The organism is Methylobacterium sp. Leaf466 (assembly GCF_001425565.1).
Classification (GTDB): Bacteria; Pseudomonadota; Alphaproteobacteria; order Rhizobiales; family Beijerinckiaceae; genus Methylobacterium.
Map to the genome: position 1 here is coordinate 1 of NZ_LMRC01000036.1, position 57,449 is coordinate 57,449.

The 57,449-nt window shown below is 69.0% G+C and carries 49 protein-coding genes and 1 pseudogene (1 of these 50 running past the window's edge); 26 read left to right on the top strand and 24 right to left on the bottom strand.

The window, feature by feature from the left end; genetic code table 11:
- The first annotated feature begins 333 nt into the window (after positions 1-333).
- The 4 genes from ASG59_RS18795 (at position 334) to ettA (ending at position 3,769) form a co-directional block, all read left to right on the top strand.
- Complete coding sequence (locus tag ASG59_RS18795; RefSeq protein ID WP_244475764.1) at positions 334-669, top strand: hypothetical protein; 336 nt, start codon at positions 334-336, stop codon at positions 667-669.
- A gap of 32 nt (positions 670-701) precedes the next feature.
- On the top strand, positions 702-1,568 hold the full coding sequence (locus ASG59_RS18800; RefSeq protein ID WP_056286721.1) for a DNA/RNA non-specific endonuclease: 867 nt from the start codon (positions 702-704) through the stop codon (positions 1,566-1,568).
- Positions 1,569-1,632: 64 nt separating this feature from the next.
- Positions 1,633-1,911 carry a hypothetical protein gene (locus tag ASG59_RS18805; protein ID WP_055889876.1) on the top strand — a complete coding sequence of 93 codons (279 nt, stop codon included), beginning with the start codon at positions 1,633-1,635 and terminating at the stop codon, positions 1,909-1,911.
- A gap of 205 nt (positions 1,912-2,116) precedes the next feature.
- Complete coding sequence (ettA, locus tag ASG59_RS18810) at positions 2,117-3,769, top strand: energy-dependent translational throttle protein EttA (RefSeq protein ID WP_056286719.1); 1,653 nt, start codon at positions 2,117-2,119, stop codon at positions 3,767-3,769.
- 46 nt (positions 3,770-3,815) lie between these two features.
- Here ettA and purQ read toward each other — a convergent pair whose 3' ends face one another.
- The 5 genes from purQ to ASG59_RS18835 all read right to left on the bottom strand — a co-directional run bounded on the left by purQ (position 3,816) and on the right by ASG59_RS18835 (position 7,226).
- The gene (purQ, locus tag ASG59_RS18815; protein ID WP_056410817.1) at positions 3,816-4,496 is read right to left on the bottom strand and encodes a phosphoribosylformylglycinamidine synthase subunit PurQ; all 681 of its coding nucleotides are present in this window, start codon (positions 4,494-4,496) and stop codon (positions 3,816-3,818) included.
- Positions 4,496-4,735: a phosphoribosylformylglycinamidine synthase subunit PurS gene (gene purS, locus ASG59_RS18820; protein WP_056410820.1), complete on the bottom strand. Its 240-nt coding sequence runs from the start codon at positions 4,733-4,735 to the stop codon at positions 4,496-4,498. Before purS ends, purQ begins: the two co-directional genes overlap by 1 nt.
- 109 nt (positions 4,736-4,844) lie before the next feature.
- Complete coding sequence (locus ASG59_RS18825) at positions 4,845-5,078, bottom strand: hypothetical protein (RefSeq protein WP_055889862.1); 234 nt, start codon at positions 5,076-5,078, stop codon at positions 4,845-4,847.
- A 113-nt stretch (positions 5,079-5,191) separates the two neighbouring features.
- A complete protein-coding gene (locus ASG59_RS18830) occupies positions 5,192-5,788 on the bottom strand; it encodes an ActR/PrrA/RegA family redox response regulator transcription factor (protein WP_055889860.1) in 597 nt (198 codons plus the stop codon).
- 37 nt (positions 5,789-5,825) lie between these two features.
- Entirely contained in the window at positions 5,826-7,226 is a 1,401-nt protein-coding gene (locus ASG59_RS18835) for an ActS/PrrB/RegB family redox-sensitive histidine kinase (RefSeq protein ID WP_055889857.1), read from the bottom strand.
- 244 nt (positions 7,227-7,470) lie between these two features.
- Between ASG59_RS18835 and ASG59_RS18840 the strand changes: the two genes are divergently transcribed.
- On the top strand, positions 7,471-8,211 hold the full coding sequence (locus ASG59_RS18840) for a SprT family zinc-dependent metalloprotease (protein ID WP_056410823.1): 741 nt from the start codon (positions 7,471-7,473) through the stop codon (positions 8,209-8,211).
- On the opposite strand, the gene ASG59_RS18845 is transcribed toward ASG59_RS18840, so the two are convergent.
- From ASG59_RS18845 to ASG59_RS18875, 7 genes are all read right to left on the bottom strand, one after another.
- Positions 8,202-9,296, bottom strand: coding sequence for an SAM-dependent methyltransferase (locus ASG59_RS18845; protein ID WP_056410826.1), 1,095 nt, complete (start codon positions 9,294-9,296; stop codon positions 8,202-8,204). The genes ASG59_RS18840 and ASG59_RS18845 overlap by 10 nt on opposite strands.
- A complete protein-coding gene (gene lgt / locus ASG59_RS18850; RefSeq protein ID WP_056410829.1) occupies positions 9,293-10,186 on the bottom strand; it encodes a prolipoprotein diacylglyceryl transferase in 894 nt (297 codons plus the stop codon). Before lgt ends, ASG59_RS18845 begins: the two co-directional genes overlap by 4 nt.
- 92 nt (positions 10,187-10,278) lie before the next feature.
- On the bottom strand, positions 10,279-12,429 hold the full coding sequence (locus ASG59_RS18855) for a methyl-accepting chemotaxis protein (RefSeq protein ID WP_056410831.1): 2,151 nt from the start codon (positions 12,427-12,429) through the stop codon (positions 10,279-10,281).
- A gap of 212 nt (positions 12,430-12,641) precedes the next feature.
- On the bottom strand, positions 12,642-14,213 hold the full coding sequence (gene ilvA, locus ASG59_RS18860) for a threonine ammonia-lyase, biosynthetic (protein WP_082528853.1): 1,572 nt from the start codon (positions 14,211-14,213) through the stop codon (positions 12,642-12,644).
- Between the two features lie 69 nt (positions 14,214-14,282).
- Positions 14,283-14,630: a diacylglycerol kinase gene (locus tag ASG59_RS18865; RefSeq protein ID WP_056410838.1), complete on the bottom strand. Its 348-nt coding sequence runs from the start codon at positions 14,628-14,630 to the stop codon at positions 14,283-14,285.
- A 6-nt stretch (positions 14,631-14,636) separates the two neighbouring features.
- Positions 14,637-15,701, bottom strand: a complete 1,065-nt coding sequence (locus ASG59_RS18870) for an AbrB family transcriptional regulator (protein ID WP_056411028.1) — start codon at positions 15,699-15,701, stop codon at positions 14,637-14,639.
- A gap of 51 nt (positions 15,702-15,752) precedes the next feature.
- A complete protein-coding gene (locus ASG59_RS18875; protein ID WP_055889839.1) occupies positions 15,753-16,727 on the bottom strand; it encodes a LysR substrate-binding domain-containing protein in 975 nt (324 codons plus the stop codon).
- A gap of 339 nt (positions 16,728-17,066) precedes the next feature.
- On the opposite strand from ASG59_RS18875, the gene katG reads away from it, so the two are divergent.
- The 4 genes from katG (at position 17,067) to ASG59_RS18895 (ending at position 23,676) form a co-directional block, all read left to right on the top strand.
- Complete coding sequence (katG, locus tag ASG59_RS18880) at positions 17,067-19,319, top strand: catalase/peroxidase HPI (RefSeq protein WP_156399305.1); 2,253 nt, start codon at positions 17,067-17,069, stop codon at positions 19,317-19,319.
- A gap of 381 nt (positions 19,320-19,700) precedes the next feature.
- Complete coding sequence (locus ASG59_RS18885; RefSeq protein ID WP_244472473.1) at positions 19,701-20,162, top strand: DUF4112 domain-containing protein; 462 nt, start codon at positions 19,701-19,703, stop codon at positions 20,160-20,162.
- 25 nt (positions 20,163-20,187) lie between these two features.
- Positions 20,188-21,333: an ABC transporter permease gene (locus ASG59_RS18890; RefSeq protein ID WP_056411031.1), complete on the top strand. Its 1,146-nt coding sequence runs from the start codon at positions 20,188-20,190 to the stop codon at positions 21,331-21,333.
- Positions 21,334-21,483: 150 nt separating this feature from the next.
- A complete protein-coding gene (locus tag ASG59_RS18895; protein WP_082528855.1) occupies positions 21,484-23,676 on the top strand; it encodes an EAL domain-containing protein in 2,193 nt (730 codons plus the stop codon).
- Positions 23,677-23,722: 46 nt separating this feature from the next.
- Here the strand turns inward: ASG59_RS18895 and ASG59_RS18900 are convergent, their stop codons facing one another.
- Positions 23,723-24,070 (bottom strand): hypothetical protein, encoded by a 348-nt coding sequence (locus ASG59_RS18900; protein ID WP_244475765.1) that lies wholly within the window; start codon positions 24,068-24,070, stop codon positions 23,723-23,725.
- A 195-nt stretch (positions 24,071-24,265) separates the two neighbouring features.
- Positions 24,266-24,940, bottom strand: a complete 675-nt coding sequence (locus ASG59_RS18905) for a transglutaminase-like cysteine peptidase (RefSeq protein ID WP_056410844.1) — start codon at positions 24,938-24,940, stop codon at positions 24,266-24,268.
- Between the two features lie 226 nt (positions 24,941-25,166).
- Here ASG59_RS18905 and ASG59_RS18910 point away from each other — a divergent pair, with 226 nt between their 5' ends.
- The 3 genes from ASG59_RS18910 to ASG59_RS18920 all read left to right on the top strand — a co-directional run bounded on the left by ASG59_RS18910 (position 25,167) and on the right by ASG59_RS18920 (position 26,831).
- Positions 25,167-25,514, top strand: a complete 348-nt coding sequence (locus ASG59_RS18910; protein ID WP_244472468.1) for a hypothetical protein — start codon at positions 25,167-25,169, stop codon at positions 25,512-25,514.
- Between the two features lie 77 nt (positions 25,515-25,591).
- Positions 25,592-26,101 carry an NUDIX domain-containing protein gene (locus ASG59_RS18915; protein WP_056410847.1) on the top strand — a complete coding sequence of 170 codons (510 nt, stop codon included), beginning with the start codon at positions 25,592-25,594 and terminating at the stop codon, positions 26,099-26,101.
- A 58-nt stretch (positions 26,102-26,159) separates the two neighbouring features.
- The gene (locus ASG59_RS18920; RefSeq protein WP_055889828.1) at positions 26,160-26,831 is read left to right on the top strand and encodes a carbonic anhydrase; all 672 of its coding nucleotides are present in this window, start codon (positions 26,160-26,162) and stop codon (positions 26,829-26,831) included.
- An 86-nt stretch (positions 26,832-26,917) separates the two neighbouring features.
- Here the strand turns inward: ASG59_RS18920 and ASG59_RS18925 are convergent, their stop codons facing one another.
- Positions 26,918-27,625, bottom strand: a complete 708-nt coding sequence (locus tag ASG59_RS18925; RefSeq protein WP_056411041.1) for a DUF4142 domain-containing protein — start codon at positions 27,623-27,625, stop codon at positions 26,918-26,920.
- A gap of 191 nt (positions 27,626-27,816) precedes the next feature.
- Here ASG59_RS18925 and ASG59_RS18930 point away from each other — a divergent pair, with 191 nt between their 5' ends.
- From ASG59_RS18930 to ASG59_RS18940, 3 genes are all read left to right on the top strand, one after another.
- Entirely contained in the window at positions 27,817-28,905 is a 1,089-nt protein-coding gene (locus ASG59_RS18930; RefSeq protein WP_244475766.1) for an acyltransferase, read from the top strand.
- A gap of 127 nt (positions 28,906-29,032) precedes the next feature.
- The gene (locus tag ASG59_RS18935) at positions 29,033-29,893 is read left to right on the top strand and encodes a universal stress protein (RefSeq protein ID WP_055889824.1); all 861 of its coding nucleotides are present in this window, start codon (positions 29,033-29,035) and stop codon (positions 29,891-29,893) included.
- Between the two features lie 120 nt (positions 29,894-30,013).
- On the top strand, positions 30,014-30,640 hold the full coding sequence (locus tag ASG59_RS18940) for a hypothetical protein (RefSeq protein WP_244475767.1): 627 nt from the start codon (positions 30,014-30,016) through the stop codon (positions 30,638-30,640).
- Positions 30,641-30,659: 19 nt separating this feature from the next.
- Here ASG59_RS18940 and ASG59_RS18945 read toward each other — a convergent pair whose 3' ends face one another.
- Positions 30,660-31,814, bottom strand: a complete 1,155-nt coding sequence (locus ASG59_RS18945; RefSeq protein WP_056410850.1) for an aminotransferase — start codon at positions 31,812-31,814, stop codon at positions 30,660-30,662.
- A 323-nt stretch (positions 31,815-32,137) separates the two neighbouring features.
- Here ASG59_RS18945 and ASG59_RS21010 point away from each other — a divergent pair, with 323 nt between their 5' ends.
- The 6 genes and pseudogenes from ASG59_RS21010 to zwf all read left to right on the top strand — a co-directional run bounded on the left by ASG59_RS21010 (position 32,138) and on the right by zwf (position 43,838).
- On the top strand, positions 32,138-32,284 hold the full coding sequence (locus ASG59_RS21010) for a hypothetical protein (RefSeq protein ID WP_165700243.1): 147 nt from the start codon (positions 32,138-32,140) through the stop codon (positions 32,282-32,284).
- Positions 32,285-32,544: 260 nt separating this feature from the next.
- Complete coding sequence (locus ASG59_RS18950; RefSeq protein ID WP_055889816.1) at positions 32,545-33,969, top strand: MdtA/MuxA family multidrug efflux RND transporter periplasmic adaptor subunit; 1,425 nt, start codon at positions 32,545-32,547, stop codon at positions 33,967-33,969.
- An 88-nt stretch (positions 33,970-34,057) separates the two neighbouring features.
- On the top strand, positions 34,058-37,180 hold the full coding sequence (locus ASG59_RS18955) for an MdtB/MuxB family multidrug efflux RND transporter permease subunit (RefSeq protein ID WP_055889813.1): 3,123 nt from the start codon (positions 34,058-34,060) through the stop codon (positions 37,178-37,180).
- An 85-nt stretch (positions 37,181-37,265) separates the two neighbouring features.
- A complete protein-coding gene (locus tag ASG59_RS18960) occupies positions 37,266-40,589 on the top strand; it encodes an efflux RND transporter permease subunit (RefSeq protein ID WP_056410856.1) in 3,324 nt (1,107 codons plus the stop codon).
- Between the two features lie 182 nt (positions 40,590-40,771).
- A complete protein-coding gene (locus ASG59_RS18965; protein WP_056410859.1) occupies positions 40,772-42,250 on the top strand; it encodes an efflux transporter outer membrane subunit in 1,479 nt (492 codons plus the stop codon).
- Between the two features lie 91 nt (positions 42,251-42,341).
- A pseudogene (gene zwf, locus ASG59_RS18970) lies at positions 42,342-43,838 on the top strand (glucose-6-phosphate dehydrogenase).
- Here the strand turns inward: zwf and ASG59_RS18975 are convergent.
- The 3 genes from ASG59_RS18975 to ASG59_RS18985 form a co-directional block, all read right to left on the bottom strand.
- Positions 43,839-44,615: a restriction endonuclease gene (locus ASG59_RS18975; protein WP_056410860.1), complete on the bottom strand. Its 777-nt coding sequence runs from the start codon at positions 44,613-44,615 to the stop codon at positions 43,839-43,841.
- Between the two features lie 353 nt (positions 44,616-44,968).
- Positions 44,969-45,469 carry a MucR family transcriptional regulator gene (locus tag ASG59_RS18980; RefSeq protein ID WP_055889802.1) on the bottom strand — a complete coding sequence of 167 codons (501 nt, stop codon included), beginning with the start codon at positions 45,467-45,469 and terminating at the stop codon, positions 44,969-44,971.
- Between the two features lie 544 nt (positions 45,470-46,013).
- The gene (locus tag ASG59_RS18985) at positions 46,014-46,658 is read right to left on the bottom strand and encodes a class II aldolase/adducin family protein (RefSeq protein ID WP_055889800.1); all 645 of its coding nucleotides are present in this window, start codon (positions 46,656-46,658) and stop codon (positions 46,014-46,016) included.
- 323 nt (positions 46,659-46,981) lie between these two features.
- Here ASG59_RS18985 and ASG59_RS18990 point away from each other — a divergent pair, with 323 nt between their 5' ends.
- The 4 genes from ASG59_RS18990 (at position 46,982) to ASG59_RS19005 (ending at position 50,923) form a co-directional block, all read left to right on the top strand.
- Positions 46,982-49,663 (top strand): bifunctional acetate--CoA ligase family protein/GNAT family N-acetyltransferase, encoded by a 2,682-nt coding sequence (locus ASG59_RS18990; RefSeq protein WP_056410863.1) that lies wholly within the window; start codon positions 46,982-46,984, stop codon positions 49,661-49,663.
- Between the two features lie 185 nt (positions 49,664-49,848).
- A complete protein-coding gene (locus tag ASG59_RS18995) occupies positions 49,849-50,058 on the top strand; it encodes a cold-shock protein (RefSeq protein WP_055889794.1) in 210 nt (69 codons plus the stop codon).
- A 113-nt stretch (positions 50,059-50,171) separates the two neighbouring features.
- Complete coding sequence (locus ASG59_RS19000) at positions 50,172-50,543, top strand: DUF6481 family protein (RefSeq protein ID WP_274533844.1); 372 nt, start codon at positions 50,172-50,174, stop codon at positions 50,541-50,543.
- Positions 50,544-50,725: 182 nt separating this feature from the next.
- Positions 50,726-50,923, top strand: a complete 198-nt coding sequence (locus ASG59_RS19005; RefSeq protein WP_055889782.1) for a hypothetical protein — start codon at positions 50,726-50,728, stop codon at positions 50,921-50,923.
- Positions 50,924-51,022: 99 nt separating this feature from the next.
- On the opposite strand, the gene ASG59_RS19010 is transcribed toward ASG59_RS19005, so the two are convergent.
- From ASG59_RS19010 to ASG59_RS19030, 5 genes are all read right to left on the bottom strand, one after another.
- Positions 51,023-51,559 carry a DNA starvation/stationary phase protection protein gene (locus ASG59_RS19010; RefSeq protein ID WP_056411049.1) on the bottom strand — a complete coding sequence of 179 codons (537 nt, stop codon included), beginning with the start codon at positions 51,557-51,559 and terminating at the stop codon, positions 51,023-51,025.
- A gap of 137 nt (positions 51,560-51,696) precedes the next feature.
- Entirely contained in the window at positions 51,697-52,587 is an 891-nt protein-coding gene (locus ASG59_RS19015; RefSeq protein WP_056410866.1) for a L,D-transpeptidase, read from the bottom strand.
- A 232-nt stretch (positions 52,588-52,819) separates the two neighbouring features.
- Entirely contained in the window at positions 52,820-53,281 is a 462-nt protein-coding gene (locus tag ASG59_RS19020) for a response regulator (protein WP_244475768.1), read from the bottom strand.
- Between the two features lie 17 nt (positions 53,282-53,298).
- Positions 53,299-54,420, bottom strand: a complete 1,122-nt coding sequence (locus ASG59_RS19025) for a histidine kinase dimerization/phosphoacceptor domain -containing protein (RefSeq protein ID WP_056410872.1) — start codon at positions 54,418-54,420, stop codon at positions 53,299-53,301.
- Between the two features lie 569 nt (positions 54,421-54,989).
- Positions 54,990-56,327, bottom strand: a complete 1,338-nt coding sequence (locus ASG59_RS19030; RefSeq protein WP_055889771.1) for an MFS transporter — start codon at positions 56,325-56,327, stop codon at positions 54,990-54,992.
- 308 nt (positions 56,328-56,635) lie between these two features.
- On the opposite strand from ASG59_RS19030, the gene cyoA reads away from it, so the two are divergent.
- On the top strand, positions 56,636-57,449 hold the 5' portion of the coding sequence (gene cyoA / locus ASG59_RS19035; RefSeq protein ID WP_056410874.1) for a ubiquinol oxidase subunit II. It continues 410 nt past the right edge of the window; 814 of the gene's 1,224 nt are visible here — the first part of the coding sequence; it begins with the start codon at positions 56,636-56,638; the stop codon falls past the right edge of the window.

Consider the following 57,449-nt stretch of genomic DNA (forward strand, 5'->3'; position numbering starts at 1 on the left):
CGATCATCTCCCGCCGCACCGCATCGGCCACAGCCTGCAACTCGCCCTCGGGCAGGGCCCGCAGCGACGACGTCTCGACAAGACCGTCCAGAATCGAGGTATCCATCGCCACCAATGCTCTATCCGCTCGTTCGCTTGTCCCTCGCTCGTTCGCGAGGGGTCCAAGCCATAAAAACCATACCGCGCAAGCGTCGCCGCAGGGCACGATCGACGTTGCTTTGCGATATCCATACCGATATCGCCAGTGTTTGGCACGCGGGGCCCGCCACGGGCTCCCGCCGTACCCCATGCATCTGCCGTAACCCATGCATCCGGCGACGAAACGCGACCGACGTGGCCACTCTACCCGATCGCACGTCGAGGCGGCAGTTAAGGATGTGTGACGCGCCGATCAACGTCGACATGCACTTTTCCGCAACCTGTGCTTTCCGCACCGCGACGGGGCAGGCCATGATCCGCACGCTCGCCTTGGTCCTCCTCGCCGGCGCCTGGCTCGCCCCTTCGCCCGGCCGCGCCGCCTCTGACATCGTCATTCCGGCCATCCGCTTGACGCCGCCCCCGCCCGTCGATCGGCAGGTCGCCCCGTTCGAGGGATCGCTCGGGCGGCCCTGCGGCTATCGCTGGCGCGCCACGCCGTCGGGCACGCGCAAGGTGCGGGTCTGCTTCTGACGCCCCCGTCCTTCCCGAGCCGATGGGCCACGATGCTCAGGGCCGGCGTGGTGGCGGCGCTGCTCGCCTGCAGTCTGCCCGCCACGGCGGCCGAGACCTGCCCGGTATTCTTCCTCGACGGAACGCAGCCCGTCCTCTCAAACCCGAAACTGCGCGGCGAGACGGTCCCGTTGTGCTTCTCGGCTTTTGCCGTCCTGCATTCCGGCATCGCGCGGACGCCGCTCTACGCCGCCCAGAGCCTCACCCGCGCGAGCGTGGCCGCGGCCCGCACGATCGACCGGGTCGATGCCTTCCACGACGAGGACCGCCTCCCCGCGACCATGCGGGCGCGCCTCGACGACTACGTCCGCAGCGGCTTCGACCGCGGTCACCTGGCGCCGGCCGGCGACATGCCGACCGGGGCGGCACAGGCCGAATCCTTCAGCCTCGCCAATATCGTGCCCCAGGACCGCAGCGTGAACCGCAACCTGTGGGCGGGCATCGAGGAAGCCGTGCGGCGCCTGGCCACCGAGCGCGGCACCCTCTTCGTCGTCACCGGCCCGGTGTTCTCGGGCGCCACGGTGACGAGCATCAACGGCCGGGTGCTGGTTCCGACCGACCTGTTCAAGGCGGTCTACGATCCCCGGCGCCGGGAGGGGGCGGCCTATCTCGTTCCCAATCGCGCCGACGGCGAATGGCGCCAGGTCCCGCTCGTCGAGCTCGCCGCCCTGACCGGTGTCGATCCGTTTCCGAGCCTGTCGCCTACGGCCAAGGCGCAGGTCATGACGTTGCCCGAGCCCCGGACCTACGACCGGTCGCGCGAGCGTCGCGGCGAGGATCCGCTCACCGCCTGGTTGGAGCGGCAGATCGAACGCCTGCTCAGGTCCCTGTGGCGGGAGTTGATGCGGGCGATCTTTTGACTTCGACGGCCTGGTCGCGGCCGTCGACATGGAAGCCGGTTTTGCTCGAGACAGGACAGCCCCGATGCAGGAACCCGATGGACACGACGCCTTCGTTCCCTTCGCCGACGATGCGACGGTCCGCCAGATCGCGGCGTTCTCCATCGAGAACGGCACGACAGCGATCGCCCTTCACGGTGGGCTCGACATCACCCGGGACCGCCACGGTCTCGCCCGGGCCAGGGAGCTGAAGGCGATCCTCGACGCGATCGTGGCGCATCTGTCCGAGCAGGATCTCCCCGAGGCCGTCGTCGAGGAGCGCCCGGCGAGCCGGACGGTTCCGAACCCCTTCGCGGGGACCTGACCGGGCGCGCACCCATGCCCTCGCCCCTGTGCCGTAGGCCCGCCTTGCCGCGGGCGGGGCGCCCTGATACTCGCTGGACCATATCATCAGCGCGAGCGGTGCGGGCACGGCGGGCACCGGTTTTGCGGACCGCCGATCGCGCCGCGCATCGCCGGATGTCGCATAAGCCTGCGACCGACGGCGAGCAACCGACAAGGACAGCCTCATGGCCCGCGAATTCATCTACCACATGAAGGGCCTGACCAAGTCCTACCTTGGTGGCAAGAAGGTCCTCGACAACGTCAACCTGTCCTTCTACCCGGATGCCAAGATCGGCGTGCTCGGGATCAACGGATCGGGCAAGTCGACGCTGCTCAAGATCATGGCCGGCCTCGACAAGGACTGGACCGGCGAGGGCTTCGTCGCGCAGGGCGCGCGCGTCGGCTACCTGCCGCAGGAGCCCCACCTCGACCCCGACAAGAGCGTGCGCGAGAACGTGATGGAGGGCGTCGCCGAGAAGCAGGCGCTGCTCGACCGCTACAACGATCTCGCGATGAACTACTCCGAGGAGACGGCGGACGAGATGACCGCCCTCCAGGACAAGATCGAGGCGGCCAACCTGTGGGAGCTCGACTCCAAGGTCGATCAGGCCATGGAGGCGCTGGGCTGTCCCGGCGACGAGCAGCCCGTGGCCACGCTCTCGGGTGGCGAGCGCCGCCGCGTCGCCCTGTGCAAGCTCCTGCTGTGGGAGCCCGAACTGCTGCTGCTGGACGAGCCCACCAACCACCTCGACGCCGAGACGGTGAATTGGCTGGAAGGGCACCTCAAGCAGTATCCCGGCGCGATCCTGATCGTGACCCACGATCGCTACTTCCTCGACAACGTCACCGGCTGGATCCTCGAGCTCGACCGGGCCCGCGGCTATCCCTACGAGGGCAACTACTCGGCCTGGCTGGTGCAGAAGCAGAAGCGCCTCGCCCAGGAGGGCCGCGAGGACATGGCCCGCCAGCGCGCGATCAACCGCGAGCAGGAGTGGATCTCGGCCTCGCCGAAGGCCCGCCAGTCGAAGTCCAAGGCCCGTATCACCCGCTACGACGAGCTGGTGGCCAAGCAGAACGACAAGATCGACGCCTCGGCCCAGATCGTGATCCCGATCGACGAGCGGCTGGGCAACAATGTCATCGAGTTCACCAACCTCAACAAGGCGTTCGGCGACCGCCTGCTGATAGAGGACCTGTCGTTCAAGCTGCCGCCCGGCGGCATCGTCGGGGTGATCGGCCCCAACGGCGCCGGCAAGACGACCCTGTTCAAGATGATCACCGGCCAGGAGAAGCCCGACGGCGGCACGATCTCCGTGGGTGAGACGGTCCACCTCGGCTACGTCGACCAATCGCGCGATGCCCTCGATCCCAATGCCACCGTCTGGCAGGAGGTCTCGGGCGGCAACGACATCATTTATTTCAACAAGCGCGAGATCAATTCCCGCGCGTATTGCGCGGCCTTCGCCTTCAAGGGCGGCGATCAGCAGAAGAAGGTCGGCACGCTCTCGGGCGGCGAGCGCAACCGGGTGCACCTCGCCCGCACCCTCAAGGGTGGCGCCAACGTGCTGCTGCTGGACGAGCCCACCAACGACCTCGACATGGAGACCCTTCGGGCGCTCGAAGAGGCGCTGGAGGATTACGCGGGCTGCGCCGTCATCATCAGCCACGATCGCTGGTTCCTGAACCGCATCGCGACCCACATCCTCGCCTTCGAGGGCGACAGCCACGTCGAGTGGTTCGAGGGCAACTTCTCGGATTACGAGGAGGACAAGAAGCGCCGCCTCGGGCTCGATTCGATCATGCCGAAGAAGCTGAAGTACAAGAAGTTCTCCCGTTAGGGACAGTCGCGAGGCCTGGGCTCGACCCGGGCCTCGCGGTCGCCGGTCAGGCGGCGAGGCTCGCGAACAGGCCGCGCCCGTCGGTGCCGCCGACGAGATCCTCGACGAAGTTCTCCGGGTGCGGCATCAGCCCGAGCACGTTGAAATTCTCCGAGTAGATGCCGGCGATGGAGTTGAGCGAGCCGTTGCGGTTGGCATCGACGCTGAGCGCGCCCGTGGCGTCGCAATAGCGGAACGCAACCCGCCCCTCGCCCTCCACCCGCGCGATCGTCTCGGGGTCGGCGAAGTAGTTGCCTTCGCCGTGCGCGACGCAGACGTCGATCACCTGATCCTTGGCATAGGCCGAGGTGAAGCGGGTATCGGCCCGCTCGACGCGCAGCAGCTGGCGATGGCAGATGAAGCGCCGGTCGACGTTGCGCATCAGCACGCCCGGCAGCAGGCCGGATTCGCACAGGATCTGGAAGCCGTTGCAGATGCCGAGGACGAGGCCGCCGCGTGCCGCATGGCCGCGCACCGCGTCCATCGCCGCGGCGCGGCCGGCGATGGCGCCGCAACGCAGGTAGTCTCCATAGGAAAACCCGCCCGGGAGCACGGCCAGGTCGGTTCCTGGCGGAAGCGTCGTCTCGGTGTGCCAGACGGTGACGACATCGGCTCCGGCGAGGCGCAGGGCACGCGCCACGTCCGCCTCGCGATTGGAGCCGGGAAAGACGACGATCGCGGCGCGCATCAAACGATCTCGATCGCGTAGTCTTCGACCACGGTGTTGGCCAAAAGCTTCTCGCACGCCTGCCGCAGGGTCGTCTCGGCGGCGGCGCGATCCGTCCCCGCGAGCTCGATATCGAAGACCTTGCCCTGGCGTACCCCGCCGATGCCTTCGAGCCCGAACGACGACAGGGCCGCCTCGATCGCCTTGCCCTGCGGATCGAGGACGCCGGTCTTCAGGGTGACGACGATACGAGCTTTCATGGGCGGGCTTTCATGGGCAACGGGGTCGAGCCCCGTGAGGGAAGCTGCCCTGCCGGATAGTCAAGAACCCTGCGCCTGGCAACGCGAGTGCCGCACCGGGGCGGCAGCGTCAGTGGGACGGGCGGGCTGTCCGGATCGGCTCGATCGACGTGGCGCGGCGCCACAACTGGACCATGATCCAAACGGCCACCAGGCTGAACAGGACCATCAACACATGCCCGACGCGGTCGCCGAGATCGAGCAGGCCCGCCAGCGCCCAGCCGGACGCGATCGCCACGGCGAAGACTTCGGTTCCGACCAGCACCATCATGCTGACGATCGTGATCAGATTGCGCGTATTCACGGCTGAACGTTCCTCGGCAGACACTGACGAAGCCTCCCGAAGGGTTCTTCGCTCCGGGTCGGCTTATCGCACGGCACGGGCCCGGCGCAACGCCGGACCCGGTCGCCCTTGGGTCATCGCGGCGCGCGCTTGGCCAGGATGCGCTGGAGCGTACGCCGGTGCATGTTGAGACGCCGCGCGGTTTCCGACACGTTGCGGCCGCACAATTCGTAGACGCGCTGGATGTGTTCCCAGCGCACCCGGTCGGCCGACATCGGGTTCTCCGGAGGGTCGGCCCGCTCGCCGGGCTGCGCCATGAGCGTCCCATGGATCTCGTCCGCATCGGCCGGTTTGGCGAGATAATCGAACGCACCGAGTTTGACGGCGGTCACGGCGGTGGCGATGTTGCCGTAGCCGGTCAGGATCACGCCGCGGGCGTCGGGCCGCAGGTCCTTCAGTCGCGCGATCACGTCCAGGCCGTTACCGTCGCCGAGGCGCATGTCGATCACGGCGAAGGCCGGCGCCCTCGCGTCGACGGCGGCGACGCCCTCGGCCACGCTTTCGGCGACCTGGACATGGTAACCGCGCAACTCCATCGCCCGAGCGAGCCGGGTCGAGAAAGGCTTGTCGTCGTCTACGATGAGCAGGCTGCGATCGGAAAAAGCAGCCAAAGGATCGTTCTCGGCCAATGTCACCGGATCGGCGCTCGGCATTCCACCTTGCGTCAGCATCTGACGCTCCTCCACATTCCAACTGGTCACGAGACCTTTATATAGGCGCCGCTCCGCGTTCGATCAGGGGTGAATGCTGAACCGCGCCAAATTCATTGTGCGCAACCGTATCGCGCTCGAAGATATGGCGCGCCCAGGAAATCCGCACCATCGCCCCCGTCCTCGGTTGGCCGGCCGCATCGTGGCTCGACAGGTTCGACAGGAGAAGCTGGGCGCCGGATCGCTCGATCAGCGTCTTGGCGATGAACAGCCCGAGGCCGAGCCCGGCACCGGCCTCGCTGCCCTCGCGCGATTTGTCGCGGCTTCGAGTGGTCACGTAGGGTTCGCCCGCCCGGAGCAGGACTTCGCTCGAGAAGCCGGGTCCGTCGTCGCGGATCTCGAGGGAGACCTTGTCGTAGGTCCAGCGGGCCTCGATCGCGACCCGTGTCTGCGCAAAGTCGATGGCGTTGTCGACGATGTTGGCGAGCCCGAACATGATGCCGGGGTTGCGGCGGCAGACCGGCTCCGGCCCCTCGCCTTCGGTGGTCACGTCGAGGGCGATGCCCATCGCGCGCTGGGGTGCCACCAGCTCTTCGACGAGGTGGCGCAGGCTCACGGTCTGGAGGAAGCCGCCCTCGTCGCCGTCGAGGGACGTGAGCTTCGACAGGATGCCACGGCAGCGATCGACCTGATCGCGCAGGAGCGCCAAATCCTCCTGCACCGATGGCGAGGCGGAGGCGCCGAGCTGACGGGTCAGCTCGCGGGTGACGACCATGATGGTCCCCAGCGGCGTGCCGAGTTCGTGGGCCGCCGCCGCCGCCAGTCCGTCGAGCTGCGAGAGGTGCTGCTCGCGGGCGAGGACGAGTTCGGTAGCGGCCAGCGCCTGGGCGAGCTGGCGCGTCTCCTCGGAGACCTTCCAGGCGTAGACCCCGGTGAACGCCGTGCCGAGCAGGATCGCGGTCCACACCCCCGAGACGTAGAGGAACGGCAGTTCGAGGCGGCCGTCGCTGAACCAGGGCAGGGGACGGTGGACCAGGGCGAGCAGGGTCGCCAGGCCCACCGCCAGCAGCCCGAGGGCCAAAGTGCGCTCGGGCGGCAGGGCTGTGGCCGAGATGAGCACCGGCGCGAGGAACAGCAGGGAGAACGGGTTCTGCAGGCCGCCGGTGAGGAACAGGAGGGCCGCGAGCTGGATGATGTCGAAGGCGAGCAGAAGCGCCGCCGAATCGTCGCTGAGGCGGTAGCTCGCCGGAAAGCGGATGCGCAGGGCGAGGTTGAGCCACGACGAGGCCGCGATGACGAGGAAGCACCACCCGAACGGCAGCGGAAGGCCCAGCCCGAATTGGGCCCCGACGACGGCGGCGCTCTGCCCGGTGATCGCCAGCCACCGCAGGCGAACGAAGGTGTCGAGCCGCAGGTGGCGCGCGTTGCGGGAAAAACCGCTGGAACTCATGTCCGTCATCTCGAAGAAGACGATAGCGCCGGCCGGTGTTCCGTAAAGCCTCGCGATCGGTGTTTCGGTGAAGCAGGGCCTCGCCGCATGCGCCCGGGCGAGGCGGGAGAATGAGGCTTCCCTGTCGTCGGCGCGATGGAAGCGGCCTTTCCGGACGGCTAAGAGTCTCTCACGAGACTCCCGTCGCGCCGTCGTGCACGGGGAGGAAGCTCCCGGCGATCGGGAGATCTGTGAGGGACTTGAAGCCGGCCCCATGCGACTCCCGTTCCGACGCCCGCCGGCTCCCGACCCGGACCACATCGAGATCCAGCACGAGGATGCGGCCCTGCGCATCGCCCTGCGCCGGCGCGCCTCCGCCCGCCGGTTGACCCTGCGCGTCAGCCACGCCACCGGCGAGGTGGTGATGACGCTGCCGGCCAGGACCGCCATCGCTACGGCGCAGAAGTTCGCCGCCAGCCACCGCGACTGGATCGCGCTTCGGCTCGCCAAGGTTCCCGAACGCATCGCCCTGGAGGCCGGTGCCATGCTGCCACTGCGCGGCGTCCCGCACCGGATCGTGCATCGCGGCACCCGCAGTGCCGCCACCGCGGCCGTCCTGATCGAGGACGAGCCGGCCATCGCCGTCTCGTGCGAGGCGCCGCATGTGGGCCGGCGGGTCCGCGATTTCCTCGACCGCGAGGTCCGCAAGGACCTGAACGTGGCGGTCGCGGCCTATGCGGCCGCCCTCGGCCAGGCGCCGCGCCGGCTCACCGTGCGCGACACCCGCAGCCGCTGGGGGTCCTGCACGGCGGCGGGCGATCTCAACTTTTCCTGGCGGCTGATCCTCGCGCCGCCCGTGGTGCTCGATTACCTCGTGGCCCACGAGATGGCTCACCTGCGCGAGATGAACCACTCGTCCCGGTTCTGGGCGCTGCTGAACGACCTCTGCCCTCACGTCGAGGAGGCCGAGGCCTGGCTCAAGCGCCACGGCACGGCGCTGCACCGCTACGGCTGAGCGGACTCCGGCGGAGAGGGAAAGCCAGGCAGGGCCCCGAGGGCCGGATGTCCGAACGCCATGGCCTTGAACAGGCGCCCCATGCCGGTGCGGCCGGTCTCGGTGAGGCGCATGACGGCCGCCTCGATCGCCTCGGCCTGCGCCGGGGTCGCCCGGAGCTTGAGGCGGTCGGCCCTCGCGCGGAGCCCGAGGGCGAAGAGGAAGTCGCGCTGGTCGATCGCCGCATGGACGGCGGCCCCCTCGCCGGCGGCCGCGGCCGCCAGGGCGGCGAAATCGACGTGGGTCGTCAGGTCGGCCTCTCCCGGATCTCGAAGCGGATCGACGAAGCGGTGCCCGGAGACCGCCTGGAACGAGTCGCCGAAGCCGGGGCGTGCATGGCCGTAGTCGATCACGAGCACCGCGCCGCCGCCCCGCACCCGCGCGGCGGACAGGTGCCGGACGACGTCGAGGGCGGCGCCGGGCAGGGTGAGGACGACACCGACGGGCGCGGCCGCGGTCAAGCGAGGGTCTGGCTCGGCGGCGAGCCCGAAGGCGAGCCCGGTACCGGCCGCATCGAGACCCACGAGCCGCTCGCACCAGCCGCGCTCGGTCCGTTGGAACTGGCGCACCGGCAGGGCATCGAAGAACTCGTTGGCGACGACGATGGCCGGGCCCTCGGGCAGGGTCTCGACGCTCTCGTGCCAGGTCGGTGCATGGGCATGGAGGCATGTCGCCTGGATCGCCCTCAGGGTCGGGCTGGTCTCGACGAGGTGAAGGTCGACAGCCGCGTCGGGGGCGACCCGGCGCAACGCGCGCAGCGCATCGGCCATCAGGGTCCCGCGGCCGGGCCCGAGTTCGACGATCGCGAGGGCGGCGGTGGCCGCCGTCATCGCGCCGACGGACGCGATCCACAGCCCGATGAGCTCGCCGAACATCTGGCTGATCTCGGGCGCGGTGACGAAATCGCCCCGCGCCCCGAGGGGGTCGCGGGTGCGGTAGTAGCCGTGGACGGGGTGGGACAGGCAGAGCGCCATGTAGCGGTCGAGCCCGATCGGCCCGGCGGCGGCGATCTCGTCGCGCAGCTCGGCCAGGAGCGGCGTCGTCACCTGGCCACGCCGTCAGGCCGCATCGACCCCTCGCCGGTCTCGCGCGGGCGGGTGACGCCGCGCAGGGCCATGACGATGGCGACGATGCCGACGAGCGCCATCGGGATGCACAGCACCATGCCCATGGTGATGCCGCCGCCGAGGAACGAGACCTGCGATCCGAACAGATAGCCGAGCTGGCGGTCCGGCTCGCGGAAGAACTCGCACAGGGTGCGCGCCACGGCGTAGCCCAGGACGAAGATCCCGCTCTGGAGACCGGGCCGCCGGAACCCGAAGCGATAGGCGCAAAACGCCATCACGAGGAATAGCAGGGCGCCCTCGGTGGCGGCCTCGTAGAGCTGGCTCGGGTGTCGCGGCAGGGGGCCACCGGAGGGAAACACGACGGCATAGGCGAAATCCGGCGCGATCCGCCCCCACAGCTCCCCGTTCACGAAGTTGGCGATCCGCCCGAAGAACAGCCCGATCGGCACCACCACCGCGGCCAGGTCGAACAGGGCGAAGGCGCGAATGCCGCGGCGTCTGGCGAAGAGAAGCATCGCCAGCACCGCTCCGGCGAAGCCCCCGTGGAACGACATACCGCCGTTGCGGATGGCGAAGATCTCCATCGGATCGTCGAGGTAGAGGGGCAGATTGTAGAACAGCACGTAGCCGAGGCGTCCGCCAAGAACGACGCCCAGTGCCACCCACACGATGAGGTCGTCGATGTCGGTCAGGCTCGGGCGGCTGAGGCCGCCCCAGAGGCCCGTCCTAGCAACGAGGCGACGGGCGTAGAACCAGCCGCCCAGGAGGCCGACGATGTAGGCGAGGGCGTACCACTTGATGGTGATCGGCCCGATCGCCACCGCCACGGGGTCGATGGCCGGGAACGGCATGGCTAGCAACGGCGGCATCACGCGGGGCTCCCCGGGGGAGGGCGCATTGGACGTGGCGGGCGCCCCGCGTCAACCCTGAGGCGTCCTCCCCGTCGTGCCTGTTGCGGTGCTCAGGCGGCGCGGACCGTCGACAGGAACTGCCCGACCTCGGCGCGGAGCCGGTCGGACTGGCGCGAGAGGTCGTCGGAGGCCTGCATCACCAGGGCCGTGGAGGCGCCGGCATCGGCGGCGGCGCGCGCCACCTCCTCGATGTCTGCGCTCATCCCGGCGGTGCCGGAGGAGGCCTGGCCCATGTTGCGCACGATCTCCCGCGTGGTCAGGCCCTGCTCCTCCACCGCGGCGGCGATGCTGGTGGTGACCGCGCTCATGCTCTCGATCCGGGCGACGATACCCTGGATGGCGCCCGCCGCCCCGCCGGTGGCGGCCTGGATCGCATCGACCTGCTGGCCGATCTCGGCGGTGGCACGGGTGGTCTGCTCGGCGAGATTCTTGACCTCGGCGGCCACCACCGCGAAGCCGCGCCCGGCCTCGCCGGCGCGGGCCGCCTCGATGGTGGCGTTGAGGGCGAGCAGGTTGGTCTGCGAGGCGATCTGGGAAACCATGCCGACGACGTCGCCGATCCGGGTCGCCGCGGCCGAGAGGTCGCGCATGGTCTGGGCGGTCTGGTTCGCCTGCCCGACGCTGGTGCGCGACATCTCCGCGGCCTGCTCGACCTGACGGCCGATCTCCTGGACCGTGGCGCCGAGCTCCTCGGCGGCGGCCGCGACCGCATTGACGTTGCCCGCGGTCTCGTGGGCCGTGACCGCCACGGAGTTCGAGCGGCGGGCGGTATCCTCGACGGCGGCGTTCATCGTGCCCGAGGCGGCCTGGAGGCCGCCGGCCGCCTGCGAGACGCTGGTCACGATGGAGCCCACCGAATGCTCGAAGCGGTCGGCGAGGTCGGCCAGCATGGCGCGGCGCTCGCTCTCCTGCCGCATCCGCGAGGCCTCGGTCGTCTGGAGCTGCAGGGCGGCATCCTCCAGGGAGATGTCGCGGATGATGACGACGGAGCGGGCGATGTCGCCGATCTCGTCGGCCCGGCGGCTCCCGGCGACATCGGACAAGGGCTCGCGCCGGGCCAGCGCCTTGAGGGCGTCGTTGAGCGCGCCGAGCGGCCGCACGATGGTCCGGGCGAAGAACAGGCCCGCCAGCGCCGTGAGGAGGAGGACGGGCAGGGCCGACATCGCGAGGGTCTGCGTCAGGTTCGCGACCGCGTGGAGCGCCTCGTCCTCGGACTGCTCGGCGACCAGCGTCCAGGGTGCGCCGAGGAGCGACAGCCTGGAGGAGGCGGCCATGCGGGTCTCGGCCCCGGTCCCGTAGGAGAACGGCACCGGGCTCGCCAGGGCCGCGGTCGGCAAGCCGAGGGTGGCGACGGGCGAACCGGCCAGCCTGGAGGAGGCCAGCGGCGGGTCGCTGCGCAGGAGGCCGTCCTCGCCGACGGCCATGATCTGGCCCGTCCTGCCGAGCCCGGTCCGGTCGGACAGGGCGTCCTTGAACAGGGTGGGGTCGAGGCGCAGGACAAGGAAGCCGATGCGCGTGGCCTCCTGGCCGGTTCCCATGGCGACATTGGCCCGGCGCTGCACGGAGCGGCCGAGGAAGGCGGAAGGGCCCTTGTCGGCCGGGTAGGGTGCGAAGTCCTGGAACAGGGTCGCCTCCGGATCGGCCGTCCTGAGGCGCTCGACCAGCTTGGAAAGGCCCGTTCCCGTCATCTCGGGTTCGGCGAGCGAGCGGGAGAAGTCGGCGCCCTTCGTCGTGGTGTAGACGATGCGCCCGGCCTCATCGACGAAGAGAAGATCGGCGTAGCCCGGCCGTTCGAGCAGGCGCCGCCCGGCCTCCTGCACCTTGGCGTGGCGCCGGCCGTACATGGTGCCGGCGCCCTCCACGGCCATGCGCTCGCCGGCCGTGGCAGGGCCGGTGAAGGCCTTGACCAGTTCGGCATAGCCGGGCTTGCCGGGATCGAGGGCCTCGACGAGGTCCTGGACGTTGCCCGACACCTGCGGGTTCGCGGCCACCGTGGCGAGGTCGCCGACCGCGCGGTTGCCGATGAGTTCCAGGCTCGTCTTCTTCGTCGTGGCCGCGAACTCCAGCCGGTCGTTGGCGGCCGCCACGAGACCGGCCTTGGCCGAATACCAGCTCACCGTGCCCATGGTGGCCGCGCTGAGGAGCGCCAGGCCGACGGTGATGGCGGGAAGGCGGGCGTTGAGGCTGGAGAACATCGGCATCGGCTCGTCGCACAGGTCTGAAGCCAGCCGTGATACGCCGCCAAGGGTTAAGGTTTGGTCAGGGACAGGTCTCAGGTGCCGATCCCCGATCGTGGCCAGTATCGCCCTGCGGCGGGCAAATCGTTCGAGCGACGGTTCGACGCCGGGCGGCGGCGATGACGCCCCGCGGACTCAAGGTCGGAGGCGAGAATCTTGAGCCCCGGAACCGACGACTATGCGTGCGCCGGGGTCGAGGCGGCGGAGTCCAGGAACATGCGGTAGGCGGGGTTGTCGGTCTCGTCGGTGCAGGGATAGCCGAGGTCGGCGATCGCCGCATCGAAGCGGTCGCGCTCGGCTTCCGGCACCGCGATGCCCGCCAGGACCCGGCCGTAGTCGGCGCCGTGGTTGCGATAGTGGAACAGGGTGATGTCGAACCCTTCGCCGAGACGGTCGAGGAACTTCATCAGGGCGCCCGGCCGCTCGGGGAACTGGAAGCGGTAGATGCGTTCGTCGGCGAGCCCGGTGGCGCGGCCGCCGACCATGTAGCGGATATGGACCTTGGCCATCTCGTTGTCGCTCATGTCGACCACGGGATATCCGGCCTCGCCGAGGGAGGCCACGAGGGCGTGTTTCTCCGCCACCCCGCCGGCGAGGTTGATGCCGACGAAGATGCGCGCTTCCGGGGTGCCGGCGTTGCGGTAGTTAAACTCGGTGATGGCGCGCGGGCCCAGGCTGTGGATGAAGGCCCGGTAGGCGCCGGGGCGCTCGGGGATCGTGACGCCGAGCAGCACCTCGCGCTGCTCGCCGATCTCGGCGCGCTCGGCGATGTGGCGCAGCCGGTCGAAGTTGAGGTTGGCGCCGCTCGAGATCGCGACCAGCGTGCCGGTCCCCTCCGGGTGCTGCTGCGCGTAGCGCTTGGCCCCCGCCAGGGCCAGGGCGCCGGAGGGCTCGGAGACGGCCCGGGTGTCGTCGAACACATCCTTGACCGCCGCGCACATGGCGTCGGTGTCCACCGTGATGACCCCGTCGAGGTGGTCGCGACAGAGGCGGAAGGTCTCCGCCCCGGCCTGGCGCACGGCGACGCCGTCGGCGAAGAGGCCGACGGTGGGCAGCATCACGAGGTCGCCGGCGTCGAGGGCGGCCTTCATGCAGGCGGCGTCGTCGGGCTCGACGCCGATCACCTTGGTCTCCGGACGCAGGTACTTCACGAAGGTCGCGACCCCGGCGGCGAGACCGCCGCCGCCGACGGGGACGAAGATCGCCTCGATCGGCCCGGAGTGCTGGGTCAGGATCTCCATGCCGATGGTGCCCTGGCCGGCGATCACGTCGGGATCGTCGAAGGGGTGCAGGAAGGTCAGGCCCTCGGCCGCCTCGCGCTCGCGGGCGTGGCCCAGGGCCTCGTCGAAGGCGTCGCCGTGCAGCACGACCTCGGCGCCTCGCGCACGGCAGGCATCGACCTTGATCGCCGGGGTGGTGCGCGGCATCACGATCACCGCGCGCACGCCGAGTTTCTGCGCCGCCAGCGCCACCCCCTGGGCATGGTTGCCGGCCGAGGCGCAGATGACGCCGCGCGCCAGCACGGCGGGATCGAGCCCCGACATCTTGTTGTAGGCGCCGCGCAGCTTGAACGAGAACACCGGCTGCAGGTCCTCGCGCTTGAGGAGCACCGGCCGGCCGAGACGCTTGGACATGCGCGGCATCGGGTCGAGGGGGCTCTCGATCGCCACGTCGTAGACGCGGGCGGTGAGGATCTTGCGGATGTAGTCGGTCAAGGCTCTGGTATTCCGGGACGTGCGGAGGCCGATGCGGTCGCCGCGCCCACCGACATAGGCGCCGGGACGGCGAGAAGCGAGACGGCCGTGAGGTCGCGCTGCTCAGCCGATCCGCGTCGCCACGCCCGCGAGCCAGACCAGGGCGACGACGATCTGCGCGAGGAAGGCGCCGGCTGAGGCCAGATCCTTGACCGTCCCGATCGCCGGATGGTGGGACGGATGCAGGTGGTCGCACAGCTTCTCGATAGCCGTGTTGAGGAATTCCGCCGCCAGCATGAGGAGCAGGCTCGCCACCAGGGCGATCCGGGTCCACCAGGTCTCGCCGACGAGGCAGGCCAGGGGCAGCCCGGCGGCGAGCAGCGCCAGTTCGAGGCGGATCGCCCGTTCGGTACGGGCACCGTGACGCAGGCCGCGCCAGGAATTGAGGAAGGCGAGCCACAGCGCCGGCATCGCCGCTCAGGTCTCCTCGGCGTTGCCGCCGATCCAACGGGCGAGGATCGGCCCGGTGATCAGCACCACGAACAGCCGCAGGGTCTGGACGGCCAGGACGAAGGAGACGTCCACCTTCGAGCCCACCGCGATGATGGCCACGGAGTCGAGCCCGCCCGGGGAGGTGGCGAGGTAGGCGGTGAGGAAATCGATCGGCAGGAGGAAGGTGATCCCGTAGGCCCAGCCGCCGCACAGCAGGATCAGCCCGGTCGTCGCCACGAGGATGCCGGGCAGGGCCGACAGCGACTCGCGCACCGTCTCGCGCGTGAAGCGCAGGCCCACGTACCAGCCGATCGTGGCATAGGCGGCGTCGAGGAGCGTGGCCGGCAGGGACATGCTGGCCACGCCCGTGGCGTGCAGGACGGCCCCGAGGATCATCGGGCCGATCAGCGCCCCGCCGGGGAGCCCCAGCGCGAGGGCGAGCCCCGCCCCCGTCGCGGCGACGGCCAGGGTCGCGAGCACCGCGAGAAGGCGGGGATCCTCGGGCATGACGTCCCCCGCGCCACCGGGCGCGGCGACGTCCGTCAGCAGCCGCGCCACCACCGAGGCCGAGACCACCACGAGGGCGACGCGCACGTATTGCATGAAGGCGACGAGGCGCGGATCGGACCCGTAGTCCTCCGACATCGCCACCATGGCCGCGGCTCCGCCCGGCGACGAGCCCCAGGCCGCGGTCGCGCCCGGCAGGACCTTCAGACGAGTCAGCACCACCCCGACGATGGCGCCGGCCACCACCGTCACCAGGACGACGGCGAGGATCAGCACTCCGTCCCCGAGGATGGTGCCGACGATATCTGCCGTCACCGATTTCGCCACGAGGCAGCCGACGAGGGCTTGGGCCGTCAGGAAGCCGGGCTTGGGCATGCGGATGGACGCGCCCGAGACCCCGAAGGCGATCGCCGCCAGCATCGGCCCGAGCAGCAGGGCCGCCGGAAAATGCGCGAGGGTCAGGCCGTAGGCCAACGTCCCCGACACGACGAGGAGGCCGGCCCAGAGTGAGACCGCGGTGAGGGGAGATGTGGCCTGGGGCACCGGCGCGCCGATCACGAGGGACGAGGGCGGCTCGCCCCGGTCGGCGCGGCGCTACACCGGATCGGCCACGCTGTCACGGCGCGCCGGCTTCGTCCGCGGCACCGCGTCGTCGCGGCAGGCGGTGGTGCCCGCGGGCGCATGCGCCCGGAAGAACGCCGCCAGGTGCGACAGGCCGGCCGCGCGCGGGTCGCTCGACCGCCAGGCCAGGGCGATGGTGCGGCCCGGGCCGTCGACGTCGAACCCCCGCGTCACCGTGAGCCCGCTCGGGTCGGGACCGGACGGGGCCGCCAGGGCCGGCAGCAGGGTGTAGCCGGCCCCGGCCGCCACCATCGAGCGCAGGGTCTCGAGGCTGGTGGCATGGCGCCCGGCGGCATTGCCGGCGCCGCAGGCGGCCACAGCCTGGTCCCGCAGGCAATTGCCCTCGTCGAGGAGCAGGAGGTCGGGGCCGGCGACATCGATGGCGCGCAGGGCGCCGCCGCGGGCCAGCGGGTGGTCGGCCGGGCAGGCGAGCAGGAACGGCTCGATGAACAGCGGCGAGACCGTGAGTCCCGACGTCGGCAGCGGCAGCGAGACCAGCGCCGCGTCGATCCGGCCGTCACGCAGTCCCTCCAGGATCTCGGCGGTGCGCGCCTCGCTGAGGGCCAGCGACAGCAGCGGGAAATCCTGCCGGAGGCTGCGCAGGACCAGGGGAAAGAGGTAGGGCCCCAGCGTCTGGATCGCCGCCAGCACGAGGCGGCCGACGAGGGGGGCGCCGCGCCCCTCGCTCGCCAGGACGAGCAGGCGCTGCGCCTCGGCCAGCACGGTGCGCGCTTGGCGCACGATGCCCTGGCCGGCCAGCGTCGTCATCACCCGGCGGTTGCCGCGCTCGAACAGGGTGAGGCCCAGGCCCTCCTCGAGCTTGCGCACCTGCACGCTCAGGGTCGGCTGGCTGACGTTGCAGCGCTCCGCGGCCCGGCCGAAGTGATGCTCCTCGGCCAGGGCCACCACGTATTCGAGGTCACGCAGGGACAGGCCCGAGATGTTCATAGACAGAGCCTATCACACATTTCGTAACGATGCATTGGCCAAACGACACCAGAGCGAGCATAAGCCCCTCGGAACGATTCCAGGTCTGGGTCCCGAGGAACGCACCTTTCGCGACGGACCCCTGCTTGAAAGGACGGCGACGCGTGCGCCCGGCATGTCGCCGTTCCATCCGACCGGCATCCATCCGCTTGCAGGGCGGGCAACAGGGCCGGTCGGAGACAAGTATCGTCGGCTCGCCGAGGTGCGACACGAGCCGAGCATCGGGACGACATCGCGCTATAAAAGGGATTTTACGTGAACGAGATCAAGAATATCGCACTCGATACCAGTACGTTCGTCATGGAGGGCAAGTGCCCGTTCGGCGGTGACCGGATCGGTGGCGCTGTCGGCACCACGCCGTCGCTGTCGGACTGGTACCCCAATCGCCTGAAGGTCGAGCTTCTCCACCAGAACGGTCCGCAGGCCAATCCGCTGGGCGAGGACTTCGACTACAAGGCCGCGTTCGAGACGCTCGATCTCGACGCGGTGAAACAGGACATCAAGTCCTTCCTCACGACGTCGGTGGCGTGGTGGCCGTCCGACTACGGCAACTACGGCCCTCAGATGATCCGCATGGCCTGGCATTCGGCCGGCAGCTACCGGATCTCCGACGGTCGCGGCGGTGCCGGAGAGGCGCTCCAGCGCTTCGCACCGATCAACAGCTGGTGGGACAACGGCAACATCGACAAGTCCCGTCGCCTGATCTGGCCGATCAAGCAGAAGTACGGCGACGCCCTGTCGTGGGGCGACCTGATGATCCTGACCGGCAACTGCGCCCTGGAGATCATGGGCTTCCCGACCTACGGCTTCGCCGGCGGACGTCAGGACGCGTGGGAGGCCGACAACGCGACCTACTGGGGTCCCGAGGTCTGGGACCCGTCGAACGTCACCTCGTTCGACAGCATGGTGACCCGCGACAAACGCTGGCGCGGCCAGAACGGCGACGCCGACTACGATCTCGAGAACCCGCTGGCCGCCTCGCACCAGGCGCTCATCTACGTGAACCCGGAAGGCCCGTACTCCAACGGCGACCCGATGGGTGCGGCGCGCGACATCCGCACCACCTTCACCCGCATGGCGATGAACGACGAGGAGACCGTGGCCCTGATCGCCGGCGGCCACGCCTTCGGCAAGAGCCACGGGATGGTTCCGGCCGATCAGATCGGGCCGCCGCCCGAGATCGCGCCGATCGAGGCGATGGGGCTCGGCTGGCATAACCCGAAGGGCACCGGTGCCGGGCCGAACACGATGACCAACGGCATCGAAGGCAGCTGGACGCCCGACCCGACGAAGTGGGACAACGCCTACCTCGAGAACCTCTTCAAGTTCGAATGGGTGCAGACTAAGAGCCCGGCCGGCGCGTCGCAGTGGACGCCGGCCGATCCGGACGCGCCCAAGACCCCCGACGCTCACATCCCGGGCCAGATGCACGGCCTGATGATGATGACCACCGACATCGCGTTGAAGGTCGACCCCGAGTACCGCAAGATCTGCGAGAAGTTCCTGAACGATTTCGACGCGTTCACGCTCGCCTTCTCGAAGGCGTGGTACAAGCTGACCCATCGCGACATGGGACCCAAGGAGCGCTACCTCGGTCCGGAGGTGAAGATCGAGGACGACCTGCTGTGGCAGGATCCGATCCCGCCGCGTGACTTCGCGCTCATCGACGAGGCCGATATCGCCGCCCTCAAGCGGGACATCCTGGCCACCGGCCTGTCGGTGTCGGACCTCTCGTTCACCGCCTTCTCTGCAGCCGCGACCTACCGCGACAGCGACAAGCGCGGTGGCGCCAACGGCGGCCGACTCGCCCTGGCTCCGCAGAAGGACTGGCCGATCAACCAGCGGACGGTACCGGTGGTGGCCGCACTCAGGCAGGTCGCCGAGGCGTTCAACGGGAAGTCGGCCGGCAAGCGGGTGTCGCTGGCCGACCTCATCGTTCTCGGCGGATGCGCGGCGGTGGAAAAGGCGCTGGCCGACGGCGGCCATGCGGCGACCGTGCCGTTCACGCCCGGCCGGGTCGACACGACCCAGGATCGGACCGACATCGAGATGTTCGAGTGGCTGAAGCCCGTGGTCGACGGCTTCCGCAACTTCGTGGCCGACGACTTCGCGGCGATCACGGCAGGGCGGGTCTCGCCCGAGGAGCTCTTCCTCGACAAGGCCTACCTGCTCACGCTCACGGCCCCCGAATGGGTCGCACTGGTCGGCGGCCTGCGTGCGTTGGGTGCCAATCACGACGGGTCGAAGCACGGCCAGTTCACGGATCGGGTCGGCGTGCTGTCGAACGACTTCTTCGTCAACCTTACGAGCGTCGACCTCGACTGGCGTAAGGACGACGAGACCGGCATGACCTTCACCCTGGCCGATCGCGCCAGCGGCGAGGCCAGGTTCACCGCGACCCGTTGCGACCTGGTGTTCGGGTCGAACTCTCAGCTCCGCTCCGTCGCCGAAGTCTATGCCAGCAAGGGTGGCGAGGCGCGCTTCGCCAAGGACTTCGTGAAGGTGTGGAACAAGGTGATGATGCTCGACCGCTACGACGTCAAAACCCACTAAAGGCGAGCGGGACGCCGGGCGGCGACGGAACCGCCCGGCACCCTCTCACCCCGGTGAAGCCAGGGCCGTCTCTCTCGGATCGCGGGAGGCGGCCCTTTTGTGTTGCGACCGCCGTCGATCCTGCGCCGACGATGCCGCCCGTCCGCGGTCCCGACCATCGCGCGCCCGATCATGCCAGTTCCGGTCGACCGCTGCGTGATGCGGAAACGGGCTTCTCTCGGGCGCCGCGCGGGCTTGCCGATACGGCCATCGGATCGGCCGGACGCCTCGTCGCGTCGCGATCCCTTGCCGAGATCCCTTGCGGAGCCTTGGGGCGTGGGCCACATCTGCCCGGTACGCGCTTAGCGCGATCGTCACGTCCGGAGCCCAGCCATGGCGATCATCGAGACTCTCGATCCGACTGCCGCGGATCGTTTCGCCGGTGCCGCACGCACCGGGGAGGCCGACCGGCGCGCGGCCGCGGAAGCGGCGATGCTGCGCTTGGAACAGTTCGCCCACGTCATGGACGCGGCGTTCGTCATCCCCGGCATCAACCGACGGGTCGGCGTCGACGCGGTGCTCGGCTTGGTGCCAGGCCTGGGCGATCTCGCCGGCGTGTGCCTGTCGTCCTATGTCGTCTACGAGGCCCGGCGGCTCGGCGCGCCGCGCTGGCTTCTGGCCCGCATGGCGATGAACGTCGCCTTCGACGGCGCCGTGGGCATCGTTCCGTTGGCCGGCGACATCTTCGACGCCGCCTTCAAGGCGAACCTGCGCAACGTTCGCCTCCTGCGCCGCCACCTCGAGCGCAGCGGCAAGATCCGGCCGAGCGTGATCGAGGGCACGGCATACCGCATCGACGGCTGAGCCCGACGCTGGTAGGGCGGTGGTCGTGAACGAGATCGCCCACCCGCCCGCCACCCTGCCCGTCGCTCCGCCGGTGAAGGGTGGCCTCTCGCCCTTGAATCGCCGCCGGCTCGCGAATTTTCGTGGCAACCGGCTCGGGTTCTGGTCGTTCGTGGTCTTCCTCGTCCTGTTCGGGCTCAGCCTGTTCGCCGAGTTCATCGCCAACGACAAGCCGATCGTCGTGTCCTACAAGGGCGAGATCATGTTCCCGGTTCTCGTCGACTATCCCGACGAGAAGTTCGGCGGCTTCTATGCCCGGCCCGACTATCGCTCGGCCGAGACCCGCAAGGAGATCGCCGACAACGGCTGGGCGATCTGGCCGCCCATCCCCTATTCCTACGACACCATCATCAACGGCCTGCCCACCCCCTCGCCGTCGCCCCCGACCTGGATGCTCACCGAGGACCAGTGCCGGCCGGTGGCCGAGCGGACCGGCGGCACCGGTTGCCGCGACATCGAGTGGAATTGGCTCGGCACCGACAACACCGCCCGCGATGTCCTCGCGCGGATCATCTACGGCTTTCGCATCTCGGTTCTGTTCGGGCTCATCCTGGCCGCGATCTCCTCGGTGATCGGCGTGATCGCCGGGGCGGTGCAGGGCTACTTCGGGGGGTGGGTCGACCTCGCGCTGCAGCGGTTCATCGAGGTCTGGAGCGCGATCCCGACGCTCTATCTCATCATCATCATCTCGGCCTTCATCGCGCCGGGCTTCTTCGTTCTCCTCGGCATCCTGCTCCTGTTCTCCTGGGTCGCGCTGGTGGGCGTCGTGCGGGCCGAGTTCCTGCGCGCGCGCAACTTCGAGTACGTCCGCGCCGCCCGTGCCCTCGGCCTGTCGAACGTCCGCATCATGAGCCGCCACCTCCTGCCCAACGCCATGGTCGCGACGCTGACCTTCCTGCCGTTCATCCTCAACGGATCGATCTCGACGCTGACCTCCCTCGACTTCCTCGGCTTCGGCCTGCCCCCCGGCTCGGCTTCGCTCGGAGAGCTGCTGGCGCAGGGCAAGGACAACATCCAGGCGCCGTGGCTCGGGCTTACCGGTTTCATCGTCGTCGCGGTGATGCTGAGTCTGCTCATCTTCGCCGGTGAGGCGGTGCGCGACGCTTTCGATCCGCGGAAGACGTTCGCGTGAGCTTATCGGGGCGCCGCTGCCGGAGCGAACACAGAAACGATTGTCAACCCGATCGGACGAAAACGGCTACGTTGTCCGATCACGCTTAGAGGATGTTAGCTTTTTGGGCTATCATTTGCTGGCTTACCGCGTCCTGACGGTGCCCATCAAATGACTCCCTCGTTATCAGGATCGGCCGCGGCCATCGAGGCCCGTCGCCTTACCGCACTGCGCTCCTACCGCGTCATCGACACCGTGGCGACGCCCGAGTTGGGCCGCCTGACCGCCCTCGCCGCCGCGAGCCTCGGGGTTCCGATGGCATGGGTCGCGCTGCTGGACCACGATACCTGCCGCCGCCATGCCTGTGTCGGGACCACGACGACCCAGGTTCCACGCCACGGCGCGCCGTGCGCCGCAGCGATGGCCGCCGACGAGGTCTTCGTCGTTCCCGACGTCACCTGCGATCCGCGTCTGTCCGCAGGATCGTCGGCCGATTGGCCGGAGAACCTACGGTTCTTCGCCGGTGCCGCCCTCGTCACCGCAGCCGGCGATCGGCTGGGGGCGCTGTGCATCGGGGATACCGAGGCCAACGCCACCTTCTCGGTCGAAGCCCGGCAGATGCTGGCGAGTTTCGCGGCCCTGGCGATGGCGCACCTCGACCTGCGCCGGTCCGACGTCCTCAACGCCGCCTCGGCCGGGTTCGCCAAGGCGTCCGAATACTCGTTCATCGCCATCGACGAGAGCGGCACGATCACCTTCGTCAACCCGGCCGGCGAGGCGCTGTTCGGCTACGAGCCCGGCGAGATGATCGGGCAGGACATCGAGATCATCATCCCCGAGCCGTTCCGGAAGGCGCACAAGGTCGGCCTCGCCCGCATCGCCTCGGGCTGTCCCACCAAGCTCGCCGGTCGCACCATCGAGCTCCCCGGCCAGCGCCGCGACGGCAGCGTCTTCCCGATGGAATTCTCGATGTCGATCTGGGAGGACCGGGTCGGCATCGGCATCGGCGCGATCATGCGCGACATCAGCGAATGGCGGGCGCGGGACGCCAAGCTCGTCCAGATGGCCCACCACGACAAGCTCACCGGCCTCATCAACCGGGCCTCGTTCGACGAGGACCTTCAGACCGTTCTGGCGGGGGGGCGCCACGCCACGGTCATGCTGCTCGACCTCGACGGCTTCAAGGAGGTGAACGACAGCCTCGGCCATGCCATCGGCGACGCTTTGCTCCAGGCGGTTGCGATCCGGCTGCCGACCTGCGTCGGCGGAACGGTGACGGTGGCCCGGTTCGCGGGCGATACCTTCGCCCTCCTGTTTCCCGGGTCCGGCGATCCGCTGGCGGCCGGAACCTGCGCCGCCACGATCCTCGATACCTTCCAGGCACCGTTCGAGATCAGCGGCCACACCTTCCATGTGAGCATCAGCATCGGCGTGGCGATCGGCACCGGCCCGGAGATCACCGGCGACGAGCTGGTGGCGGATGCGGACCTCGCCCTCTACCGGGCCAAGCGCGACGGCCGGCACTGCATGCGCCTGTTCGATCCCACCCTGCGCAGCGCCATCGTCGCCCGGCGCGCCCTGCACGACGAGGTCACGCGCGGCCTCGAAGCGTCGGAATTCGTCCTGCATTACCAGCCGCAGGTCTGCCTGGTGAACGGACGCATGATCGGCGTCGAGGCGCTGCTGCGCTGGCAGCATCCCCAGCGGGGCCTGCTGCTGCCCGGCGCCTTCATCGAGACTCTGGAAGCCCATCCCCTGGCCGCCACCCTCGGCCGCTGGATCGTCGCGGAGGCGTGCCGCCAGTCGGCGGCCTGGCGCGCCGCCGGCCTGCCGCCGATCCGTGTGGCGGTGAACCTGTTCGGATCGCACCTTCAGGAGGGCTCGCTCGCCCGCGAGGTGATGAGCGGGCTCGCCCAGCACGGCCTGCCGGCCGACGCCCTCGAGATCGAGGTGACCGAGCGCATCGCCCTCCAGGCCGACAGCACCGTCCTCGATCCCATCCGGGAGTTGCATCGCCTGGGCGTCGCCATCGCCTTCGACGATTTCGGCACCGGCTACGCCTCGCTCAGCTCCCTCAAGCGGTTTCCGCTGAACCGCCTCAAGATCGACCGCAGCTTCGTGCGCGACATCCTCACCGACGTGCACGACGCCGAGATCGTGCGCGCGATCCTCGGCATGGCCCACAGCTTCGGCCTCGACGTCATCGCCGAAGGCATCGAGACCTTCGAGCAGCAGGAGATCCTGCGCCGTATGGGCTGCCGCGAGGGCCAGGGCTATCTCTACGGCAAGGCGATGGCGCCGGGTGCCATCGCGGCTCTGCTCGAACGCAAGCCCCCTTGGCGGACCGTCGCCAGCGCCGCTTGAAGTCCCGATGCGGGCCCGCCCCGTGTGGCGGTCCCGCCGGCTGGGATCAGAGCGGCTGGGTGGTCTGCACGCCGAGAAGCCAGCCACGGGCGCGCTGGAGGAGGGCGGGCCGAACCCGCGCCACGTCGTCGTCGTCCACGAGGGGGGATGTCGACAGGGCCGCCAGGTAGGCGGTCTCGCTCTCGCGGCAGGTCCGCACGGCGGTGTCGGCCGCCAGCGTCCGGCTCGTCAGAACGGCCTGCAGGCTAAAGCTGCGCTCGAGGCAGCCGCGCCATGTGGCATGGAGGGTCGCCACGTCGCCGGCGCTCGCGGGGATCGCCGATCCCGCCAGAACGACCGCCAGGATCATGCCGCGCAGGGTCGCGTTTCGCATCGTCCAGGTCCGGTCCGTCATGGGCTCGAGCCCTCCGTCACAGGCCGACGATGCCCTTGCGACGCCTAATATTTCCTTACCGTTAAGGACGTGTCTTCGTCCCGATGTGGGACGCTCCTCGAAGGTTCGGCGTCCTCCCGGTCCACGTTCCGCCGGCGGAACGTCGGTTCGCCGCGGGCCTCCGTCGTAGAGTCGTGGGGCGATGACCGCTCTGCCTCAGCGGTTGGCCGTGGTCACCGGCGAGGCTGCGCGGCCGAGGGAAACCCAGCCGATGCCGGCCTGGCTCTCGCGCTTGATGAAGGTATAGCCGGTCTGGCGCCAGGGCAGGACGCTGCTGGTCTTGTTGTCGAGGATGATGTCGCCCCGGTCGGTGATCAGGGTCAGGACGGCGTGTCCCTCGCCCTTCTCGTCGATCACGACCGTCATCCGCATCGCGCGGCGCGAAAGGCCGGCCTCGGCCAGCATCCTACGCTTGACGAGCTGGAAGTCCTCGCAATCGCCGGCGCCATCCTCGGCGAGGTCCCAACGGTCGGCCGAACCCCAATGGTCGAGGTCGGTGATCGCCCGCAGGGACTTGTTCACCTTGCGGTTGACGGAAACGATGGTGTTCCAGACCGCGGGGCTGAGTGTGATGACGGCCGCCTCGGCGGGCGAAACTGCGCATTCGGCGGCATAGCTCTGGCAGAACTCCGTCCAGGCCGCGATGGGGCGGGCGTCGGCTCCGGCGACGATGGCGCTGGATGCGGTCGGCAGCGAGGCGAACGTCTGGGCCTCCGCAGCCGAGCCGGCGATCAGGCCGGCGAGGATCGGCAGGCCGATGCCGCACAGGGCACGGGCAGCCTTGACGAAGCGCGACGGGGTGTTCTGTAGAGTGGAACTCGCGACCCGCATGACCCTGCCCGTCTCGTTAATCTGCCGTTAACGAACGGTCTCATGGCGGCGGTTCCTCGGCAATCGGCGAGTTAATAAAAGGTTAACACGACCGGTCGCATTGCGCGCAGCTCCTTTGCCGGCGACCGATCCTCCGCCGGGTCCCCCCGGCGGGCCCGCCTCTTGCCGATCGGACGCCGTTCGCCATGTTGTGGCGTAAGGGGACGCCGATCGACGAGGATCGACAGTGATACGCTCTACCGCCTTCGTACCGTTCGCCCTGCTGCTCTCGTGCCTTTCCGCCGGAGCGCAGGACGGGCTCGTGATCGATTCCTCCCGCAAGGCCGTGCTCATCCACGGCAACTACTGCGGTCCCGGCAACAGGGCGCCGCGTCCGCCTGTCGACGCCCTCGATACGGCTTGCATGCACCACGACGCTTGCTCGCCGCCCCGCGGGCAGATCGCCACCTGCGCCTGCAACGATCAGCTCAACCGCGAGGCGGCCGCGGTCGCCGACGATCCGTCCGAGCCGGACAGGGTGCGCGACACCGCCGAGCTGGTCGCCGCGACGGCCCTGGCGCTCCCCTGCCGCTGACCGGTGCCCGCTCGGGGAAGGCAACCGGGTCGAGCACCCGCGCTTGCCAAAGCGGAGGCCCTTGCTAAAGCGTGGGCATGACCGAGCCTCCGCATCGCCAGATCGCCCGTGCCCTGGTCTTCGATCCCCGCGAGCGTCTTCTGCTCATCGAGTACGAGGCGGTCCGGCCGTTCGATCCGGTGGACCCGGAGCGTCGCGGGTTCTGGTTCATGCCCGGCGGCGGGATCGAGCTTGGCGAGACGCCCGAACAGGCCTGTCGCCGCGAACTCGCAGAGGAAATCGGGCGGCCCGATGTCGATCTCGGTCCGTGCGTGGCGACCTGCGACGGACCGTTCCATCTCTTCCGGACCTCGCGCATCGCGCACGAACGCTACTTCGTCGTGCGCCTGCCCGACGATCGGATCGACACGGCACGACTCGCCGAGACCGAGGACAATCCCGTCCGCGGCGTGCGCTGGTGGAGCTTGAGCGACCTCGACGCCACCTCCGAACGGATCGAACCTCGTGGCCTGGCCGCGCTCGCGCGGCGTATCCTCGACGGCGATGTGCCGGGCTCCCCCGTCACCCTGTCGTGGCACGACTCTTGACGGTCGCCCTACCCGTCCCACGTTTATCCCCGCCCGTCCACACCTTGGAGATGTCCGTATGTTTCCCGAAGCCCTGACCTCCGGCTACCGCCATTTTCTCGACGATCGCCTGCCCAAGGAGGTCAGCCGTTACGCCACCGTGGCCGAGGGCCAGAGTCCCGAGGTGCTGCTCATCGGCTGTTGCGACAGCCGCGTCTCGCCCGAGGTGATCTTCGACACGGGGCCGGGCGAACTCTTCATCGTGCGCAACGTCGCCAACATCGTGCCGCCGTTCGAGGCCGGGGGCCAGTATCACGGAACGTCGGCGGCCATCGAGTTCGCGGTGCAGGCGCTGGAGGTCAAGCATATCGTCGTGCTCGGGCATGCCACCTGCGGCGGCATCAAGGCCTATGCGACGCAGCCGAAGCCCCTGTCGGAGGGCAACTTTATCGGCAAGTGGGTCTCCCTCGTCGGTCCGGCCGCCGAGAAGGCGGAGACCCAGAGCGGGCCCGACTACATGACCCGCCTCGAGTACGCGATGGTCGCCCAGAGCCTCGAGAACCTGATGACCTTCGCCTTCGTGCGCGAGCGGGTCGAGGATGGCCGACTGCAGCTGCACGGCGCTCACTTCGGCATCGCCAAGGGTGAACTCCTGGTCCGCGATCCGACCACGGGCGATTTCGCTCCGGCGATCGACCAGAATGGGCAGAAGGTGTCGCCGACCTCGCTGATCAACTGCGTGGAGCCTTGAGCCCAGCTGCCGACCGCGCAAACGAAAATGGCGGGCCATCGGCCCGCCATTCCATATGGTCGCTGTCGGTCGTCGCTACGCGCCGTTCAGCGAGCGCCGGGAAGAGCCTGGGCCATCCGGTAATGCCCCTCGAGCACCGGCAGAGCCTGCTCGGCGTGGGCGCGAAGCGCGGGGTTGGTGCCGGTGGCGGCATAGGACCGGTACATCCCGATCGTCATCTCGTGCGACTGGACCTGCATGCTGCCGTAGAGTCGGTCGAAACGCTGGCCCGAAGGGGCGGCGGCGAGTTCGGCCAGCATCTGCTGCTGCTGCGGGTTCAGGGGAACCATGGTGGTGCCGGCAGTGGTATCGACGTCACGGGTCATCATCCGGCTGCCGGTGGAGGCGCCGCGCGCCGCTCCGTTACCGAGACCTTCGACAGCGCCGACCGGACCACCGCTGAGCGTACCGCCGACGACGCCCGCCGCTGCACCGGTCGCGGCACCGACGGCGCCACCGGCCACCGCCAACGGGGCCTCGATCAGACCGCCGATGGGACCGCCGTTGGAAGCCATCACGTTACGCTCACCGCCCGCGAGAGCGACGTTGGCGGCGCGGTGGTCGCGCACGGCATCGCGGGCGAAGCGCAGGACGGCCGGGTTGCGGCTCTTGTCGAGGGCGATCTGGCTCGACTGGATCTCGAAGGCGTTCGCCTGCATCGCCGCCATGCGGAAATCGCCCTGCATCGTCTGCGCGGCAGCGGGGGCCGAGATCACGGCGACGGCGGCGGTGAACGCTGCGTAAGTCTTGTTCATGGTCATCCTCGAATTCGGTTTCGTCGAACGATGGATGCGACCGTCGTCGGTCGGCCGCATCGCAATCGTCGGTGTGACCCTTCAACGGGGCCTGCTTCTATTGGTTCCTGCCCGATGGGTCAGGCTATTGCTGCGTCGCCCGAGGATACTATAGCCACGCTTGATCGGTCGGATGCGGATCGTCGACGCTGATGCTGCGGGCGATCCAGGTTCTGCGGGCGATGGCGGCCCTGATGGTCGTCATGCACCACGCCACGGTGGAAGCGGTCATCCTGGCCGACCGGGGCGGCGTGGCGTTCGCTGCGATCGGAGTGCTCCCGTGGGCCGCCGGGGTCGACGTATTCTTCGTCATCTCGGGCTTCATCATCGTTCATGCCGCCGCCCCGCTGTACGGGGTGAGGGGTGGTTGGCGGCGCTTCCTCGCCCACCGCGTTGCCCGGCTGGTCCCCCTCTACTGGCTGGCGAGCGGCCTGTACCTCGCCGTCGTGCTGGCCCTGCCGGGGCTGCTCTCCAACGGCGGGCGCGGACTCGCCGAGCCCGGCTTCGTGGTCGCATCGCTGCTGTTCTGGCCGGTGCTCGACCTCGACGGCCGGGCCCAGCCGCTCTATTCCCTAGGCTGGACGCTCCAGTGCGAGATGGCGTTCTACCTGCTGTTCGCGGTCGCTCTGGGCTGGGGCCGCCGTGCCGCCGTCGCCTGGGTCGCCGGCGCCCTCGGCCTTCTGGCCGGATTGTACGTGCTGGTGCCGGACCTGCCGATGCCCCTGGCGTTCTGGAGCGCTCCGATCGGCCTCGAATTCGCCCTCGGCGCCGCGGTCGGCCTGGCACGGGCGGAGGGCCTGCGGCTGTCGCTGGCTCCGCGGCTGGCCTTGGCGCTCGCCGGCCTCGCGCTGCTGTCGGTCGCGCCCGAGCCCGATGCCGTGGCGCGGCCGCTCGCCTACGGCCTGCCGGCGATGCTGCTGGTGGCGGCCGCCGGGCTCGGTGCGTCCGCCGGGCGGGCGACGTCTTCGTCCCTGCCGTGGCGGTTCGGCATCCACCTGGGGGACGCCTCCTACGCCCTCTACCTCGTTCATCCCTTCGTGCTGCGCGGCCTGCGCGGCGCGATCACCGGTCTCGCCCTGCCGATCTCGCCCTCGGCGTCCATGGCCGCGATGATCGTGATGGCGGCGGCGATCGCCCTCGCGGTCCACCGCTACGTCGAGCGCCCGATGGTCGCCCGCGCCCGCCGCTGGCTCGATCCGGCCGGCACCGGAACCCGGCCGAAGCCGGTCGACGGACCCTGAAGAGGCCCATCGAGCGACCGGCGGGGGCGTTTTCCCTCGACCCGTTCCGAATACCGGGCTCCCCTTTTCGAGCCGATGCGCTAGCCTCCGCCATCGTCGCGATCCGACAGGCCGAGGTGCCGCATCCATGAAGACGCTTCTCGTCCCCGTGGCCCTTCACGATTCCCTCGACTCGGTGTTCGAGACCACGCGCATCGTGGCGACCCTGTTCGGTAGCCTGGTGGAGGGGGTCTCCCTCCGGCCGGCCCTGGCGGAATACGTCCCCGTCGACATGGTGGGCGGCATGACGTGGCTGCGCGACGAGGAGGCCGACAAGGCGGAGGCCGAAGCTGCCGGCCGCCGGTTCGTCGACTTCATGTCCAACGCCGGCCTGCCGCTTGCGCAGGAGGGACCCTGCACCCCGGAGGCCGTCGCCAAGGCAGGACCCCGCTACCGCTGGCGTCCCGACGTCCCGGCCGGCGACGCCTTCCTCGGCCATTACGCGCGGCTGTTCACCGCCACCGTGGTCGGCCGGCCCGGCGCGGACGACGGCAGTCCGCGCATGACCACTTTCGAGACGGCCCTGTTCGAAGGCGGGCGCCCGATCCTGCTGGCGCCGCCCAAGCCCCCCGCGAGCCTGGGCACCGCCGTCATGATCGCCTGGAACGGCTCGACCGAGACCGCGCGGGCGGTGGCCTTCGCGATGCCGTTCCTGCGCAAGGCCGCACGTATCCGGGTCATCAGCGTCGAGGGCGGGACGGTCCCGGGTCCGAGTGCGGAAGACCTGGCGCGGGCGCTGGCCTGTGAGGGGATCGAGGCCGACCACAGCGCCCTTCCGGCCGGGCGGCGCACCCCCGGCGAGGTCTTTCTCACCGAGGCGCAGGCCTATGGCTGCGATCTCCTGATCAAGGGCGCCTATACCCAGAGCCGCCTGCGCCAGATGATCTTCGGCGGCCCCACCAGCCATCTGCTCGCGCATGCCGAGATCCCGATGCTGCTGGCCCACTGAGCGCGGCGCACGAAATCGACCGGCGCCGAGGGCACCATCCGCCGAATGGCGGGTTTTCCGGTGTCCGCCCTCGCACCGTTGGGCGACGGCCCGCAGCCCCCGAAGGATCGAGATCCGGTCATGACGTCTGCCACTCTCACGTTCGCCAGGACGGGCGTCGCGATCGCCGCCCTCATGGGCGCTCTCACCGCCGGCGCTTCGGCGCTGCGGGCCGAGACCTTGAAGGTGTACCGCGGGACGATCGAGGACGCCGACAGCGAGAAGGCGACGATCAGGACCCGATCCGGCCAGAGCGTCGTCCTGACCTTTCCCGAGCGGCCGAAGATCTTCTCGGCGCTGACGGGACGTCTCTCGGACGTGAAGCCGGAGAGCTACATCGGCGCGACCGCGATGCCGCAGCCCGACGGCACGCAGAAGGCGCTGCAGCTGACGGTCTTTTCCTCCAGCCTCAGGGGAACGTCGGACGGACATGCGCCCTCCGATCTCGTGGACGGCGCCGCCACCACGAACGGCGCGGTCCAGACCCTCGAGGGGACGAAGGGTCGCGTCATCACCGTCCGCTACCGCGACGGCGAGAAGACCATCGTCGCCGCCGACGGTACGCCGGTGAACCTAGTCGATCCCGGCGACAAGAGCCTTCTGATCTCCGGTGCGCCGATCGTCGCCTTCACCCAGCCCGCACCAGGCGGCAAGATCCGGGCTGTCATCGTGGTCGTCGGCCGTAACGGCACCGTTCCGGCCATGTGAGTCGGGGACGCGATCGTTCTCAGGCCAGCGCCCGGCGGAAGTCGCCGATGCGGTCGAGGGCCGCGTCGATGGTGTGGTCGGCCTTGGCGAAGCAGAACCGCACGATGTGGCGCACCGGGTCCGCGGTGTAGAAGGCGCTGACCGGGATCGCGGCGACCCCGTAGTCCGCCACGAGCGTCCGGCAGAAGGCGACGTCGTCGGCGATGCCCAAGTCCGCGATGTCGATGTTGAGGAACCACGTCGCCTGCGCCGGAAGAACCGTGAACCCCCGCTCCGCCAAACCGCGCCCCAGCCGGTCGCGCGATCGCGCGAACCCGGCGCGCATCTCCTCGAAATAAGCCCTGTCCTTGGCCAGCCCGTAGGCGACGGCTTCCTGGAGGTTGGGCGGCGTCGTGAAGGTCAAGAACTGATGGGCCTTCGACAGGCCCTTCATGAGGGTCGGTGCCGCCATGACGAAGCCGACCTTCCAGCCGGTGAGGCTGAAGATCTTTCCGGCCGAGCCGATCTTCACCGTCCGCTCGCGCATGCCGGGAACGGCCATGAGCGGGAGGTGTCGGCGCCCGTCGAAGACGAGGTGCTCCCAGACCTCGTCGCAGACCGCGACGACGTCGAAACGCTCGCAGAACCCCGCCAGCATGGTGAGATCGTCCTCGGCCAGGACCGTCGCGCTCGGATTGAGCGGATCGTTGAGGACGACGACCCTCGTCCTCTCGCTGAACGCAGCGGCGAGGGCCGCCTCGTCGAGGCCGAAGTGCGGGGGCCGCAGCGTCACGACCCGCGGGATGCCGCCCGCCCTCAGGACCAACGGCCGGTAGGCGTCGTAGGCGGGTTCGAACAGCACGACCTCATCGCCCGGCTCGATCAGGGCCAGAAGCGAGGCGGCCAGGGCCTCCGTCGCCCCCGAGGTCACCATCACCTCCGTCTCCGGGTCGAGCGTCAGCCCCTGGTGCCGGCCGTAATGGGCGGCGATGGCCTCGCGCAGGATCGGCAGGCCCATCATCGGCGGGTACTGATTGTAGCCTTCCAGCAGCGCGCGGGCCGCCGTCTCGTGGATGTCAGCCGGGCCGGGATCGTCGGGAAAGCCCTGGCCGAGGTTGATCGCGCCGTGATGGCGGGCCAGGCCCGACATCACTTCGAAGATGGTGGTCGGAAGATCAGCGAAGACGGGGTTCATGAGACAAAACCGCGGAAAGAAGACGAGGGCGCCGGCTTCACCGCGCCTAGCATGGTGGAAGAGCGGTACATATCCCGACGTCGCGTGCGCAGGCGCACCCTCGACAACGGTCGATCTCTGACGATTGTTGACATTCATCAGCCGTGATTTAGCTTTCGCTCACGGCTGGAGCGGCGCTCGCTTCGGTGGAACTCCGCCCCCTCGTTTCGTCGGGGCCGATGTGCCGCTCCGGTCGTTTCTCGCCGCGAACGCCCCCGCACGGGGCAGGCAAACGTTCGATGAAGTGATACCGGGCGGTATCCCGAACCAGCCCTGCGAACGCGATGTCGAGCCGGACCTGCATCATTCTCGCCTGCCTCGTCGCCGTCACCGGCGCGGGGCTGCGCCTCGCCGTTCCGGTGACCCCTGCCGACGACGCGTTCCGGGAGATGCTGAGGCTCTACCGGACCCTCGAGGACAGGCCCCGATGACCGCGGACGGCAATACCCGGAAACACTGACGCCGCACTGGCGACGCATTGGCGGCCCAGTTGGTATGCCATGCTCGACGTGTCGCTGCTTCACGATGCCGGTTTCCCCCGGCGCGGCTGTTCCGCCCGGCCGGGATGTCAAACCGCGTGGCCGGCCCCATCTTGGGCGAGCACCAAGTCGGGGTCGACGTCGGGCGCCGGATCGGCTGCCGACCATTCGCTTCGCATGGTGCTCCGCGCCGGGCGATCGGGCTTGTATCGATGAACGACAGCACCCCTATCCGCACCGAGACGGCGCGCGACTATTCCGAGCCCAACCCTACCGTGACGCGTCGCTCCAGGAGCGGCTGGATCTGGTTCCTGCTCCTCCTCGCGGCGGCGGGCGGCGGCTACTACGCCTACCGGACCTACTCTATCCCCAAGGGCGAGCAGGCCAAGACGGAGGCCGCGGCCGAGCCGGGCCGCGGCAGGGGGCGCGGCGGCCGGACCGGCGACCCGGCCCAGGCGGTGGGCGTCGCCCGGATCACCGCCGGCGACATTCCCGTGGTGCTGTCGGGACTCGGGACCGTGACACCGCTGGCCACTGTCACCGTGCGCTCGCAGATCAGCGGCTACCTCACCCAGATCGGCTATCGCGAGGGCCAGATGGTGAAGCGCGGCGACTTCCTCGCGCAGATCGACCCGCGCATCTACGAGGCCCAGCTCGCCCAGTTCGAGGGGCAGCTGCAGCGCGACCAGGCGCTCCTGCAGAACTCCAAGCTCGACCTCGCTCGCTTCCAGCGGCTGTCGCAGCAGGATTCGATTTCGAAGCAGAACGTCGACACGCAGGCGGCCCTCGTCAAGCAGAACGAGGGCACGGTGGCCGCCGACCAGGCCCTCGTCGATCAGCAGAAGCTCAACATCGCCTACTGCCGGATCACATCGCCGGTGGAGGGCCGGGTCGGCCTGCGTCAGGTCGATCAGGGCAACTACGTCACCGCCGCCTCCACCGCCCTCGTGGTGGTGACGCAGCTGCATCCGATCTCGGTCTTGTTCACGCTGCCCGAGGACGATGTCGCGCGCGTGATGAAGCGCATCCGCGCCGGAGCCAAGCTCACGGTGAAAGCCTACGACCGCGGCGACACCGTCGAGGTCGCCAGCGGGTCGCTGGACACGGTCGACAACCAGATCGACACGAGCACCGGCACGGTCAAGCTGCGCGCCATCTTCGACAACAAGGACGACGCGTTGTTTCCCAACCAGTTCGTCAACGCCAAGCTCACCGTGGACACCCTGGCCGACGTCCCCATCGTGCCCACCGCCGCGATCCTGCGCGGCACGCCCGGCACCTACGTCTATCTCCTCGACGGCGACAGCAAGGTGGTGGTGCGTCCGATCAAGCTCGGCGAGAGCGACGGGCCGCGCACCGCCGTGATCTCCGGGCTGCAGGTCGGCGACCGGGTCGTGGTCGACGGGACCGACCGGCTTCGCGACGGCGCGCCGGTGCGGGTCATCGAGGACAAGGCGGCTGACGGCAAGACGGCTGACGGCAAGATATCGGACGGCAAGCCCGCCGACGCTCAGCCCGGTACGCCCACTGCCGAAGGGGCGGCGGCCGCCACCGGCGCGTCGATGCCGGCCGCTCAAGGCCAGCCCGGCGCGGAAGCGCCCAAGCGCGAGCGCCGCCGCCGCGAGCAGGCGCCGTGATGGCGCACCGCGTTTCGATGTTCGGCCGCGGTCCGGGCCCGGTCCGGGGGGAGGGGCGTCACGGCGTGCCAGCCGCGGCGCGCACCCGATGAACCCGTCGCGCCTCTTCATCCTGCGACCCGTCGCGACGACGCTCCTGATGCTGGCGATCCTCATCGTCGGCATGGTGTCCTACGTGAACCTGCCGGTCTCGGCCCTTCCCGCCGTCGACTATCCGACCATCCAGGTTCAGACCTTCTATCCGGGCGCCAGCCCGGAGGTGATGACCTCGGCGGTGACCGCGCCGCTGGAGCGGCAGTTCGGCCAGCTCGCCAACCTCAACCAGATGTCCTCGCAGAGCTCGGCGGGCGCGTCCGTCGTCACCCTGCAGTTCAACCTCGACCTGCCCCTCGACATCGCCGAACAGCAGGTCCAGGCGGCCATCAACGCCGCCGGCAACCTGCTGCCGAGCGACCTGCCGGCGCCACCGATCTACGCCAAGGTCAACCCGGCGGATGCGCCGGTGCTGACCCTGGCCCTGACCTCGGCGACGCTGCCGCTCACGCAGGTGCGCGATCTCGCCGAGACGCGCCTGGCGCAGAAGATCTCGCAGGTCCCCGGCGTCGGCCTCGTCAGCGTCGGCGGCGGCCAGCGCCCGGCGGTGCGGGTGCAGTTCAACGCGCGGGCCCTGGCCGCCTACGGGCTCAACATCGACGACCTGCGCACCACGATCGCCAACCTCAACGTCAACACGCCCAAGGGGACCATCGACGGGCCGACGCAGTCCTACGCCATCAACGCCAACGACCAGATCCGCGACCCGGCCGCCTACAAGGATGCGATCATCGCCTACAAGGCCGGCTCGCCGGTGCGGATGTCGGACGTGGCCGACGTCGTCGACGGCGCGGAGAACACCAAGCTCGGCGCCTGGATGGACGAGACGCCGGCCGTCATCCTCAATATCCAGCGCCAGCCCGGCGCCAACGTCATCAGCACCGTCGACAAGATCAAGGCGCTGCTGCCGCAGCTGCAGGCGACGCTGCCGGGCGCCATCACGGTGACGCTGCTCACCGACCGCACCGTCACCATCCGCGCTTCCGTCCACGACGTGCAGGTCGAACTGGCGCTGGCCATCGGCCTCGTCGTCCTGGTGATCTTCCTGTTCCTGCGCAGCGTCGCCGCCACCCTGATCCCGAGCCTGTCGGTGCCGCTGTCGCTGATCGGCGCCCTCTCGATCATGGACCTCTACGGGTTCTCCCTCGACAACCTCTCCCTGATGGCGCTCACCATCGCCACGGGTTTCGTGGTCGACGACGCCATCGTGGTGATCGAGAACATCTCCCGGCACGTGGAGGAGGGCGATCCGCCGTTCGAGGCGGCGCTCAAGGGTAGCCGGGAGATCGGCTTCACCATCATCTCGCTCACCGTGTCGCTGCTCGCGGTGCTGATCCCGCTCCTGTTCATGGGCGACGTGATCGGCCGGTTGTTCCACGAATTCGCGATCACGCTGGCGGCGACCATCGTCATCTCGGGCGTGGTCTCGCTGACCCTCGTGCCGATGCTGTGCGCCCGCCTCCTCAAGCACGTGCCGGAGCGGGTGGCGCGGCGCGAAGGGTTCCTGTCCCGGCTCGGACGCCGGCTCAGCGAAGGCACCATCGCCGCCTACGGCCGCGCCCTGCGCGTGGTCCTGGCCCACCAGGGCCTCACGCTGATCGTGACGGTGGGCACGGTGATCCTCACCGGCTACCTGTTCGTGGTGATCCCCAAGGGGTTCTTCCCCGTGCAGGACACGGGCGTGATCCAGGGCATCACCCAGGCCGACCAGACCGTGTCCTACGCCGCCATGGCCGAGCGCCAGCAGCAGCTCGCGGCCATCGTGCTCAAGGATCCCGACGTGGTCAGCCTGTCGTCCTTCATCGGCGTCGACGGCCAGAACGTGACGCTCAATTCCGGGCGCTTCCTCATCAACCTGAAGCCGCACGCCGAGCGCAAGGACGCGGCCTCGGCGATCATCCGGCGCATTCGCGAGGCCACGGCCAGCGTGCCGGGCATCCGCCTGTACATGCAGCCGATCCAGGACCTCACCATCGACACGGCGGTCAGCCCGACGCAGTACCAGGTGATCCTCGAGAACCCGAACCTCGACGCCTTCACCGTCTGGGTGCCGCGCTTCATCCAGGCGCTGCAACGCTCGCCCCTGCTGGCGGACGTGGCGAGCGACCTCCAGAACGCGGGGCTGGCCGCCTACATCACCATCGACCGCTCCACGGCCGGCCGCTACGGCATCACGCCGGCCACCGTCGACAATGCGCTCTACGACGCCTTCGGGCAGCGCATCGTCTCGACGATCTTCACCCAGTCGAACCAGTACAGGGTGATTCTCGAGGCCGATCCGGAGCAGCACAAGACGCTGGAGAGCCTCAACACCATCTACCTGCCGTCCTCCACGGTCGCCTCCGGCCAGGTGCCGCTCTCGGCGATCGCCCGGGTCGACGAGCGGCGCGCGCCACTCCTGATCAGCCATCTCGGCCAGTTTCCCGCCAGCACCGTCTCGTTCAACCTCGCCCCCGGGGCGGCGCTGGGCGACGCGGTGGGCGAGTTCGAGCGGGTCCGCAAGGAGATCGACCTGCCGCCGAGCTTCCGCATCGTGCCGCAGGGCTCCGTCCTGGCCTTCGAATCGGCGCTCTCCAACCAGCTCTTCCTGGTGCTGGCCGCGATCGTGACGGTCTACATCGTGCTGGGCGTCCTCTACGAGAGCTTCATCCACCCGATCACGATCCTCTCGACGCTGCCCTCGGCGGGCATCGGCGCCCTGATCGGCCTGATGCTGTTCGGCCTGTCGCTCGACGTCATCGCCATCATCGGCATCGTGCTCCTCATCGGCATCGTGAAGAAGAACGCGATCATGATGATCGACTTTGCGCTCCAGGCCGAGCGCGAGGAGGGCAGGAGCCCGCGTGACGCGATCTACGAGGCCTGCCTCCTGCGCTTCCGCCCGATCCTCATGACGACGCTGGCCGCCCTGTTCGCGGCGGTGCCGATGATCGTCGGCACCGGCGTCGGCTCCGAGCTGCGCCAGCCGCTCGGCATCGTCATCGCCGGCGGCCTCATCGTCAGCCAGGTGCTGACGCTGTTCACGACGCCGGTGATCTACCTCGCCTTCGACCGGCTCGAACGACGCATCACCGGTCGGCGCGAGGGCGGGGCCAAGACCGCCGGGGCCTCGACGTGAGGGACGATCGCACGGGTTCGCGCTGTCACGCGACGCGGATCCCTTCCCCCTCCGCGGGGGAGGGGGACCTGGCGGGTGTTCGTCCGTGAACATCTCCGCGCCCTTCATCCGCCGTCCCATCGCGACCACGCTGCTCACCCTCGGGGTGCTGCTGGCGGGCATCTTCGCGTTCACGAAACTGCCGGTGGCGCCGCTGCCGCAGGTGGATTTCCCCGTCATCCTGGTCCAGGCGACGATGTCGGGCGCCTCGCCGGAGACCATGGCGACCACCGTGGCCTCGCCCCTCGAGCGGCGGCTGGGCATCATCGCCGACGTCACCGAGATGACCTCGACGAGTTCCACCGGCTCGGTGCGGATCGTCCTGATGTTCGGCCTCGACCGCGATATCGACGGGGCCGCCCGCGACGTCCAGGCGGCGATCAACGCGGCGCGCGCGGACCTGCCGACGGCGCTGCGGCAGAACCCGACCTATCGCAAGTTCAACCCGGCCGATTCCCCGATCCTCATCCTGGGGCTCACCTCGGACACGCTCTCGCCGGGCCAGCTCTACGATTCGGCTGCTACCATCGTGCAGCAGAAGATGTCCCAGCTCCCCGGTGTCGGGAACGTCGACATCGGCGGCTCGTCTCTGCCCGCCGTGCGGGTGGAACTCGATCCCACCGCGCTGTTCAACTACGGGATCGGCCTCGAGGGTATCCGTGCCGCGCTCGCCTCCGCCAACGCCAACTCGCCCAAGGGGGCGATCGAGACCGAGAGCCGCCACTACCAGCTCTATGCCAACGACCAGGGCCGGGTGGCGGCGGACTACCGCGACATCGTCGTGGCCTACCGCAACGGCGCCGGGGTGCGCCTCTCGGACGTCGGGCAGGTGCTTGATTCGGTGGAGGACAAGCGCAATCTCGGCCTGATCAACGGCAAGCCGGGCGTCATCCTGTTCATCTACAAGCAGCCGGGCTCGAACGTCGTCGAGACTATCGACGGGTTGAAGGCGGCGCTGCCGCAGGTCCGGGCGGCCCTGCCGGGCGACATCGACCTCACCATCACCGGCGACCGCAGCGCCACGATCCGGGCCTCGCTGGCCGAGACCGAGCACACGCTGATCATCGCCGTCGTCCTCGTCATCGGCGTGGTGTTCGTCTTCCTGCGCTCGGGGCGGGCGACGCTGATCCCCGCCGTCGCCGTGCCGATCTCGATCATCGGCACCTTCTCGGCGATGTACCTGCTGAACTACAGCCTCGACATCCTGTCCCTGATGGCGCTGATCATCGCCACCGGCTTCGTCGTCGACGACGCCATCGTGGTGCTGGAGAACATCCAGCGCCATATCGAGGAGGGCAAGCCGCGGGTCGAGGCGGCGCTGCTCGGCTCGCGCGAGGTCGGCTTCACCGTCATTTCCATGAGCCTGTCGCTGGTGGCGGTGTTCCTGCCGATCCTGCTCATGGGCGGTATCGTCGGGCGATTGTTCGAGGAGTTCGCGGTGACGCTGTCGCTCGCGATCCTGATCTCGCTGGTGCTGTCGCTCACCACGACGCCGATGATGTGCGCCGTCTTCCTCAAGCCCGAAGGCCACCGCGCCGACGGGACGCCGCTCAAGCGCCCCACCCTGCTCCTGCGCATCCTCGAGGGCGGGTTCGAGGCCATGCTGCGCGGCTATGGGCGCACCCTGCGGATCGCCCTGCGCCATCCGCGCGTCGTGCTGCTCGTGCTACTCGCGACCGTCGGGCTCAACGTCTACCTCTACATCATCGTGCCCAAGGGGTTCTTTCCCGAGCAGGACACCGGCCAGATGATGGGCGGCATCCAGGCCGACCAGCGCATCTCGTTCCAGGCGATGAAGCAGAAGCTCGAACAGGCCAGCGCCATCGTCCAGGCCGATCCGGCCGTGGACAGCGTGGTCGGGTTCACGGGCGGGCGCGGCACCAATTCGGCCAACGTCTTCGTCGGCCTCAAGCCCCTCGGACAGCGTGCGCCGATCGGCGAGGTCATCAATCGACTGCGGCCCAAGCTCGCCCGCGTGCCCGGCGCGCGCCTCTATCTCACCCCCCGGCAGGACCTGCGGATGGGCGGGCGCCAGAGCTTCGCCACCTACCAGTACACGCTCCAGGGCGACACCCCCGACGAGCTCTATGCGGTGGCGCCCAAGCTGGTCCAGGCGCTTCAGCGTGACCCGACCTTCGCCGACGTGACCTCCGACCAGCAGGAGGGCGGCCTCGAGAGCCGCCTCGTGATCGATCGCGCGACGGCGTTCCGCTACGGCCTGACCCCCGACAAGATCGACAACACGCTCTACGACGCCTTCGGCCAGCGCGCCGTCTCCACGATCTACAACCCGCTCAACCAGTACCGCGTCGTGATGGAGATCGCCTCGCGCTACCTGCAGTCGCCCGAGACCCTCAAGACGATCTACGTCTCGACCTCGGGCGGCAACGCACGCGGTTCGGCCCGCACCAATGCGGTGGCCGGTACGGTGGCCGGCGACACGGCCGGGCCGGCGGCGGCCGCCGCCGGGACCAGTGCCACCGGGTCGGCCGGAACCGACGCGGCCGCGATCGCGGCCGATCCGGCCAGGAACGCCGCCTCCAACGCCATCGCCGGTGGCCGCAGCGGCGCTTCGTCGAGCGCACCGGTGTCCAGTGCCCGCGAGACCATGATCCCGCTCTCGGCCTTCGCCCGGCTCGAGACCGGCAATGCCCCGGTCCAGGTCAGTCACCAGGGCCTGTTCGTGGCCACCACCATCTCGTTCAACCTGGCGGCCGGCAAGAGCCTCTCGGACGCCACTGTCGGCATCGAGCGGGCGATGGCGGAGATCCGGGCCCCGGCCACGATCCACGGGGAATTCGCCGGCACCGCCAAGACCTTCCAGGCCTCCTCCTCGCGCCAGCCGCTCCTCATCCTGGCCGCGATCCTGGCGGTCTACGCGATCCTGGGCATCCTCTACGAAAGCTACATCCACCCGATCACGATCCTCTCGACGCTGCCCTCGGCCGGGATCGGCGCCCTGCTGGCGCTCCTCGTCTCGGGCACCGAGTTCACGGTGATCGCGCTCATCGCGGTGTTCCTGCTGATCGGCATCGTCAAGAAGAACGCCATCATGATGATCGACGTCGCCCTCGATGCGGAGCGGACGCGGGCGGTCCCGCCCCGCGACGCGATCGTCGAGGCCTGCCTCTTGCGCTTCCGCCCGATCATGATGACAACGCTGGCCGCTCTCCTCGGCGCGTTGCCGCTGATCGTCGCCGGCGGCGAGGGGTCGGAACTGCGTCGCCCGCTGGGGATCGCCATCGTCGGCGGATTGATCGTGAGCCAGATCCTGACCCTCTACACCACGCCCGTCGTCTACCTCTATCTCGACCGGTTGCGCCGGCGCCCGAAGGCTGCGGGCGGCGTCCAGGCGGTACCGGCGGAATGACGGTTCGGTCGATGGCCCGGTTCGCGACCCTCCCCCTGCTGCGGGGCAGGAGCCCCGGCGCATGCCGGGCGGGAGGAGGGGCGGTGATCGATCCCAAGAGGGCGGTTTCGCGCGCTCCCGATCCGTGTCACGGCCCATCCTCCCCGGCAGGGGGGACAGGTCGGCGCGCCCGGCTGGTGCGGATGGCCGCCGTCCTCGCGCTGGCCCTCGCGACCTCCGGCTGCCTCGTCGGCCCCGATTATTCCCGTCCCTCCGTGGAGACGCCGCTGGCGTTCAAGCAGGGTGGGGCCCGCGAGGATAGCGCTGCCCATGTCGCGGGCCGCAAGGGCTGGCGCGCCGCGCGCCCGAACGACGGGGCCGAGCGCGGCGATTGGTGGCGGGTGTTTCGCGATCCCGCCCTCGACCGGCTGATCCGCCTCGTGGACGTGGACAACCAGAACCTGCGCGTCTCGGTAGCGACCTACGATCAGGCCCGCGGCTTCGTCGCCCAGGCCCGCGCCGCCCTGTTCCCGACGGTGATCGGCGCGCCGAGCATCGCCCGGTCCCGATCTTTGGGCTCCGAGCGCACCTCCGTATCGCTCCAGGGCCAGGCTTCTTGGGAGCTCGACCTGTTCGGCCGCATCCGCCGCACCATCGCCAGCGAGGTCGCCACCGCTCAGGCCACCGCCGCCGATCTCGCCGCCGTGCGCCTGGCGATCCAGTCGGAGATCGCTACGAACTACCTGACGTTGCGGTACCAGGATTCGCTGCAGCGCCTGTTGAACGAGACGGTGGAGGCCTACCGCAAGAGCCTCGCCATCGCGGAGAACCAGTACAACGTCGGCGTTGCGGCCCGTTCGGACGTGATCACGGCCCAGACCCAGCTGCAGACCACCCAGGCCCAGGCCATCGCGGTGGGGCTTCAGCGCGCCATCTTCGAGCACGCCATCGCCACCCTGGTCGGCCGCCCGCCCTCGGAGTTGTCGTTGCCGGTCGGATCGCTGCCGACGAGGCCGCCGGCGGTTCCGGTCGGCATTCCGTCCGACCTTCTGGAGCGGCGCCCCGACATCGCCCAGGCCGAGCGGAACGTTCAGGCCCAGAGCGAGCAGATCGGCGTCGCGGTGGCGGCCTTCTATCCCACCGTAACCCTGTCGGCGTCGGGCGGGTTCTCCGGGGTCACCAGCAATGGCGTGTTCTCGGCCGTGAACCAGGTCTGGTCCATCGCCGCCAACGGAAGCCAGGCCTTCTTCGACGGCGGCGCGCGGTCGGCCGTCGTCCAGGTCGCCCGCGCCGCCTACGAGGCCAGCGTCGCCACCTACCGACAAACAGTCCTGACCGCCTTCGGAGAGGTCGAGAACGGGCTTGCCGGCGTGCGCATCCTCGCGCGCCAGCAGGCGGCGCAGGACCAGGCGGTCGTGCTGGCTCGCCGGGCGGTGGAGATCACCCTGAACGAATACCGCGCCGGCACCCAGAACTTCACCACCGTCGTCACCGCCCAGGCCATCGCCCTCAACAACGAGGTCTCCGCGCTCCAGGTACGGCTGAACCGGTTCACCACGGCGGTGTCGCTGATCCGCGCCCTCGGTGGCGGCTGGGACGTGCGCAGCCTGCCGACGCAGGATGCGCTGACCCTCGTCCAACTGCCGATCGACGGCGGTTCGGCGGTGCGGACCGACGAATAGGCGTCGGTCCTCGTCTTCGGGAACGGGGCCGGGCTGCAACCGTTTGACCGGCGACGGTGCCCGTCGCGGCATTCACCGGATGATCGTCTCCATGCAGGACAGCGAAACCCCAGCCACCCCAGGCACGGGGCCGAGCGTGGCCCCGGCCTGTACCCTCGTCGTCTTCGGAGCCAAGGGCGACCTGACGCAGCGCTTGCTGATGCCGGCCCTCTACAACCTCGCCGGTGCCGGCCACCTGCCCGCCGGCTTCCGGGTGGTCGGCGTCGATCACAACGAGAACACCGACGCCGGCTGGCGCGAGGCCCTGACCGAGACGATGCAGGGGCTCACCCGGGACGACACGGCGGAATTCCATCCCGACCGTATCGACGAGGCCACTTGGCGCTTCGTGTGCGAGAGACTGCGGTATCACACCGGCGACTTCGATGCGCCCGAGACCTACCGGGCGTTGGACGGGATCCTCGACGGCAGCGCGATCTTCTATCTCGCCGTCTCGGCCCGCTTCTTCGGCCCGGTGATCGACCATCTCGGGGCGGCCGGTCTCCTCGACGAAACGGATGGCCGCTTTCGCCGCGTGGTGGTGGAGAAGCCCTTCGGCAGCGACCTCGCCTCGGCACGGGCCCTCAACGCCCGCATCCTGAAAAGCGCGCGCGAGGAGCAGATCTTTCGCATCGATCACTTCCTCGGCAAGGAGACCGTGCAGGGCATCCTCGCCCTGCGTTTCGCCAATCGGCTGATCGAGCCGGCCTGGACCGGCGAGCACATCGATTTCATCGAGATCACGGCCGCCGAGACCATCGGCGTCGAGGGACGCGCCCGCTTCTACGAGACCACCGGGGCCCTGCGCGACATGGTGCCCAACCACCTGTTCCAGCTGCTTTGCATGATCGCCATGGAGGCGCCCGCCTCGCTCGATGCCGAGTCGGTGCGGGACGCCAAGGCCGCGTTGATCGCCGCGATCCGGCCGGTACCGGTCGGTGACGCGGTCCGCGGACAATACGGTGCCGGCCGCGAGGACGGCCGACCGGTGCCGGGCTATCGCGACGAGGCCGATGTCGCGGCCGCCTCGCTCACCGAAACCTACGTCGCCCTTTCGCTCGCCATCGATACCCCGCGCTGGCAGGGCGTCCCGTTCTACCTTCGCACCGGCAAGCGGCTCGCCCGGCGCCGGACCGAGATCGCGATCCACTTCAAGCGGCCCCATGCGGAACTGTTCGGGACGGGAGCGGCACCCAACGTCCTGCGGCTCTTCGTCGACCCGGGATCGGGGCTTGCCGGATCCCTCAACGTGAAGCGCCCGGGACCCGCGATGGCCCTCGAGCCGGCCGTCGCCACCCTGAACGGATCGGCCGACGCCGTGCCGGGGGTCGGCTACGAATCGTTGCTGTTCGATGCCATGAAAGGGGACGGCAGCCTGTTCCAGTGAGCCGACATGATCGAGGGCGCCTGGGCGGTGGTCGATTCGCTCATCGCCGCATGGAAGGACGCTCCGGTGGCGGATTATCCCGCCGGCAGCGACGGACCCGTCGCTGCGGATACGCTTCTGAGCCGTCGGGGCCACGCCTGGACACCCTTGCCGGCGGAGTGATCAACGATCCTGCGCCACCGCGCGGCGGATCGCCGACAGGTCGAGGTCGGTCAGGTCGTCGTGGTGCAGGAGGAGCACGTCGGTGGCCGCGGCGAGCTTGCGCGCCGCGGGCGTGAAGCCCGCGTTCGTGACGACCGCCGCGAGGTCGCCCGACCAGTACCGCGCCGCGCAAGCCGCCTCCTGCACCGCCGCGTTGCCGATGGGCCGGCCATGGCGCTTGCATTGCACCACGAGGCGAAGCCCGTCCCTTTCCGCCACGATATCGGCGCCCTGGTCGCCGCTGGCCGGGGTCGTGCGCGCCTGCCAGCCCGCCGCGCGCAGGCGCCCCGCGCAGTGGCGCTCGTAGGCGATTCCCTCCTCGGGGACGTCGGTCTCGTCGGGCAGGTCGACCCGTTCGGCCACCGCCTCGACGACCTCGAGGATCTCGGCCCAGCGCGCCTCGCCCTCCTCGCCGAGCCCGCGCGCCTCCAGGCGCGGCAGGATCGTGCGCTCGGCGAAATACGCGCGCTCACGCTGCCAGCCGTCGCGGATCGTGTTGCCGTAGGCGTCGACGAAGCACTCCTGCCGTCGGCGAAGGGCCAGGGTGCGGGCATGGGGCGAGGCGATCCGCCGGACGAGGCGGCGCAGGCGTCGCGGCCGGTCGAGATGGCGCAGCAGGACCAGCGCGAGGCCCACTCCGGTCGCGGCGACGGCCGGCATTCCCCAGACGAACGCGGCGGCGGCTCCGATGACGGTGGTCCAGAACAGACGGGTGACGAGGGACGATCCGCCTGACATGACACTCCCGCAGCAAGCCTGTCGGCTTCCCCCGCGGGTTGCCCGACGACGCGTACCTGTCGAAGGAGATCTCATGCGCAGCGTTGCATCGGCGCTAACGCAAGACGACCGCGTCTGGGGACAACGGGCCGACGATCGGCGCGCCGGGAAGCCCGTCATCGCGGCGGGATCGTGAAAACGCCAATTCGTTCAAAGGGGATATGCCGGCGCCGCCGAGCGCGGACGACCGCTCGGCAAGGGGCGCCTTTCCTGTGGACATCGTCCGGAGCCGCTTCTGTGGCGACGCTCCGGACCGGCCCCGCTCACCCCCTTGGGGAGGTGTCTGCAGCCGCCGAGCCGAGGTGCGTGGATGGTCAGGCCGAGGCCGTTGGCTTCGCGCGTCGCGCGCGCACCGGCGCATCGGGTGCCGCCGGTGTACCTTCCGTGGCTACGGGGGCGCGGGATTTCCGGCGCTGCTGGCCGAGCCCCATGTTCTTGGCGAGCTCCGACCGAGCCGCGGCGTAGTTCGGAGCCACCATCGGATAGTCGCTCGCGAGGTTCCACTTCGCGCGATACTCGTCCGGGGTCATTCCGTAGCGTGTCCGCAGATGCCGCTTGAGGGATTTGAACTTCTTCCCGTCCTCCAGGCACACGATGTGATCTGCCGTCACCGAGCGCTTGACCGACACCGCGGGGGTGAGCGGCTCGGGCTTCTCCTCGACGATGTCGCCCGCCAGGCGTGCGAGCGTCCCGTGGACCAGCGCGATCAGGGCGGGCAGTTCGACGATCGGAACCGAATTGTTGCTGACGAAGGCCGAGACGACGCCGGCTGCAAGCTCGATGTAATCCGCTCCCGTATCGATCTCGGCCTTCATTCTCAACTCCCGATAGTATTTTGTATACAATCTTTGGCCCGTATACGGCATCGAAATACGATGCGATGGCAAGCCTAGCGACAGCGTCTGTTCGATGCTCCTAAGATGTTCCAATTCAGAGCGCAAGAGGCGTAATATGAGGAATTGCGACTGTATTCTCTTTGTAAATGGAGGGTGGATCCTGTCGTGAGGCATCGTCATCGCCACACCATGCGGTCTGTGTCGATTTGTTGCATCGACGTGAACAACCCTCGGTGCCGATCACCGTGTAGCCATATCCCCACCTGGGCACTGCCTGATTTTCAAAGGTGGAGCGCCGGCTATCCATGGTCGTTGTTTGACAACTTGAGGTAGAATTTACCCGCCCCCAGATGTCGGGTCGGCGCGACGTGCCGCAACGTCCCGGCACCGCAACCCTCGGGGCGAGGCCGGGGATCGCCCGGTGCATGCAAGGTCGAGGACCGCAACTCTGGCGTCCGGGGAACCGTGTCCCGGTGCGGTCGGTCCTGATGGCCGTCGACGCGACCGGGCCTGTGGCGCCCGCCTATGCCGGGTCGCGGTGACGCGGTCCGTAGGACCTGAAGCGGTCGACCGTGCGGGCGATCTCTTCGTCGGGCAGAACGACCGGAGCCCCGACCTGCAGGGCCACCGCATACTGGCGGCACAGGGCCTCCATCTCGACGGCGAGCCAGAGCGCCTTGGCCAGCGTCGGGCCGGCCGCGATCATGCCGTGGTTGGCCAGGAGGCAGCCGTTGCGCGCCTCCATCGCCGCCACGGCGTGGTCGGACAGCGCCTGGGTGCCGTAGGGCGCATAGGGCGCGCAGCGGATCGTCGGGCCGCCGGCCGCGGCGATCATGTAGTGCACGGCCGGGATCGACCGACCGCAGATGGCGAAGGCGGTGCAATAGGTCGGGTGGGCGTGGACGATCGCTTCGAATTCCGGGCGCGCCGCCAGGATGTCGCGATGGAACCGCCATTCCGAAGACGGCGCCAGGGCATGGTCGTGGGTGCCCGCCATCGTCATCGGCACGATATCCTCCGGCCGCAGGGCGTCCGCGGCGATGCCGGAGGGTGTCACCAGGAAGCCGTCGCCGTGCCGCACGCTGATGTTGCCGGCGGTGCCTTGGCTGAGGCCGCACGCGATCATCTCGCGCATCGCGCAGACGATGGATTCCCGGACCTCGACCATGGCTGCTCCGGCGCGGGCCCGGGCTGACGATCCACCCGGAACCCGACGCGCATCCGCGCCTTAACGCACCGAACGCACGAAGGGGAGGGTCTGCGATGGCAGCCGGATGGATCAGTCTCGATGAAGTTGCGCGCCAACGCGCGATCAGCCTGGAAGAGGCGCAGGATCTCGTGATCCGGATGAGGTGGCCCTGCATCTTCCGGCTTCAGGAGACGCTCGTTCTGCCCGGTCTCTCGGCGTCCTGACCGACCCGACTCCCCGGAGCCCTTGCCTGCCCGGTGCAGGCGGGCGAGGGTCCGGCCCGGGCACGGGCTGACGAATCGATGAGTACATCCAGGTTCGACGCCCTGCTCGCGCCGCGATTCGTGGTCGTGGCGGTCGCCGATGAGACATCGGCCGCGCTCGGCCGGGGCATGGTCGCCAATCTACGGGCGAGCCAGTTTCGCGGCACGATCTCGATGGTGGGGGGAATCGTCGGCGACACGCAGAGCGTCGCGTCCTTCGCCGAGCTCGAACCTCCCGATCTCGTCCTGATTGCCGCTCCGCCAACGGCCGTGCCTCGTCTGGTCGCGGAGGCCGGAGCGTGCGGCGCCAGGGTCGCGGTGGTGCTGACCGCAGACCGCGACGACGTCTTGTGCCGGGACGTCTGGGCTGCGGCCAAACCCTACGGGCTGCGGATCGTCGGCCCTGGCAGCATCGGCTTGTCCTCGCCGGCGGCCTGCCTCGATGCCAGCCTGTTCTCGAGAGCGCCCTCCGCGGGCGACCTGGCCCTGATATCGCAATCGGGAACGGTCGCGGCCGGCATCGTGGCTTGGGCCGCCAAGCGTGCGGTGGGTTTCTCGGCGGCGATCACTCTGGGCCAAGCCTGCGATATCGACGTCGCCGATTGCCTCGATTATTTTGCCGGCGACATTCACACCCGCGCGATCCTGCTGTCCATCGACGTGGTGCGGGACGCGGGCAAGTTCATGTCGGCGGCCCGCGCCGCGGCTCGGGCCAAGCCCGTGGTGGTCCTGCGCACCGGCCGGCATCCCGCCGCGATCACCGCCGTTGGCCCCGCGAGCCTCACCCACACCGGTGCCCTCGCGCGGCCGGACGCGGTCTACGAGGCGGCCTTTCGCCGGGCCGGCCTGCTCAGCGTCGGCAATCTCGATGCGATGTTCTCGGCTGTGGAGACGTTGGGCCGGCAACGCCCGTTTCCGGGACGTCGCCTGGCCATCCTCGCCAACGGCTACGGCATCGGGGCGCTCGCCGCCGATCAGCTCGCCGATGGTGGTGGCACCTTGGCGCCGCTGGAGGCCAATCCGGTCGATCTCGGGATCGGGGCGAACGCGCCCCACTACGAGACCGCCCTGTCGCCTCTGCTGGCCGACCCGGCCGTCGACGCGATCCTCGCGATCCATGTCCCCACGGCCCGCTCCGACAGCGCAGCCGTGGCCGAGGCCATCGCGGCGACGGTGACGACGGCGCGAAGCCGCGAGGGCCGCAGGAAGCCGGTGTTCGCAGTCTCCCTCGGCGAAGACGAGGCGGCGCTGGCGGCCTTCGCCAAGGCGGGCATCCCCCGCTTCTCCACCGATTCGGATGCGGTGCAGGGTTTCCTGCATCTCGTCCGCTACCGGGAGGCGCAGGACGACCTCATGCGCACGCCCGACTCGCTGCCGCGGGACTTCCTGCCCGACAGGGCGCGGGCTCGCACCCTGGTGGAAGCGGCTCTGACGGAGGGCTGCACCTGGCTCGATCCCGTCTCGGTGGCGGGTCTCCTTGCCGCCTACGGCATCCCAAGCCTGCCCGTGACGCTGGCGCCGGACGCGGAGGCCGCCGCCGCCGCCGGCTGGGCGATCATCGCAGCCGGCGGCACCGTCGCCCTGAAGCTCGTCTCGCCCGATATCGTCCACAAGTCCGACGTCGGCGGCGTGCGCCTCGACCTGACCAGCGAGGCCGACATCCGCGAGGCCGCCGCCGCCATCGTGGCCGGCGTCAGACGCTCGCGCCCCGACGCGCGGATCACCGGCTTCGCCGTCCAGCCGATGGTGAGGGCGGGCAAGCAGCGCGAGTTGATCGCGGGCCTCGCCGAAGACCCCGTCTTCGGCCCGGTCGTCGTGTTCGGCCGCGGCGGCACCGCGGTGGAGGTCATCGACGACAGGGCGCTCGGCCTGCCGCCCCTCGATCTGCGTCTGGCGCAGGATCTCATCGACCGCACCCGTGTCGCCCGGCGCCTGGCCGCATACCGCGACGTGCCGGCGGTCGACCGCCATGCGCTGGCCCTCGTCCTCGTCAAGCTCGCCCAGCTCGCCGCCGACCTGCCGGAGGTGCGCGAACTCGACATCAACCCGTTGCTGTCGGATGCCGATGGGGTCGTCGCCCTCGACGGCCGGGTCATGATCGCGCCGCAGGTCGTCCGGGCCGGCGAGCGCCCGCGCGGGGCCCATCATCCGCGTTTCGCCATCCGCCCCTATCCGGTGGAGTGGGAGCGATCGATCGCCCTGAAGGGCCGCGCGATCCGGGTGCGCCCGGTGCGGCCGGAGGACGAGGCGCTGTTCCACGACTTCTTCGCGCAGGTCAGCGCCGAGGATCTGCGGCTGCGCTTCTTCGCGCCCGTGCGCGACTTCAACCACGCCTTCCTGGCCCGCCTGACCCAGCTCGATTACGCCCGCGCCATCGCCTTCGTGGCGCAGGAGGCGCAGACCGGGACGATGCTGGGTGCCGTGCGGCTCCACGCCGACGCCAACCATGTCGCGGGCGAGTACGCGATCCTCGTGCGCAGCGACACGAAGGGGCTCGGCCTCGGCCATGCTCTCATGAGGATGATGATCGACTGGGCCAGGACCGAGGGGCTCGAGCGGATCGAAGGGTCGGTGCTGCGCGAGAACCGCCCGATGCTGGCGGTCTGCCGCCGCCTCGGGTTCACGACCAAGGCCGACCCCGACGATGCCGGGGTGATGAAAGTCGAGCTTGTTCTTAAGGCATTCGTCAATAAATCCGCCGTCTCCGATCCTCGGCCGTAAAAGGTTTGCAAAATCGATCCCGAAAGGCTATGTCTGTCAGACTGATTTGCGCCAGGTTTTCGGTTTTGCGGCCCCAAAAGGCCGGTTGTCCGTCTCTCTCTCTCAACATCGGTAAAGCGGACGAAGCCTGCGCAGATCCCGCGCGGGTTGTCCGAGAACTATGCCCGCAAGGGCGAAGGATGATTATGGCTGTCGGTACTGTTAAGTGGTTCAACGAGCAAAAGGGTTTCGGGTTCATCCAGCCGGATGGCGGCGGAAACGATGTTTTCGTGCACATCTCGGCTGTCGAGCGCGCCGGCATGCGTGGCCTCGCTGAGGGCCAGAAGGTTTCCTACGAGATGGAGACCGACAAGCGCAGCGGAAAGCAGTCCGCCGGAAACCTCCAGTCCGCTTGAGCCCATCGGGCCTCCGGGCCTGACGTCTCGAAGGCCGCTCTCCCCCACGGGAGAGCGGCCTCCTTCGTTTTCCAGGGCAGGCCATATGCCGGCTCTCCAAACCAGGACCCTGTGTGAGCCAATTCAACGAAAACTCGATGACCGATCGCCTCAAGGCTCAGGCCGAGGCCCGTGAGGCTGCGCTTGCGCGCTTTCGTGCCCGCCCACCGGCGGACGATCCCGAGGTCGTGGCCCGGAAGGCCGAGCGCGCCGCTGTGGTCCGTGAGCGCGAGATCCGCGTCGCCGCCCGCGAGGCTGCCCGCCTCGAGATGGAAGCCCAGCGTGTGGCCGAGGCCGATGCCGAGCGCGAGCGTCTTGCCGCCGCCGCCGTGCAGGAAGCCGCCGACAAGATCGAGCGCGCCAACGCCGCCCGCCTCGAGCAGAAGGCCCAACGCGACGCGCGCTACGCTGCCCGGAAGGCGAAGGCCGGCAAGACCCGCAAGTAGGACCAATTCCCTGGAGGGTCGACCCGCCGCTTGCGTGGCGCGTCGGCCTCGAAGGGCGGGACCCGCGTCCCGGTGGTCCAAGGGCAGGGGATGGCGCGACCTCTGCCGAATCAGGGCGGCGCTGGCTGTCCCGCCCAAGGGATCGGCCAGAGCCGTATCCTCACGATAAGGAAGAGATCGACATGTCCCATAAATTCAAGCTCGGCCAGCGTGTCCGCCGTTCGCGGATCGGCTATGCCGACGCCAAGACCGACACGGGGGACGTGTTCGAGATCGTCCGGCTCGTGCCGGAAGACCAGACCGGCGAGCCGTTCTATCGGATCAAGTCCGGCACCGGCGAGCGGGCGGTACGCGAAGGCGAGATCACCCCCGCCGCGTGAGCGGCCGGGGCACTCACCGTGTCCCGTGAAAAAGGCCCCGCGTCCCATCCGGACGCGGGGCCTTTTTCGTGTCGAAAGCGATCGGTCACTCGCGTCCGATCAGTGGCCCGACTGCGTCGCCGTGCGGGTGATCTCGTAGAGGAACCAAGTGCGACGCTCGGCCTGGTCGATCCATTCCTCGAGGAGGCTGGTGGTCGACACGTCCTTGTGCTCGTCCGTGACCTCGTGAAACTCCCGCATGTTGGCGGCGAGCGACTTGTTGTCGTCGCGCAGTTCCGCCAGCATGTCGATCGGCGAGACGTACTCCGCATCGTTGTCGGCCAAGCGCGACTTCGCCTTGGCCTCGCCGAGCGAGCGCAGGGTGGTGCCGCCGATCTTGCGGGCACGCTCGGCGACATCGTCGGTGATCGCGAAGATCTCGTCCGACTGTTCGTCGAGGAGCAGATGGTAGTCGCGGAAATGCGGCCCGCTCATGTGCCAGTGAAAATTCTTGGTCTTCAGATAGAGGGCGAAGAGGTCCGACAGCAGAACCGTCAGCCCTTCGGAAATCACCTTCGTCGCCTCTGGCGACAGGTCGGTGGGAGTGTTGAGGCGATCGGATTCGACGCGCGCCCGCGCAGGATTGCTCTTTGCCATGATGCCTGGATCTCCGTGACGGGCGAGCACCATCCGGCGACGCCCCTTCGTGTCAGGGGAAATCCGGTCGGCCGGTCCTAGGTTCCGCTTCCGGACAGTACGCCTCAGGGCCCGGCCCAGCTCCGACCCGCCGGCCGTCAGCCCAAGACCACCACACGAGTCCCGATCTCGACCCGGCCGTAGAGATCGATGACGTCCTGGTTGATCATGCGGATACATCCGGACGAGACGCTACGGCCGATCGATTCCGGCTCCAGCGTCCCATGGATGCGGTAGAGCGTATCCTTGTTGTCCTGCCAGAGGTAATGGGCTCGCGCACCCAGCGGATTGCGCGAGCCGCCCGGCACGCCGAGCCCGCTCTGCAGCTGCGAGACCTGGCGCGCCAGTTTCGGGGTGCGGGCGATCATCTCCTTGGGCGGATACCAATCCGGCCAAGCCTGCTTGGAATTGACCGTCGAAATGCCCGACCAGGAAAAGCCCTGCTTGCCCACGCCGACGCCGTAGCGGCGGGCGCGACCGTTGCCCTGGACGAGGGTGAGATGATGCGCGCGCGGATCGACCAGGATGGTGCCCGCCGGTTCGCGGCCGGTGTAGGCGATGTCCTGGCGCAGGAAGGCCGGGTTCATGCGCTTGTAGTTGAAGGCCAGGACCGGGAACGGCTCGTCCGGGATCGCGGCATAGGCGCGGGCATAGTCGATCGGCCCGTTGTCGAGGGGCCGTGCAGCCGCGATCTTGTCCGCCGGCCTCGGCTCGGCGACCCTCCGCCGGGGGGCTGCCTCGGGCTCGAACTCCGGCGCCGAGGGAGCCGGCGCGGCGGTGCGCTCGCCGTAGGGAACGTAGGTGCCGCCGCGGCGGCGATACAGCCGTCCGGCTTCGTCGCGGTAGAGGCGGTCGTCGTCGAAGGGCGGGTAGCCGTCGATGCCATCGGGGCCGACCGGACCGCCCTGCCCGAAGGCGGGGAGGGCCGCCATGGTCAGGAGGCTGGTGGCGGCACCGGAAAGGAGTGCACGGCGACTGGGATCGGTCATCGGAAATTCGTCATCGGTCAAGGGGTGGTCCGCGAGCGCCGCTCGGCGAACACATGCTCCTGCGGGGCGTAGCAAGGCGAGGCGACCTCGTCACGCCGGAACGGACCAAAAGCCGGGCTCCTCGGTATCCGCCGGCGCTTTTCGAAGAACACCGTGACCGAAAGGGCAACGCATCGACGTTCGCGATGTCCGATGTGCGAACGGTATCTCAGAACGGCAGGCCGCAACGGCTTCAGAACTGCGCGCCGCGGTCGCTTCCAGATTGCGGTCGCCGGAACGACTCGAGGTGGGCGTCGTACGAGGGTGCGACCCGAAGTCCGAGGGGCCGTTTCGCTTCGGGCGGCGGGCGATGCACGCATTCCTCGATATAGCGCATGCTCTCCTCGATCACGCCGACGGAAAAAGGCTTCGCGATGACGGCAGCGGCCCCGTCGCACTCCTCGTCGAGATCGGCGGCGTTGGCGGTGACGAACACGATGATCGTCCCTTCGATCGCTCTGATCGCGTCCACCACGTCGAGCCCCGACGAGCGCCCCCGCAACCGCATGTCGACGAACACGACGTCCGGACGTGTCCTGTGGGCGTCGGCGATGGCCTCCTCGGCGGAGAAGGCGGTCGCCACCACGATATGCCCGGCATCTTCCAGCAACATCTCGAGCTGCATCTGGATGACGGCCTCGTCCTCGACGATCATGACGCGCAGGGGAGTGCTCACGCGGTGTTCCTGCTGTCCGCCGCCTCACGCGGCAGGCGGATGTTGATCCGGGTCCCGGGATCCGCGGGCTGCCAGGCGATACTGGCGTTCAGTTGACGGGCCAGGGTCTCGATCAGCCGCTTGCCGAAGGTCCTGCGAACGGGCGCCTGCGTCGACATGCCGACACCGTCGTCAATGATGGTAATCCCGAAATAGTTTCCGTCCGGTCTCACAGCCACCGACAGCCGGCCGGGGCGCTGTTCCGGGAAGGCATGCTTGAGGGCGTTGGTGATGAGTTCGTTCATCATCAGGGCCACCGGCGGCGCCTTCTCCACCGGCACTTCCACCGGTTCCAGGTCGAGATGGAGCGACAGGTCCGGGCGTCCGGACCCGTTGATGAGGTCGGTCACCAGCTCGCGGGCGAATTCCGCCACGTCGAAACGCTCGACATTGTGCGACTGGTACAAGCGCTTATGGACGGTGCCGAGGGCTTCGACGCGGCTGAGCATCTGCTCCATGGCCGCCCGCGCCGTCGGATCGGTGATGGTGCGGGTCTGCATGGTGAGAAGCGAAGCGACCATCTGGAGGTTGTTCTTGACCCTGTGATCGACCTCGTGGACCAGCATCGTCTTGGCGGCGAGAGCCTCCGTGAGGTCGGCGGTCCTCCGGGCGACCTCGCGCTCGAAGCGCTCTTTCTCGGCCTGGATCCGGGCCTGCGCTTCGACCCGGTCCGTCACGTCGAGCTGCGAGGCGAAGAAATAATGCAGGTCGCCGGCCTCGGTGACGACGGGGCTCAGATAGAGCGCATTCCAGAACGGGGTGCCGTCCTTGCGGTAGTTCAGGAGGTCGATGGCGATATCGCGGTTGTCCTGCACCGCGTCGCGGACGAGGGCGACGGCGCCCATGTCCGTATCCTCTCCCTGGAGGAAGCGACAGTTACGGCCCATGACCTCGTCCCGCCCATAGCCTGTCAGGTTCAGGAACGCGTCGTTGACGAAGACGATGGGATTGTCGTCCTGGCGCGGGTCGGTGATGATCATCGCCATCCGGGTGGCCCGGACTGCCGCCGCAAAGGGATCTGCTTTGCCGTGCTCGGTCGCGAGCCGATCAGTCAGGTGCCAAGCCTCTGCGGATTCCATGTGATCGATCCTTTCTCCGTCCCGCTGTGGAAACCTCCAAGACGCACGGGGATAATGCCGAGCTTAACTGGCAATCCTGAGAAAGGTTCAACGTCGTTTTCGTGAGCCTTTGCGCAACGGGACCGTGATTCAGGCCAAGGATTACGGCCGACAGGTATGGTCGATTTGCGTAACTGCAACCCCTGTCGTCCGGCCGTTTGCCGACTGACGAGCGATGAATTCGGTCCGCATGCGCGGATGATCTGGAAGCGACCGGCCATTCATCGCGAGAAGGGAAAGCGGAGATCGCCACCGTCGCTACGAAGGCGATGTTCGTCGAATGCGGAAGGCTATTGGACGAGGCGCCGCGTCGACCCCCGAGACGGGATGGCCTCGACCATGGGGCGAGGTCTGCGGAGGGTCGATGCAAGACCCGCGTAGCGAAACCATCCGCAGGCCAACGCCGAAGACCGCGAACGAACGATTGCGGAAAGATGATGCAATAGCGTCGTTCGTGTCCCAGAGTCTTCAGACGTGAGCACCACGACTCGAAAGGGGTGACGCTCAGCACGGCATCAGGCAATCCGCCGTCAGCGCGCACGCATCTCCGGCGTGTTGAAGCGGACCGCCGCCAAGGTGCAGATCGCGCCCGAGAGCAGGTAGAGGCCGATGCAGGCGAGGCCGAACCTGCTCGACAGGCTCAGCGCCACCAGGGGTGCGAATCCGGCGCCGACGAGCCAGGCGAGGTCCGATGTGAGGGCCGCGCCGGTGTAGCGGTAGCGGGCCGGAAAGTTCGAGGTCGCCGCACCGGTGCTCTGCCCGTAGGAGAGGCCGAGCAGGGCAAAGCCGACGATCACGTAGATCGTCTGGCCGATGGCGCTCTCCTCGAACAGGAGCGGCGCCACGATGCTGGCGAGCGCGAACAGGCCGACGAGGCCGGCGGCGAATTCCAGCAGCCGCCGGCGGCCGATCTGGTCGGCGATGATCCCGGAGGCGACGACCGCCCCGGCGCAGACCATGGCGCCCACGAACTGCACCATCAGGAACTCGCCGGCCGAGCGCTGGGTGTAGAGCACGATCCAGCTGATCGGGAACACGGTCACGAGGTGGAACAGCGCGAAGCTCGCCAGCGGCACGAAGGCGCCGATGAGGATGACGCGGCCGTTGACCCGCACGACCTCCGCCACCGGCGTCGGCAGCAGTTCGCTCTGGTCGAGGAGCATCGTGAACTCCTCGGTCGCGATGAGGCGCAGGCGCGCGAACAGGGCGACCACGTTGACCGCGAAGGCCACGTAGAACGGGTAGCGCCAGCCCCAGTCGACGAAGTCGTCGGTGGAGATGTTCATGAGGAAGAACGCGAACAGCAGGCTCGCCAGCATGAAGCCCAGCGGTGCCCCGAGCTGCGGGATCATCGCGTACCAGCCGCGCCGCTCCTTGGGGGCGTTGAGCGCCAGGAGCGAGGCGAGGCCGTCCCAGGCGCCGCCCAGCGCCAGTCCCTGGCCGATCCGGAAGGCGGCCAGCAGCAGGATGGCGGTGACCCCGATCTGGTCGTAGCGCGGCAGGAAGCTGATCGCCGCCGTCGATCCGCCCAAAAGGAACAGGGCCGTCGTCAGCTTCACGCCGCGACCGTGCCGGCGGCCGATCTCCATGAACAGGAAGGTGCCGAAGGGCCGCGCGACGAAGGCCAGCGCGAAGATCGCGAAGGCGGCCAGCGTGCCCTGCAGCGGCTCCAGGAACGGAAAGAACACCTTGGGGAACACCAGCACCGAGCCGATGCCGTAGACGAAGAAGTCGAAGTACTCCGACATGCGCCCGATCACGACGCCGATGGCGATCTCGCCCGGTGCCACCTTGTGATCGTCGTTGGTAGTCTGCCGCACGTCGCGCTCGAGGGGCGTGGAGGTGGGCAGGGCTCGGTCTGCGCTCATGGGACGCCATCGCTCGCGTGACTGATTCGGCGGCCCGCCGTAGCGGCCCCGTTTCGGAACGCTTATGCGGCAGCCTGATCGTGCGTCAAAGCGCAGCAAGATGCGTCGGGGTGAAGCGGTGTCATGTGCTCGGCCCCGGGTGCTCCGCCGCGAGTCGCGTCTCCGCCATGCCGGTCATGCGCCGTCGCGCCGCGGGCTCGGGGCTTGCGCACCGGGACTTGCGGAATGACGTGTTGCAGCGCAGGAAACCCCTCGCCCGGTGCCCTCGGCGCCAAGGTTGCCGCTCACGCTCGATGACCAGAGATCGGATGTTCCCCAGATCCAAGCGCGACCTGTCAAGGCGCGGCCCCGTGCGATGCCTCGCGCTCGCGGCCCTCGCCGTTGTGCTGTCGGGCTGCAACGTCGTGCTGATGCAGCCGTCCGGCGACATCGCCACGCGCCAGCGCGACCTGATCCTCGCCTCCACCGGCCTGATGCTCCTGATCATCGTGCCGGTGATCGCGCTGACCGCGCTCGTTGCCTGGCGCTACCGCGCATCGAACACGGAAGCGACCTACGATCCCGACTGGCACCATTCGACCCAGCTCGAAGTGGTGATCTGGGCGGCGCCTTTGGCCATCGTCATCGCCCTCGGCGCGCTGACCTGGATCAGCACCCACACCCTCGATCCCTACCGGCCCCTGGACAGGCTCGACGCCAAGCGCCCGCTGCCGGCCGATGTTAAGCCGATCACGGTGGAGGTCGTCGCCCTCGATTGGAAATGGCTGTTCTTCTATCCCGATCAGGGAATCGCCACTGTCAACGAGCTGGCCGCTCCCGTCGACGTGCCGATCACCTTCAAGATCACCTCGGCCAGCGTGATGAACTCGTTCTTCATTCCCGCGCTCGCGGGCCAGATCTACGCCATGCCCGGCATGGAGACGAAGCTCCACGCCGTGATCAACAAGGCCGGGATCTTCGACGGCTTCTCCGCCAACTACAGCGGCTCCGGCTTCTCGCGGATGAACTTCAAGTTCCACGGCCTCAAGCGCGAGGCGTTCGACGAATGGGTCGCCAAGGTGAAGGGCGAGGGCAAGCCCTTGAGCCGCGACGCCTACATCGCCCTCGAAAAGCCGACGGAGG

What these genes read in the sequence shown, in the direction of transcription:
- ASG59_RS18915 (WP_056410847.1), top strand. Translation starts at nt 25,592, where the DNA reads ATGACCGAGCCTCCGCATCGCCAGATCGCCCGTGCCCTGGTCTTCGAT.
- ASG59_RS19015 (WP_056410866.1), bottom strand. Translation starts at nt 52,587, where the DNA reads ATGACCGATCCCAGTCGCCGTGCACTCCTTTCCGGTGCCGCCACCAGC.
- ASG59_RS18830 (WP_055889860.1), bottom strand. Translation starts at nt 5,788, where the DNA reads ATGCTGACGCAAGGTGGAATGCCGAGCGCCGATCCGGTGACATTGGCC.
- ASG59_RS18935 (WP_055889824.1), top strand. Translation starts at nt 29,033, where the DNA reads ATGAAGACGCTTCTCGTCCCCGTGGCCCTTCACGATTCCCTCGACTCG.
- ASG59_RS18950 (WP_055889816.1), top strand. Translation starts at nt 32,545, where the DNA reads ATGAACGACAGCACCCCTATCCGCACCGAGACGGCGCGCGACTATTCC.
- ASG59_RS18995 (WP_055889794.1), top strand. Translation starts at nt 49,849, where the DNA reads ATGGCTGTCGGTACTGTTAAGTGGTTCAACGAGCAAAAGGGTTTCGGG.
- ASG59_RS18805 (WP_055889876.1), top strand. Translation starts at nt 1,633, where the DNA reads ATGCAGGAACCCGATGGACACGACGCCTTCGTTCCCTTCGCCGACGAT.
- ASG59_RS18980 (WP_055889802.1), bottom strand. Translation starts at nt 45,469, where the DNA reads ATGAAGGCCGAGATCGATACGGGAGCGGATTACATCGAGCTTGCAGCC.
- ASG59_RS19030 (WP_055889771.1), bottom strand. Translation starts at nt 56,327, where the DNA reads ATGAGCGCAGACCGAGCCCTGCCCACCTCCACGCCCCTCGAGCGCGAC.
- ASG59_RS18835 (WP_055889857.1), bottom strand. Translation starts at nt 7,226, where the DNA reads ATGACGGACATGAGTTCCAGCGGTTTTTCCCGCAACGCGCGCCACCTG.
- ASG59_RS18975 (WP_056410860.1), bottom strand. Translation starts at nt 44,615, where the DNA reads ATGTCAGGCGGATCGTCCCTCGTCACCCGTCTGTTCTGGACCACCGTC.
- ASG59_RS18955 (WP_055889813.1), top strand. Translation starts at nt 34,058, where the DNA reads ATGAACCCGTCGCGCCTCTTCATCCTGCGACCCGTCGCGACGACGCTC.
- ASG59_RS18840 (WP_056410823.1), top strand. Translation starts at nt 7,471, where the DNA reads ATGCGACTCCCGTTCCGACGCCCGCCGGCTCCCGACCCGGACCACATC.
- ASG59_RS18990 (WP_056410863.1), top strand. Translation starts at nt 46,982, where the DNA reads ATGAGTACATCCAGGTTCGACGCCCTGCTCGCGCCGCGATTCGTGGTC.
- ASG59_RS18920 (WP_055889828.1), top strand. Translation starts at nt 26,160, where the DNA reads ATGTTTCCCGAAGCCCTGACCTCCGGCTACCGCCATTTTCTCGACGAT.
- purS (WP_056410820.1), bottom strand. Translation starts at nt 4,735, where the DNA reads ATGAAAGCTCGTATCGTCGTCACCCTGAAGACCGGCGTCCTCGATCCG.
- ASG59_RS18940 (WP_244475767.1), top strand. Translation starts at nt 30,014, where the DNA reads ATGACGTCTGCCACTCTCACGTTCGCCAGGACGGGCGTCGCGATCGCC.
- lgt (WP_056410829.1), bottom strand. Translation starts at nt 10,186, where the DNA reads ATGCCGCCGTTGCTAGCCATGCCGTTCCCGGCCATCGACCCCGTGGCG.
- ASG59_RS19010 (WP_056411049.1), bottom strand. Translation starts at nt 51,559, where the DNA reads ATGGCAAAGAGCAATCCTGCGCGGGCGCGCGTCGAATCCGATCGCCTC.
- ASG59_RS21010 (WP_165700243.1), top strand. Translation starts at nt 32,138, where the DNA reads ATGTCGAGCCGGACCTGCATCATTCTCGCCTGCCTCGTCGCCGTCACC.
- ASG59_RS18900 (WP_244475765.1), bottom strand. Translation starts at nt 24,070, where the DNA reads ATGACGGACCGGACCTGGACGATGCGAAACGCGACCCTGCGCGGCATG.
- purQ (WP_056410817.1), bottom strand. Translation starts at nt 4,496, where the DNA reads ATGCGCGCCGCGATCGTCGTCTTTCCCGGCTCCAATCGCGAGGCGGAC.
- ASG59_RS18895 (WP_082528855.1), top strand. Translation starts at nt 21,484, where the DNA reads ATGACTCCCTCGTTATCAGGATCGGCCGCGGCCATCGAGGCCCGTCGC.
- ASG59_RS18855 (WP_056410831.1), bottom strand. Translation starts at nt 12,429, where the DNA reads ATGCCGATGTTCTCCAGCCTCAACGCCCGCCTTCCCGCCATCACCGTC.
- ASG59_RS18965 (WP_056410859.1), top strand. Translation starts at nt 40,772, where the DNA reads ATGGCCGCCGTCCTCGCGCTGGCCCTCGCGACCTCCGGCTGCCTCGTC.
- ASG59_RS19005 (WP_055889782.1), top strand. Translation starts at nt 50,726, where the DNA reads ATGTCCCATAAATTCAAGCTCGGCCAGCGTGTCCGCCGTTCGCGGATC.
- ASG59_RS19020 (WP_244475768.1), bottom strand. Translation starts at nt 53,281, where the DNA reads ATGATCGTCGAGGACGAGGCCGTCATCCAGATGCAGCTCGAGATGTTG.
- ASG59_RS18800 (WP_056286721.1), top strand. Translation starts at nt 702, where the DNA reads ATGCTCAGGGCCGGCGTGGTGGCGGCGCTGCTCGCCTGCAGTCTGCCC.
- ASG59_RS18875 (WP_055889839.1), bottom strand. Translation starts at nt 16,727, where the DNA reads ATGAACATCTCGGGCCTGTCCCTGCGTGACCTCGAATACGTGGTGGCC.
- ettA (WP_056286719.1), top strand. Translation starts at nt 2,117, where the DNA reads ATGGCCCGCGAATTCATCTACCACATGAAGGGCCTGACCAAGTCCTAC.
- ASG59_RS18925 (WP_056411041.1), bottom strand. Translation starts at nt 27,625, where the DNA reads ATGAACAAGACTTACGCAGCGTTCACCGCCGCCGTCGCCGTGATCTCG.
- ASG59_RS19025 (WP_056410872.1), bottom strand. Translation starts at nt 54,420, where the DNA reads ATGGAATCCGCAGAGGCTTGGCACCTGACTGATCGGCTCGCGACCGAG.
- katG (WP_156399305.1), top strand. Translation starts at nt 17,067, where the DNA reads ATGGAGGGCAAGTGCCCGTTCGGCGGTGACCGGATCGGTGGCGCTGTC.
- ASG59_RS18865 (WP_056410838.1), bottom strand. Translation starts at nt 14,630, where the DNA reads ATGCCGGCGCTGTGGCTCGCCTTCCTCAATTCCTGGCGCGGCCTGCGT.
- ASG59_RS18985 (WP_055889800.1), bottom strand. Translation starts at nt 46,658, where the DNA reads ATGGTCGAGGTCCGGGAATCCATCGTCTGCGCGATGCGCGAGATGATC.
- ASG59_RS18945 (WP_056410850.1), bottom strand. Translation starts at nt 31,814, where the DNA reads ATGAACCCCGTCTTCGCTGATCTTCCGACCACCATCTTCGAAGTGATG.
- ASG59_RS18905 (WP_056410844.1), bottom strand. Translation starts at nt 24,940, where the DNA reads ATGCGGGTCGCGAGTTCCACTCTACAGAACACCCCGTCGCGCTTCGTC.
- ASG59_RS18930 (WP_244475766.1), top strand. Translation starts at nt 27,817, where the DNA reads ATGCTGCGGGCGATCCAGGTTCTGCGGGCGATGGCGGCCCTGATGGTC.